Annotated in this window: 45 protein-coding genes, 1 pseudogene and 1 riboswitch; of the genes and pseudogenes, 19 read left to right on the forward strand and 27 right to left on the reverse strand. The window is 45.3% G+C overall.

Going from position 1 to position 57,097, the window contains the following annotated elements:
- Positions 1 to 254: 254 nt before the first annotated feature.
- The gene (locus tag RID53_RS29525) at positions 255 to 491 is read right to left on the reverse strand and encodes a hypothetical protein (RefSeq protein ID WP_446391491.1); all 237 of its coding nucleotides are present in this window, start codon (positions 489 to 491) and stop codon (positions 255 to 257) included.
- An 87-nt stretch (positions 492 to 578) separates the two neighbouring features.
- The gene (locus RID53_RS29530; RefSeq protein ID WP_446391492.1) at positions 579 to 2,969 is read right to left on the reverse strand and encodes a heavy metal translocating P-type ATPase; all 2,391 of its coding nucleotides are present in this window, start codon (positions 2,967 to 2,969) and stop codon (positions 579 to 581) included.
- 366 nt (positions 2,970 to 3,335) lie between these two features.
- Between RID53_RS29530 and RID53_RS29535 the strand changes: the two genes are divergently transcribed.
- Complete coding sequence (locus RID53_RS29535) at positions 3,336 to 4,352, forward strand: FkbM family methyltransferase (protein ID WP_446391493.1); 1,017 nt, start codon at positions 3,336 to 3,338, stop codon at positions 4,350 to 4,352.
- Between the two features lie 118 nt (positions 4,353 to 4,470).
- Positions 4,471 to 4,668, forward strand: coding sequence for a hypothetical protein (locus RID53_RS29540; RefSeq protein ID WP_446391494.1), 198 nt, complete (start codon positions 4,471 to 4,473; stop codon positions 4,666 to 4,668).
- Positions 4,669 to 4,730: 62 nt separating this feature from the next.
- Here RID53_RS29540 and RID53_RS29545 read toward each other — a convergent pair whose 3' ends face one another.
- The 5 genes from RID53_RS29545 to RID53_RS29565 form a co-directional block, all read right to left on the reverse strand.
- Complete coding sequence (locus RID53_RS29545) at positions 4,731 to 5,375, reverse strand: Uma2 family endonuclease (RefSeq protein ID WP_446391495.1); 645 nt, start codon at positions 5,373 to 5,375, stop codon at positions 4,731 to 4,733.
- A 140-nt stretch (positions 5,376 to 5,515) separates the two neighbouring features.
- Complete coding sequence (locus RID53_RS29550) at positions 5,516 to 5,947, reverse strand: CsbD family protein (protein WP_446391496.1); 432 nt, start codon at positions 5,945 to 5,947, stop codon at positions 5,516 to 5,518.
- 62 nt (positions 5,948 to 6,009) lie between these two features.
- Positions 6,010 to 6,702, reverse strand: a complete 693-nt coding sequence (hypB, locus tag RID53_RS29555; RefSeq protein ID WP_446391497.1) for a hydrogenase nickel incorporation protein HypB — start codon at positions 6,700 to 6,702, stop codon at positions 6,010 to 6,012.
- Positions 6,703 to 7,069: 367 nt separating this feature from the next.
- Positions 7,070 to 7,435 carry a hydrogenase maturation nickel metallochaperone HypA gene (gene hypA, locus RID53_RS29560; protein WP_446391498.1) on the reverse strand — a complete coding sequence of 122 codons (366 nt, stop codon included), beginning with the start codon at positions 7,433 to 7,435 and terminating at the stop codon, positions 7,070 to 7,072.
- 53 nt (positions 7,436 to 7,488) lie between these two features.
- On the reverse strand, positions 7,489 to 8,682 hold the full coding sequence (locus tag RID53_RS29565) for an agmatinase family protein (RefSeq protein ID WP_446391499.1): 1,194 nt from the start codon (positions 8,680 to 8,682) through the stop codon (positions 7,489 to 7,491).
- Positions 8,683 to 8,756: 74 nt separating this feature from the next.
- A riboswitch (guanidine-I (ykkC/yxkD leader) is annotated at positions 8,757 to 8,899 on the reverse strand.
- Between the two features lie 595 nt (positions 8,900 to 9,494).
- On the opposite strand from RID53_RS29565, the gene RID53_RS29570 reads away from it, so the two are divergent.
- Both RID53_RS29570 and RID53_RS29575 read left to right on the forward strand, forming a co-directional pair.
- Positions 9,495 to 9,905, forward strand: coding sequence for a hypothetical protein (locus RID53_RS29570; RefSeq protein WP_446391500.1), 411 nt, complete (start codon positions 9,495 to 9,497; stop codon positions 9,903 to 9,905).
- Between the two features lie 450 nt (positions 9,906 to 10,355).
- A complete protein-coding gene (locus RID53_RS29575) occupies positions 10,356 to 11,588 on the forward strand; it encodes a permease (protein ID WP_446391501.1) in 1,233 nt (410 codons plus the stop codon).
- 33 nt (positions 11,589 to 11,621) lie between these two features.
- On the opposite strand, the gene gorA is transcribed toward RID53_RS29575, so the two are convergent.
- Positions 11,622 to 12,965: a glutathione-disulfide reductase gene (gorA, locus tag RID53_RS29580; RefSeq protein ID WP_446391529.1), complete on the reverse strand. Its 1,344-nt coding sequence runs from the start codon at positions 12,963 to 12,965 to the stop codon at positions 11,622 to 11,624.
- Between the two features lie 345 nt (positions 12,966 to 13,310).
- Between gorA and RID53_RS29585 the strand changes: the two genes are divergently transcribed.
- Positions 13,311 to 13,769 carry a hypothetical protein gene (locus RID53_RS29585; RefSeq protein ID WP_446391502.1) on the forward strand — a complete coding sequence of 153 codons (459 nt, stop codon included), beginning with the start codon at positions 13,311 to 13,313 and terminating at the stop codon, positions 13,767 to 13,769.
- Positions 13,770 to 13,817: 48 nt separating this feature from the next.
- On the forward strand, positions 13,818 to 13,946 hold the full coding sequence (locus RID53_RS29590; protein WP_446391503.1) for a hypothetical protein: 129 nt from the start codon (positions 13,818 to 13,820) through the stop codon (positions 13,944 to 13,946).
- Positions 13,947 to 14,394: 448 nt separating this feature from the next.
- Here the strand turns inward: RID53_RS29590 and holB are convergent, their stop codons facing one another.
- A complete protein-coding gene (holB, locus tag RID53_RS29595) occupies positions 14,395 to 15,327 on the reverse strand; it encodes a DNA polymerase III subunit delta' (RefSeq protein WP_446391504.1) in 933 nt (310 codons plus the stop codon).
- Positions 15,328 to 15,374: 47 nt separating this feature from the next.
- Positions 15,375 to 16,040, reverse strand: a complete 666-nt coding sequence (gene tmk, locus RID53_RS29600) for a dTMP kinase (RefSeq protein ID WP_446391505.1) — start codon at positions 16,038 to 16,040, stop codon at positions 15,375 to 15,377.
- 353 nt (positions 16,041 to 16,393) lie between these two features.
- Between tmk and RID53_RS29605 the strand changes: the two genes are divergently transcribed.
- Positions 16,394 to 16,741: a hypothetical protein gene (locus tag RID53_RS29605; protein WP_006104062.1), complete on the forward strand. Its 348-nt coding sequence runs from the start codon at positions 16,394 to 16,396 to the stop codon at positions 16,739 to 16,741.
- 71 nt (positions 16,742 to 16,812) lie between these two features.
- Here the strand turns inward: RID53_RS29605 and RID53_RS29610 are convergent, their stop codons facing one another.
- The 3 genes from RID53_RS29610 to alr all read right to left on the reverse strand — a co-directional run bounded on the left by RID53_RS29610 (position 16,813) and on the right by alr (position 22,113).
- A complete protein-coding gene (locus RID53_RS29610) occupies positions 16,813 to 17,247 on the reverse strand; it encodes an FHA domain-containing protein (protein ID WP_006103925.1) in 435 nt (144 codons plus the stop codon).
- Positions 17,248 to 17,935: 688 nt separating this feature from the next.
- Positions 17,936 to 20,359, reverse strand: coding sequence for a heavy metal translocating P-type ATPase (locus RID53_RS29615; RefSeq protein ID WP_446391506.1), 2,424 nt, complete (start codon positions 20,357 to 20,359; stop codon positions 17,936 to 17,938).
- A gap of 587 nt (positions 20,360 to 20,946) precedes the next feature.
- Positions 20,947 to 22,113 carry an alanine racemase gene (gene alr / locus RID53_RS29620; RefSeq protein ID WP_446391530.1) on the reverse strand — a complete coding sequence of 389 codons (1,167 nt, stop codon included), beginning with the start codon at positions 22,111 to 22,113 and terminating at the stop codon, positions 20,947 to 20,949.
- A 185-nt stretch (positions 22,114 to 22,298) separates the two neighbouring features.
- On the opposite strand from alr, the gene RID53_RS29625 reads away from it, so the two are divergent.
- From RID53_RS29625 to RID53_RS29635, 3 genes are all read left to right on the forward strand, one after another.
- Positions 22,299 to 23,258 carry an o-succinylbenzoate synthase gene (locus RID53_RS29625; protein WP_446391507.1) on the forward strand — a complete coding sequence of 320 codons (960 nt, stop codon included), beginning with the start codon at positions 22,299 to 22,301 and terminating at the stop codon, positions 23,256 to 23,258.
- A 105-nt stretch (positions 23,259 to 23,363) separates the two neighbouring features.
- Positions 23,364 to 24,710, forward strand: a complete 1,347-nt coding sequence (locus RID53_RS29630) for a cytochrome P450 (protein ID WP_446391508.1) — start codon at positions 23,364 to 23,366, stop codon at positions 24,708 to 24,710.
- Between the two features lie 106 nt (positions 24,711 to 24,816).
- Complete coding sequence (locus RID53_RS29635) at positions 24,817 to 26,475, forward strand: 2-succinylbenzoate--CoA ligase (protein WP_446391509.1); 1,659 nt, start codon at positions 24,817 to 24,819, stop codon at positions 26,473 to 26,475.
- A gap of 476 nt (positions 26,476 to 26,951) precedes the next feature.
- On the opposite strand, the gene RID53_RS29640 is transcribed toward RID53_RS29635, so the two are convergent.
- From RID53_RS29640 to RID53_RS29675, 8 genes are all read right to left on the reverse strand, one after another.
- A complete protein-coding gene (locus RID53_RS29640; protein WP_446391510.1) occupies positions 26,952 to 27,458 on the reverse strand; it encodes a hypothetical protein in 507 nt (168 codons plus the stop codon).
- Positions 27,459 to 27,616: 158 nt separating this feature from the next.
- Entirely contained in the window at positions 27,617 to 29,227 is a 1,611-nt protein-coding gene (locus tag RID53_RS29645) for an NAD(P)H-quinone oxidoreductase subunit 4 (protein WP_446391511.1), read from the reverse strand.
- 623 nt (positions 29,228 to 29,850) lie between these two features.
- Positions 29,851 to 30,633 carry a PEP-CTERM sorting domain-containing protein gene (locus RID53_RS29650; RefSeq protein ID WP_446391512.1) on the reverse strand — a complete coding sequence of 261 codons (783 nt, stop codon included), beginning with the start codon at positions 30,631 to 30,633 and terminating at the stop codon, positions 29,851 to 29,853.
- A gap of 394 nt (positions 30,634 to 31,027) precedes the next feature.
- Positions 31,028 to 32,755, reverse strand: coding sequence for a succinate dehydrogenase/fumarate reductase flavoprotein subunit (locus tag RID53_RS29655; protein ID WP_446391513.1), 1,728 nt, complete (start codon positions 32,753 to 32,755; stop codon positions 31,028 to 31,030).
- A gap of 92 nt (positions 32,756 to 32,847) precedes the next feature.
- Positions 32,848 to 32,973, reverse strand: coding sequence for a hypothetical protein (locus tag RID53_RS29660; protein ID WP_446391514.1), 126 nt, complete (start codon positions 32,971 to 32,973; stop codon positions 32,848 to 32,850).
- 19 nt (positions 32,974 to 32,992) lie between these two features.
- A complete protein-coding gene (locus tag RID53_RS29665; protein ID WP_446391531.1) occupies positions 32,993 to 33,304 on the reverse strand; it encodes a hypothetical protein in 312 nt (103 codons plus the stop codon).
- 221 nt (positions 33,305 to 33,525) lie between these two features.
- Positions 33,526 to 34,035, reverse strand: coding sequence for a diguanylate cyclase (locus RID53_RS29670; protein ID WP_446391515.1), 510 nt, complete (start codon positions 34,033 to 34,035; stop codon positions 33,526 to 33,528).
- A gap of 126 nt (positions 34,036 to 34,161) precedes the next feature.
- The gene (locus tag RID53_RS29675) at positions 34,162 to 37,809 is read right to left on the reverse strand and encodes a WD40 domain-containing protein (protein WP_446391516.1); all 3,648 of its coding nucleotides are present in this window, start codon (positions 37,807 to 37,809) and stop codon (positions 34,162 to 34,164) included.
- Positions 37,810 to 38,044: 235 nt separating this feature from the next.
- Between RID53_RS29675 and thrC the strand changes: the two genes are divergently transcribed.
- Entirely contained in the window at positions 38,045 to 39,349 is a 1,305-nt protein-coding gene (thrC, locus tag RID53_RS29680; protein WP_446391517.1) for a threonine synthase, read from the forward strand.
- A gap of 287 nt (positions 39,350 to 39,636) precedes the next feature.
- Entirely contained in the window at positions 39,637 to 39,912 is a 276-nt protein-coding gene (locus RID53_RS29685) for a MoaD/ThiS family protein (RefSeq protein ID WP_446391518.1), read from the forward strand.
- 46 nt (positions 39,913 to 39,958) lie between these two features.
- Here RID53_RS29685 and rbsK read toward each other — a convergent pair whose 3' ends face one another.
- Positions 39,959 to 40,882 (reverse strand): ribokinase, encoded by a 924-nt coding sequence (gene rbsK / locus RID53_RS29690; protein ID WP_446391519.1) that lies wholly within the window; start codon positions 40,880 to 40,882, stop codon positions 39,959 to 39,961.
- Between the two features lie 251 nt (positions 40,883 to 41,133).
- On the opposite strand from rbsK, the gene iscB reads away from it, so the two are divergent.
- Complete coding sequence (iscB, locus tag RID53_RS29695) at positions 41,134 to 42,435, forward strand: RNA-guided endonuclease IscB (protein WP_446391520.1); 1,302 nt, start codon at positions 41,134 to 41,136, stop codon at positions 42,433 to 42,435.
- Between the two features lie 163 nt (positions 42,436 to 42,598).
- Here iscB and RID53_RS29700 read toward each other — a convergent pair whose 3' ends face one another.
- The 5 genes from RID53_RS29700 to ebsA all read right to left on the reverse strand — a co-directional run bounded on the left by RID53_RS29700 (position 42,599) and on the right by ebsA (position 51,598).
- The gene (locus tag RID53_RS29700; RefSeq protein WP_446391521.1) at positions 42,599 to 44,437 is read right to left on the reverse strand and encodes a WD40 repeat domain-containing protein; all 1,839 of its coding nucleotides are present in this window, start codon (positions 44,435 to 44,437) and stop codon (positions 42,599 to 42,601) included.
- A gap of 45 nt (positions 44,438 to 44,482) precedes the next feature.
- A complete protein-coding gene (locus RID53_RS29705) occupies positions 44,483 to 48,118 on the reverse strand; it encodes an nSTAND1 domain-containing NTPase (protein ID WP_446391522.1) in 3,636 nt (1,211 codons plus the stop codon).
- A 455-nt stretch (positions 48,119 to 48,573) separates the two neighbouring features.
- A complete protein-coding gene (locus RID53_RS29710) occupies positions 48,574 to 49,959 on the reverse strand; it encodes an ATP-binding protein (RefSeq protein WP_446391523.1) in 1,386 nt (461 codons plus the stop codon).
- Between the two features lie 137 nt (positions 49,960 to 50,096).
- Complete coding sequence (locus RID53_RS29715; RefSeq protein WP_446391532.1) at positions 50,097 to 51,188, reverse strand: phosphotransacetylase family protein; 1,092 nt, start codon at positions 51,186 to 51,188, stop codon at positions 50,097 to 50,099.
- A gap of 38 nt (positions 51,189 to 51,226) precedes the next feature.
- Positions 51,227 to 51,598 carry a type IV pilus biogenesis protein EbsA gene (gene ebsA, locus RID53_RS29720; protein WP_446391524.1) on the reverse strand — a complete coding sequence of 124 codons (372 nt, stop codon included), beginning with the start codon at positions 51,596 to 51,598 and terminating at the stop codon, positions 51,227 to 51,229.
- Between the two features lie 192 nt (positions 51,599 to 51,790).
- Here ebsA and RID53_RS29725 point away from each other — a divergent pair, with 192 nt between their 5' ends.
- From RID53_RS29725 to RID53_RS29750, 6 genes and pseudogenes are all read left to right on the forward strand, one after another.
- A complete protein-coding gene (locus tag RID53_RS29725) occupies positions 51,791 to 52,132 on the forward strand; it encodes a histidine triad nucleotide-binding protein (RefSeq protein ID WP_446391533.1) in 342 nt (113 codons plus the stop codon).
- A gap of 424 nt (positions 52,133 to 52,556) precedes the next feature.
- Positions 52,557 to 53,630: a dipeptide epimerase gene (locus RID53_RS29730; RefSeq protein ID WP_446391525.1), complete on the forward strand. Its 1,074-nt coding sequence runs from the start codon at positions 52,557 to 52,559 to the stop codon at positions 53,628 to 53,630.
- Entirely contained in the window at positions 53,614 to 54,675 is a 1,062-nt protein-coding gene (locus RID53_RS29735; protein ID WP_446391526.1) for a DUF1611 domain-containing protein, read from the forward strand. The genes RID53_RS29730 and RID53_RS29735 overlap by 17 nt, the downstream gene beginning before the upstream one ends.
- A 222-nt stretch (positions 54,676 to 54,897) precedes the next feature.
- Positions 54,898 to 55,491 (forward strand): TRAP transporter substrate-binding protein, encoded by a 594-nt coding sequence (locus RID53_RS29740; protein ID WP_446391527.1) that lies wholly within the window; start codon positions 54,898 to 54,900, stop codon positions 55,489 to 55,491.
- 106 nt (positions 55,492 to 55,597) lie between these two features.
- Positions 55,598 to 55,747 carry a hypothetical protein gene (locus RID53_RS29745; RefSeq protein ID WP_446391528.1) on the forward strand — a complete coding sequence of 50 codons (150 nt, stop codon included), beginning with the start codon at positions 55,598 to 55,600 and terminating at the stop codon, positions 55,745 to 55,747.
- A 68-nt stretch (positions 55,748 to 55,815) separates the two neighbouring features.
- Positions 55,816 to 57,078: pseudogene (locus tag RID53_RS29750) on the forward strand (ISAs1 family transposase).
- The last annotated feature ends 19 nt before the right edge of the window (positions 57,079 to 57,097 follow it).

Genomic DNA, 57,097 nt, shown 5'->3' on the forward strand with positions numbered 1-57,097 from the left:
TTTCCGGATATTACCTGATTTTTCTTGCAATGGTTTCAACCCTCTGTCGAGGGAGAATTCGGCGCTGAGGTCGGCAAAAATTCCAGGATGCAAGACGGTTATAGTGTAAAAACCTTGCACTTGTTGGGTCGGAAAATGGCTTGAAACCCCTATCTAGTCTACCTTACACACTTATGCAGCAAGCCCTAAATATTTAAGGCTAAATCGCCTAGGGTAACACGGGTTTGTAGTTGCGCTGTCCTCGCCGTTCTAACTCAAGACTTGTTGGATTGATGTTTGCTGAATAAAAACCACCAAAGTTCTGCACCAATTAATACAACTCCCCCTAACGTAACCCCCACTTTCAGGAGTAACGGTTGCTCAATTTTGCTAAATTGGCTCGTTTTCTGGGACTGATGTTCTGACAATTTAGCCATAGCCGGATTAACAGCAACTCCGAATATAAGTCCTAAACTAATCAGATAGGTTAAAATTTTAGGTTTAGTTACCATGGGTTTGATTGCTCCTCAAGGTTAATAAAGGGCGACCCGATAAAGTTGAATGGATCTGAGTTATTTATTGATTTCAGTGGGTCGCCCCTACAGGCGATCGCTGATAAGTTTGGGCTGAAAATTCCGTAACCGTAATGCATTAGTGACCACAGAAATAGAACTCAGCGCCATGGCTCCCCCGGCTATAATTGGATTGAGTAATACACCAAATAAGGGGTAAAGAATTCCCGCCGCAATTGGAATCCCGGCGGTGTTATAAATAAAGGCAAAAAACAGATTTTGGCGAATATTTCCCATCGTGGCGTGGCTGAGTTGAATCGCCGTAACCACGCCGTTTAAGTCACCGGAAATTAGGGTAATATCACTGGCTGCCATAGCCACATCCGTACCCGTACCAATAGCTATTCCCACATCCGCTTGGGCTAAGGCGGGGGCGTCATTAATTCCATCGCCTACCATAGCAACAATCCGGTTTGAATGTTGATTGTTGATAGTGTAGGGGCGGGTTTTACCGATAAGGTTTAGGAAAAAACCACTAATTTCACTAAACCAGCCCTGGCTAATTGTTGATTGTGGAGTCTTCTTAATCGATTCGGTTTGTAGGGAACGGATGACATCGGATTTCTGATCCGGGCGCACTTCGGCAAAGACGTGCTGGATACCAATTTCTCGTGCGATCGCGTCTGCTGTTTGTTGATTATCTCCGGTTAACATCACCACTTGCAATCCCAAGCGTTGCAGTTTCTTTACCGCCTCCACAGAAGAAGGTTTTATGGCATCAGCAATGCCCACTAATCCCTCAATCTTACCATCCACAGCAATCCAAGCCGTTGTTTTGGTCGCCGCTTCCCAGGTTTGTTTCTGAGATTGTAGGGATTGGGTATCAATTTCTAATGCATTCATCCAGCGTTGAGTGCCAATTTGGATGAAGTGATTCTCCACTTCTCCTTGCACCCCCATTCCAGCTACGGCTTCAAAGTGTTGTACGTCGGGTAAGGGGAATTCTACGCCCTGTAATTTGGCATAATCAACAATGGCTTCAGCTAAGGGATGTTCTGAAAGCCGTTCCACAGCAGCGGCTAATCGGAGCAGTTTTATTTCATGATGATCGGCTGTTCCTTTGACGGTAACATAGTCAGTTACGCTGGGTTTTCCTTCGGTAATCGTTCCGGTTTTATCCAGGACAATTGCCTGAAGTTTATGAGCGAGTTCTAAACTGTCGCCCCCTTTAATTAAAATGCCATTTTCTGCGCCCAAGCCGGTACCAACCATAATCGATGTCGGGGTAGCTAATCCTAAGGCACAGGGACAAGCGATAATTAAAACGCCAACCGTAGTAATCGTGGCAAGGGTAACATTACCCATTACATTAAACCAGATCACAAACGTCGCGATCGCAACCGCAATTACAACGGGTACAAACCAGCCTGTGACTTGATCCGCGAGTTTCTGAATCGGGGCTTTTGACCCTTGGGCTTCTTGGACTAATTTGACAATTTGCGCCAATACCGTATCTTTCCCCACTCGTGAGGCGCGGAATTTAAAACTCCCGGTTTTATTAATCGTAGCGCCAATCACTTCATCGCCAGCTTGTTTTTTCACCGGGATAGGTTCTCCGGTTACCATGGATTCATCAATCGTGGATGCACCATCAACCACTTGCCCATCCACGGGAATCTTTTCCCCAGGGCGCACGACAATAATATCATCGACGATTACCTGTTCAATCGGAATATCAACCTCTTCACCTTTCCGAATTACCCGCGCTGTTTTCGCTTGTAATCCCATTAACTTACGGATCGCTTCTGAGGTTTGACCCTTTGCCCGATTTTCCAACAGTCGCCCTAATAAAATTAGGGTAATAATCACAGCGGCGGGTTCGTAATAGATATCCGGCGACAAGCCTTGGGCGATTAAAAAGCCAGGGAAAAGGGTAACAAAGAGAGAATATAAATAAGCCGAACCTGTCCCCAGCGCTACTAGCGTATTCATATCCGCGCCATGGCGTTTAAAGGCTTTCCACGCGCCGACAAAGAAGGATTGACCGCACCAAAACAGTACAGGTGTACTTAACACCAGTTGCACCCAAGCATTATGCAGCCAGGAGGGAAAGTAGGGAATGTGCAACCCTGTCATCGCCGGAAGTGAACCGACGACGAGGATTAGGCTGATAACGCCGCCGACGATAACTTTACGTTTGAGATCCCGTTGATGGGCTTCCCGTGCTTCTTTTTCAGCGTCGGTGTCTTCACCCATTTGGGTGGTATCTAAGGGATGCGCCCCATATCCTGCATCGGCGACGGCTTGTTGGATGGTGTCTAAATTTGTCGCTTTGGGATTATAGGTTACAGTTCCTTGTTCCATGGCAAAGTTAACATTACAGTCAACAACGCCAGGAACGTTTTGGATGGCTTGTTCAATGGTGGCGGCGCAAGAGGCGCAACCCATTCCTTGTAGTCGTAGATGGCTGGTTTCCATGGTTGACTCCTGGAGATCTGCAATTTGGGAGGTGCGGAGGGTGAGGGAGTGAGGAGGGGTAATGGCACGTCTGAAGGGTGTACATTTATAGGATAAAGTCTCCAGTAGACTGGAGAGTCAAGGAAAAATAAAAATCAGGGATGTGGAATAGGGGGGTAGCTGGACTTACTGGCTAGAGTTGTGATATTATCTCCCGCAAATCGCTCCTAATAAAAAAGCCCGAAACCCTTACTGTTGCAGCATTAGTATTATGGGCAATTAACAGGACTTGACATGAGTACAGCAATTGAACGATAACCTCAGACCAGTGTTCTAGTGCATTTTTTTAGCAACGAACTTTATTTAATTGTTGGAGGAATTAATCTAATGAATCATACTGAATACTTGTGTGAACAAATTAATTTATCACTTCGTTCCCTCTCCTATAGCTTTAGTGAAGATTCCCATAGGCAAAAGCTGGTTTTAAATTCTTATCAACCCGTTTATTTCTATGTAAAATCCGGAGAAACGGCTGGGGGTATGTCTACTCAATGGATGCGTACTAAACATTCTGGAGGCGCAATTCACGAACCTGGAACAATTGCTGTTTTTGATGCGTTATGTACATCAGCAAAATCAATCAAGACAGTCTTTGATGTTGGAGCTTTACACGGCTACTTTTCTCTAATATGTTTGTCAATATTTGATGCCGCAAAAGTTTATTCATTTGAGATGAATCCGGTTTCGTTTGCCTCCCTAAAACATAACATCGATCTTAACCACCAACTAGATGTATCTCGAAATAAAGCCTTTAACTATGCACTTTCTGACTCCTCGGAACTAAATAAATCTATAATCAACCGAGGTTTTAAAATTGATAGTGTTAGTAATTATCCCTATTTAGATCGTCTCAAGATAATTTTAAAAAACATGCAAGTTTATGGCACATATAAGTTATGGGAGAGCAAAGATAAGTTGAAGCAGTTTTTGGATCGAACCCCGAAAAAAAAATATTTTAAGTATAAGCAATATTTTAAGCAATTTAACATAGATTGTTGGTCAATTGATGATTTCTGTGAAGAAAATTCTGTAATGCCAGATTTGATTAAAATGGATGTAGAAGGTTTCCAAGCTAAAATCATCCCCGGAGCAATGAAAACACTTGAAAAATCCAAACCTTTTTTCCTACTAGAATTCGATTCACTCTCGAAAGTTAATGCCTTTGGTCTCTCAAATAAAGAAATAGTCAAACCTCTTTTTGATATGGGTTATCAGCTTATTTGGGGGAATCATCGTACCCAAAATAGCGCTTTTATACCTCTCAACTACAATGATCTAGATTCGAGTCACGAATGCAACTCGTTAGGTCTGTTCTTTGTTGAAGAACGCTTGCGCTTGCATTGAGCTAGTAACCTAGAGTTGGGTTTCGTTCCTCAACCCAACCTACAAAAGAATCACGATCAGGGATTGAAAGGGCACGGCAATGCCGTGTCCCTAAAATTATTGGAATGTTGGAATTTTCGTGAATCCCTATAAGGAATTAAAATTAGCGCCGGGAATGCGATCGCGTCTGAAACCAGATAATAATTCCCATACTCAGCAGCATAAGAGAAATAGTACACTCCTTAAAAACCTCAAACAAACCCTGGCGAATGGAATTTGCGGAATTCTAAAAACGAAGTTCGCCTACGCGGACTATCCGAAAAATCAAGGGTTGTGAAACCCGCGCAGGCGGGTTTAGTTTGTGTAGCTGCGGTTTGAACCGCCCTGCTTCTCCAACGTTCATCTTGCGATCGCGCTTTCAAATTCCTCTAATGCCTGAACATGTCCCACTTGCCATGACCGTTTTACGGTAGCCGGGATAACCTGAGTGATCGAAATTTCTGGAAACGTTGGACTACTATCGGATTGTCTATAGTCTCCTTCAATTAAAATATAAATTATCAACTTGCCACAATCATAAACCCAGACTTCGGGAACGCCAATCGCTTGATAAGCATCCAATGTTGTTTTCGAGGTAACATCTGACTCGATTGCCAAATCAGGCGGTGGATCATCGGGTTCAAGTCGGCGACGACCAATCATTTGTTGATAATTCTGGATATAGAAACAGGCATCTGGTTCAACGCCTGCTGCACCCTCTTTTTTAAACGTCGTTGAACCAAAAGGTTCATATCGCCTACTTGTCGCCTTAAGCAATAGCTTGACAATATCTGAAATAATATCCTTCGGTTTTTCATGCTCAGGTAAAGGAACCCTAATTTCTAAGGTTCCCTGGCTGTAAGCAAGTCTTGCTGCACGTTTTTCTCCTAACTCTGACAAAATAGACTCAAATTCCTGCCAGTTTACATTAGGAATTGTCACAGCACTGCCGGGTGCTAGTTGCATCTGGCTAACGGGTTTAACAATTGGGGAAAGAGTCGTCATACTATCAAAAAATTACAAATTCAGTAGAGACGCTCTACTGGAACGTTTCTACTGAAGTCAGAAAAGCCGTTATTGACTCGCTAATATTACCATTGCTGGAGGAGTTTTTAGCTAATTCGTTCAGACAACCGCCTTAGCTACTATTCTCCAAACAAACTCTTAATCGCATCTCCTAAATTTTCAGACGCCTTTTCCATATCCGATCCTGCATCGTCGGCGCGATTTTTAACCCGACCTGTATCTTGCTCCGCCCGCCCTTGGACTTGCTTGGCTGCACCTTTAACGTCTTCCTTAGCTTTGCCCATATTTCGTTCTACCGTGCCAATATCTTCTTTGGCTTTTCCTTGAATTTGGTCGCTGGTTCCCGAACCAAATACTTTGTCAACGGGGTTACTATCAGCAACGATAAATGGTGTCATTTTCACAGTTAAAGCCTGGGCTGTAGGCATGGGATTAAATAAAGTGCCTGTCCAAGTCAATGCCACTAATGCCATCGACAAAAGAACGGACAGCATCTTTTTCGCCCGGTATTGTTGAGAATTGCCCGAAACTTGATTAATTATCCTGAACATACTTAATTGAGACTTTAGAACTTGAACTCTCGAATGGTAACCCATTCAACCCTGTTCAGGATTCACCCATTAGATAGAGATTTTGATTCTTTGACCTGAGTTCGCAACCAAGTCAACCAGGTATCTAATCCTTCACCTGTTTTCGCCGAGAGCCGAATAATCGTAACCTGGGGATTGATTTGACGCACGTTAGATTCCAGACGGTTGAGATCAATATCCAGGTAAGGGGCTAAGTCGATTTTGCTAATTAATAAGCAGTCTGCTTCTTGAAACATGATTGGATATTTCAATGGTTTGTCCTCTCCCTCGGTGACACTTATCAGTGCAACCTTGCCATGTTCTCCCACTTCAAATTCAGCCGGACAAACCAGATTACCGACATTCTCGACAAAAACGAGATCCAATTCCGCTGGATTGTATTCCGCTGCTAACGTGTGAAGTCCTCCTGATACCATTTTTGAGTCAAGATGACAGGAACGTCCGGTATTAATCGCAATCACAGGAACACCGTATTGACGCAGCCGTTCGGCGTCTAATTCAGTTGTCATATCCCCTTCAATTACTGCCATTTTTAAGTCAGGATTCAGGGCGGCTAAAGTACGCTCTAACAGCACTGTTTTCCCCGCACCGGGGCTACTCATGATATTTAGACAGGTAATTCCCCACTGATCAAAATGGGCGCGGTTGTGATTGGCTCCCGCTTGGTTAGCGTGGAGTAAGTTAATTTCTAAAGCAGCTTCAACGGTTTGGTGCATTGTTAGTTAGGCTAAATAAGTTTTGTGGGGGGGAAAGGTTTCATAGGGAATAGGCAATGGGCAATAGAGAATCGCTGTAGTGCGAGCGTCTCGTTCGCTATTTTATCAGGTTTTGAACTCAATTAAAAATAATATAAGACGTAGCTGGCTTTTCCAGGAAAGCGAGTAAGCTGTCATGCATTTAAATTGGGTATTAGTAGCGAGCAAGATGCAAAGCCTGCGGCATGGCTTCGCTTAACGCACTACAAGGATTTCGTCATTATTGACATTAAGGTTTAAATGCCGAACAGCTTATGACAAATCACCAATGACAAATGACGAATGACAAATGACATCTCAACCGTTAACTTTAATTTTGCCCACCTCCTTACCTTTCAACACAAGATTGAGCATATTCAATCCGATTGATTTTCAGTTCTCGTCCCGAACGAATATCCTCCATCAGAGATTGGCAACTGGGACAAGAATAGTGCAATCCGATTTCGGGTTTGTATTCCTCTTGACAGGCGTGGCAAAATGCGACCAAAGGCGTCTCGTGAATGGTTAATTTTACCCCCTCTAAAAAACCCTTTTGAGTCTGTGCCGCAAACGCAAATTGCAAACTAGCAGGTTCTACACAAGTGAATTTCCCCACTGTCAGGTGAATCGTATCAATTTGCGGACGAGAGGGTTGTTCCTCCCACCATTGGCGGACTGTCAAAATTAAGGCTTTGGTCATATCGGTTTCATGCACGCTTTATCCCTCCCCCAATTTTCTCAATTTCTGCCATTTTATACTTAAATGAATTAAATCCATTCCACCATTTCAGCTTGATAATTCATTTGAATGTAATCAGGCTTTTCCTGGCGAGGAAGCTGACCCGATACGACTAAATGACCCATCGTATCACAAATCACCCGGGTTGCCATGAGCGAGGTCATATCACTAATATCATAGGGAGGTGAAACTTCGACCACTTCTAACCCACAAACCGGAACATTTTGGACAATTTTCTTGAGCAGATAGAGGGCTTCACGGGGCAGTAAACCACCGGGTTCGGGCCACCCGGTTCCGGGAACAAATCCAGCGTCAATACAATCAATATCAAAACTAATCCAGACACAATCTGTCCCATCAGTGGCTCGCTTTATGGCAAAATCGGCTGCCGCATCTAATCCCATTTCTGTAATATCGGTAACGGTGAGAATATTCGTAGCCCGTTCTCGACAAACTTTGACGCCTTGACGCGGGACTTGCCAGCCACCAATTCCCAGTTGGACTAGGTTTTTAGCCGGAGCATTTTTGATATTAGTGGCGTGAAACCAGGGACAGGTATGCATCCGTTCATCGAGATCGGTTTCTTGGGTATCGACATGGCGATCAAAGTGAATAATGCCCACTTTTTTATCCCCCAGATGCCGACAAATTCCCCGCACTGTGGCAAATCCAATGGAATGATCGCCGCCTAGAATAATCGGGAATGCACCGGAACTAAAAACATGGGCAATTCCCTTGGAAATTTGGTCAAAAGACTTTTCATTATTCGCCGGGATGGTAAAAATATCGCCCACATCACAGAGGGTAATTTGTTCTCGTAAATCAACGCCTAATTCAAAATTGTACGGCGTATACAAGGCACTAATCCGACGAATCCCTTGGGGACCAAACCGCGTACCCGGGCGATAAGTTGTACCGGAATCATGGGGAACCCCGATAATCGCTACGTCATAATTGCCAACTTGACGCACATCTTCTAAATAAGGCGCTTTCATAAAGGTATTAATCCCAGCATAGTGGGGCAATTCACCTCGCGAAAACGTAGGAATCGTGCGATCGCGGATACTTTCAGCGGCTTCTAAACCGTAGTCTAACCCTTGGTTGACTTCTTGTTGCCAGCCAGTTAAAGGAAGCTGTTGTTCTCGTTCTAAAGCACGTTGAGCTTCGCTGGGGTATTCATTGGGGTTGTTATTCGGGCGTTGAAATGGAAATGACTCACTCATAAATTTCTCCAGATTAATGTCACCAAAAAACAGGAAAAATACCCAGAAGTGTGACGACTCTTGCCTTCGCCAACATCTCCCGGGCTTTTCTCCCGCCGTGGGGCTACTGATTTAGTAATCCGTGCGGATTGATAAAATCTTTTTTGGGTAGCCTGCTTCTCTTGGACCAGTCATTTCAGCGGTTGAATCCGAAATCGGAACCCTAGAAGCTAATTCTATTTTGCTTTCTTTATAATTACTATTCTCTGATAGTAGCAAAATGTATGAAAAGTTACAAAAATCCATTTAAATTGGCTTGGATCAGCGAATCGTAAACTGGCTACCCTTGGGTGACGTACCCAGCGCTGCGCGTCGTGACAGCGTGGGGCTTCCGGCGTTTTGGCTAAATTGGCTTCATCTTCAACTCAAATGAAACCGTTGTCCACCCTTAGTCAGATATTACAGCTCATTCTCTAGTTGGACGCGATCGCACCAATAACTTTCTACAGTAAAAAGCGAGAGGACAGTAATCTAGGTCAACCTTAAAATCAGCCGGATTTGTGGGTTCGCGGTTTGATGGACATTGGCTCATCTTCAATGTATGTCATAGGGTTAAACCCTTTCATACCCTTACACCGCTATCAGGGAAAATATATCATTGCTCCCCCATTCCCCCTGCTTCCCCTACTTCCCCTGTTCTCTACCCACCCCCCACAACACTTATGCAGCAGGTTACTCGGTGATTGAGTTTCCGGGGGTAAATTAGGTCAATTCCGTTAGCTTAAATATTGACGCCACAGTCAAAAATTAGTTGTAAACCCTAGAGGACTATCATGAATACCAACCCACAACCCTATCGCTCACTCGTCAGTAGCAACACCGTTGAAAACCAGGAGTTGCAAACGGTTTCCTCCCAAAAAGTGGCGTTGAATGATATCGCTGTTAATGAACCTAAAGCATCTCCAGACGCAGTAAGTCCACTTGTTACCAGTTTAAGCTTTTTGGGAATCGGCTTAATTTTAGTGGGTCTTAAGCTTAAGCCTGCAAAATTGAGGAAACTCTTCAGTTTTAGATTTTCTCTACTCAAACACCATCAACATCCCCCTTGTGCAAACTGTAGGTTTTTTAACCAGCAAGCTGAACCAAACTGTGCAGTCCATCCCTCTATGGTTCTTAGTATCAAAGCCAAAAATTGTTCTGACTATTGGGCGCGTGATAGTAAAACATTTTCTAGTAAGGTGTAAAAACATGAGAGGTTGTTCCTCGATTTTGCATCGGGAAAAGTTGAATAAACCTCAGTAGAAGGGATTCATCCATGGTCTCTACTTAAATGGATTAAGCTGTCATGCATTTAAATTGGCTATTAGTAGCGAGCAAGATGCTATTAGTAGCGAGCAAGATGCTATTAGTAGTGAGCAAGATGCTATTAGTAGCGAGCAAGATGCTCGCACTACAAGGATTGCGCCTTTATTGACATTATGGTTTAAATGCCGAACAGTGAACAGTTTAGCTATGATTCATCATCTTCCCCTAGCTAGATGTCATAACTTGATCCCTAATGTACGGTAATCATCATAACTGGAATCTATTTCAGTTTATCTAGCTATTGATGGATTTTCTCAACAAAGTTGATTTCTGATCAATCAGGAAAGTCCGTTGGCTAGTTAAAAGACGATAAAAACAAAAAAATTAGCATGAATAATGCAGGCTTTTGGCAATTGTATAGTGAGGCAGTGCTAACCTCACTCGGCTTTTTCTGGAAAGCGTTATGGGCGTTTATTCTGGGTTATGTGATTAGTAGCGCTATCCAGGTTTTTGTCACCCGCGAACGCATGAAACAAACCATGGGCAAAGCCGGAAAAGGGAGCGTCGCCTTGGGAACGTTTTTCGGCTTTATATCGAGTTCCTGTAGTTTTGCTGCCCTAGCGACAACAAAATCATTATTTAAAAAAGGCGCAGGGTTTGTTCCTTCCCTGGCTTTCTTACTCGCCTCAACTAATTTAGTTATTGAGTTAGGTTTTATTATTGCCGTTTTCCTCGGTTGGCAGTTCGTCGTCGGCGAGTATGTGGGGGGACTGCTGCTAATTATTTTTACGTGGTTGATTGTGAAATTTACCCGCCCTACGAAGCTAATTAGAAAAGTACGCAAACGATTGCGGGACAATGAAGGCGAGGCAAATGAGGGGGAAGATGTTCCCGACTGGAAAGAGAAGATTCAAACAATTCAGGGATGGAAACAGGTTGCCCGCAAATATTTCATGGAATGGAAGATGGTTTGGAAAGACGTAACCATCGGCTTTACTGTGGCGGGGGCGATTGCTGTATTTGTGCCGCGATCGTTTTTTCAGTTCCTGTTTATTGGTTCGGGACAAGATGGTAATCCGGGATTTTTGGCGATTCTCGAAAATACAATCATTGGACCTGTGGCGGCGTTTTTCACGTTTATCGGTTCTATGGGAAATATTCCCTTGGCTTCGGTTCTCTATGCCAATGGGGTGAGTTTTGCTGGGGTGATCGCGTTTATTTTTAGTGATTTAGTTGTGTTCCCGGTAATTCGGATTAATGCTAAATACTACGGCTGGAAAATGGCATCCTATATCCTGGGTGTCTTTTTAGCGGCGTTGGTGGTGACAGCGATTGTTATGCACTATGGCTTTTCCCTATTCGGGCTTTTGCCAGAAAGCACTGGGCAGAGTCAAGCTGAGACACAACGTTTTGCGATTGACTATACCTTCTGGCTGAATCTTGCCTTTCTCGCTGTCACCGGGGTTCTAGCTTGGCTGCGCTGGGGTGGCAAAAAAGAACACAAAGGTGGAATGCATCACGGCGGTGGTAAGAAAAGTATCATTGAGCGGGTGCTGTTTTGGCTAGCTCTTGTCTCCTATATCTGGTTAGCTGGGGGGTTAATTGCTACGGTTATTAAGTAGAGTAGTTTGGGAGGGGGTTTGGAAACCAAACCCCTACGGTGATAAACAGAAAAATTCTTCACCGATGGAAGGATGAATGCCAATCGTATGATTAAAATCTGCCTTGGTTACTCCGGCGTTAATCGCCAAAGCAATCATCTGAATAATCTCAGAGGCACAGTCTCCTACCATCTGAGCGCCCACAATCCGATCTGAGTTGTCATCAACCACCAGTTTGAGCAGGGTTTGTTCCGGTGATTCTGCCCTCATATCCAAAAGGGATTGGAATGTTTTTTGATAACAACGCACTGCTTTACCCAACTGCGCTTTGGCTTGCGCTTCGGTTAACCCGACAGTAGCCGCTTCCGGTTGAGACGAGACAACGTAGGGAACATAGTCATAATCGACAGTTCGAGGATGATCACCAAATTCAGTATCGGCGAAAGCTCGACCCGCTGCGATCGCAACTGGCGTGAACCGGGGTCTAGCGGTACAATCACCTACGGCGAAAATATTCGCTTGACTGGTACGGCTGTACTCATCGACCGCGATCGCTCCCTGCTTAACCTCAACTCCAGCTTTCTCTAAACCCAATCCATCCCAGTTAGGAACGCGATCGCTAATCCAGACAACCGTCTCCACCTCGACGGGTTCATTACTATCCGATAACCTCAAATTCAGACAATCTTGCACCCGCTCAATTTTCTCAACCTGGCTATTGGTGCAAATTCTAATTCCCAACCGCGTCATCTCGTCTTGAACCGTTGTCCGCAAAGCGTGATCACAACCGGGCAAAACTTTATCGTCGGATATGACTAGCGTCACTTTTGAGATCAACCCATTCATCATCCCAGCTAACTTTACAGCAATATAATTACTGCCAATAATCGCTAAGTGTTTGGGTTGATGCTTCAGTTCTAGAAATTTCCGCGTCGTAATCGCATATTCAATTCCGGGAACCTCAGGTTTGATCGCTTTTCGACCAACCGCAATCAAAATTTTATTCGCCTTATACTCCTGTCCATTAATATCTACCGTGTGAGCATCTAAGAATTTAGCATGTCCTTTGATCAATTCAACGCCAGCTTTTTCCAGCTTCTGGATATGCATTTGGCACAGATGCTGAATATCGCGGTTTCTGGCTTCCATAAATTGACACCAATCAAAGTTCTTAGACACATGACCCCAGCCATATTCATCCGCCCGTTCAAATACTTTGGAGAAACCCGCCGCATACGTCATGAGTTTTTCAGGGATACACCCATGCACCACACAAGTCCCACCGACTTGCTCTTGCTCCGCGATCGCCACCCGAACCCCATAGTCAGCCGCCGTTTCAGCCGCCGCTAAACCACCGGGTCCTGCACCAATAACTAAAAGTTCGTAATCCCAATTCATCATACAACCTATTCAAAAAATACAATCACTATTTTTTCATTCACATTTTATTGATCAGTGAACTAAAAGCAAACCTTTGCTGAGAGGATTTTTGTCAAGTCAAGTATAGACGAAAATTCCGATAATTTATCAGCGCCTTTTAAATCTACCTCCTTGGATAGATCTATTTTTCTCAACAGCTTTATAGTATGAAATAAACTTTTAATTTTTACAAAAAAAGTGTATTAATGTAAAGGAAAAACAACTGACTATTCTGTGCTTAAATAGGAATAACTGAATAAGTATTATTTATTTCCATCACCCTATTTATCCGTTCTAACAGTGCATTTTTAATCGAATCAAGGCTTGTTTATTGCAATTTATAAACCCTTTTGTCGCCCTCGCAACCTTTATTTAGTGAAATTAAAAACTATGAAGTTAAGCTGGACTCACATCCATTTACTTTTGAATCATTTTCCCATCGTTGGAGCTATATTTGGCTTGCTCCTGCTCATTTATGCCCTAGCCAAAGATAGTGAAGATTTTAAAAAGGCAAGTTATTGGTGTTTCTTTATCATTGCCTTAATTACGATCCCCGTTTTTTTGGCAGGGCAGCAAGCAGAAGAAATGGTGGTTTCTCTTCCTAGCGTTTCCCATTCGTTGGTTCACGCTCACAGCAACATTGCCCAGCAAGCACTCATCGCCTTAGAACTATTAGGAATTATGAGCTTATTTGGTTTGTTTCGAGGGATAAATAAAACTCCCTATTGGTTTCCCATTAGTTTTTTAGTTGTAACAATCATCGCCACAGGGTTGGTGTCATAGACAGGACTTCAGGGGGGAATAATTAGACATACAGAAGTTCGCTCAGAATTGCAATTTTTAGTCCCTAATGATGCCACAGAATCTGGCGATCATCAGCATGATGGGGCAGAAACTGAACATGAACAGTCGAAACAAGACCACCAAGAAGAGTCGGGACATTCTCATGAACATGAATAGGATTAGGTCATTGCATAGCGCTACGCGCTGGGCAATGGGCAATGGGCAACACCTCGACCTACCTCGGCTTCGCTCGGTAACACGCTCGGTACAAGTCGCTCAGGGTCAACACCTCGGCTTCGCTCGGTGTTGAGCGATTTAATGTTTTCTTTTATGTCCTAATTAGAGTACGTAGTGCTATAAATTAGGTAATGTGACAAACCCGAATGAAATTAAAATTAATTTTGTATTTCTGTAGGGGCGACCCGCTTGGTTTAATTCACAACATCAGTCCTCTTAATTGACTCGGGTCGCCCTCTCCTCAACTGGTGTGAAACAGCTAACATGGTGGAATAGGTTGTAGGGTGAGTTGACGATAGGAAACCCAGCAAAATCTATCGAGGGCTAAAGCCCTTACTACGAACCCAAGCTAATCTATCAAATTAAGTGGGTCACGCCACTACACGGATCAACGCTTTAACTCTAAGAATGTCACTTCCCAAACCAATCGAGGTTGAGCATATCCAAGCAAGTAGGTTCGGGCTTGTTCTAATTGGTGAATGATCCGGGTATGGGGTTGGTGTTGCCAATACTGATGCTGTAAATAGTCAACTAACCACAATTGAGCTTGGGGATCAAGGGTTTTATCAATTTCCTTCGCCAGTTCTAGCGCCATACGGGATGAATTCGGCAATTGATTCAACTTTGCCAGTAATTCTGGGGGAATGGCTTGCAGTTGTTCAAACGCCGCGATCGCTTCTCCGGGACTCCCTTGGGCAATGGCTAATATCGAGGGTTCTTGGAGAATCTGCTGATAACCCGTTTGCTGTAGTATTTGTGCCATGTCGTCTTGTGCCAATCGGGAAAAGGGAATTCGTTGACACCGGGATACTAAGGTGGGTAATAAGGCATCGGGACTGGGCGCGATTAAAATTAACGTGGCGTTTCCGGGTTCTTCTAGCGTTTTGAGCAAGCCATTGGCGGCTGATTCTGCCATAGTTTCCGTCTGTTCCAGCACCACAATTTGACGAGAGGCTTCTAGGGGAGAACGTCCTAAAAATTGGCTAATTTCGCGAATTTGTTCCAGGCGGATTTGGGGGGGCGTTTTGCGCTTGAGTCCTTTTTCTGCGGCTTCTTTGGCGGATAGGCGAATACCGTTGTGTAGATAGGTGGGTTCAACCCAGAGGAGATCCGGGTGGTTCCCCTGTTGTAGGCGTTTCTTAACTAAGGGTTGCTTCTGGGGTGGAATGTCTTGACAAAATAACCGTTCAATGAACCACCGGGCGACTAAAGCCCGCCCGACTCCAGGAGAACCGACAAACAGATAAGCTGGGGCGATGCGGTTGGCTGTCATTGCCCCTTCTAAGAGTGCGATCGCTTGTTGTTGTCCGACTATTGTCATTTGTCATACTCGCTTCGCGAGAAGCAAGCTACGTCATTTGTCATTTGTCAAATATCTATGACATACTTTTGCTGAAGCCGTTGACGTAACACAGCCTGAATATCCAATTGCACGGCGTCAGGGCTTTGATTGGCGTCAATTCGGACAATTCGCTGGGGATGCTGGGAGGCTAACTGGGCAAACCCTTGTTGGACTCGCTGGTGAAAAGCTAACTCGGCTTGTTCCATGCGATCGGCGACGCCCCGTTCTCTTGCCCGTTGTAAGCCAATGGTGACATCAACATCTAACCACAAGGTTAAATCGCTTTCTAGCCCTCCTGTGGCGATGTGGTTGATTTGCTCAATTAGGGCTAGGTCAATCCCTCGTCCATACCCCTGATAGGCAATCGTTGAGTCAGTGTAGCGATCGCACAAAATAATCGCCCCGGCGTTAAGCTGAGGCTGTAACAATTCTTCAACATGTTGCGATCGATCAGCCGCGTAGAGGAGGAGTTCGGTGCGGTGTTGTAGGGATGAGGACTGTTCTTGGAGCAAAAGTTGACGTAGTTTGACGCCGAGGGGGGTTCCTCCGGGTTCTCGGGTAACGATGACAGGTGGCTGTTTGCCGTAATTGCTTAGTTTGTCGAGTACACCACTGCTGAGGAACCAATCGCGCGATCGCTGAATTTGGGTGGTTTTGCCACTGCCTTCGACTCCCTCAAACACGATCAGCATTTCCCCTTATCCACGCCTCATCTGATTACATCTCTCCCCATTGTCACCCAAAATCATGTCCTTGCATAAAGTGAAAGATGGGCAGATGTTTGTCCCGATGGAATCTACCGTCAAGAGTATGTATACTTTATTGGTATACCTATCCAGCCAAAGCCGCTAGGTAGGTGACTTTAGATAGCCGCTGTATGAGCTTGGTTACCAAGCTTCATACAGGTGGTGTTAGCCTGTGGACTGGTTCAGTGCTGTCACAAGCCAGAGTGAAGCAGGAAGTAAGTACCTCCAGATGCCCACTTGTGGGTAGCTTTGGATAGATCTTATGTAATGATCTAGCTATCTGACGCCAAGGGTTAAATATGGCTCGCTACACTTGTTCATTTACGGTTGCAGTTTCTCCCGATCACCTTCAACCATCATTGATTGAGGTTTTACAATCCTGCGATTTCGACATTATCTATGACACGGGAGACTATATCATGGCACGGGAGATCCCCGGTCATGTTGCCTTTGCCAAACTCGTGACAGTGGAAGTCTTGATTGACAAATCGATGGCTACCGATCAGGAAATTCGCATGAATTTCGTGATCAAAAATGAAGAGTTGCCCTTACAGGTAGACAACCACTGTCACGATAAGTTTTATGAAGTTCAAGAGGCGGTTGCCCAAAACCGCCATTGGCAACTCTTAGAAAGTGTTGCTGGTTGACATCCTCTGGTTTTGTTTCAATCCTCTGGTTTCAATCCTCTGGATTTCCCTGATCATAGTTGGGCTAATAATCAGGGTGTCCAGTCATCTGGATCTCCCCCCATCATATTTGGGCTAATCAGGGTGATGTCAAACTCATCGGGAGGTCCAGTGGGAACAGAGTCTCGCTTGAGTATGTAATATTTGGCACTAACTTGAGGCCCGAAGACGACTTCGTCCTCATCTTCAAGATCGTGGGCTTGAAGTTTACGACCGTTAATTACGAGTCCGTTGGCGCTGGCTTTACCTTTGAGGTTACCATCGACAATGCGGTAGTAGAGACTGCCGTCCTCTCGTTCTCGCCGCACTAAAGTGGCATGTCGGCGAGATACAAATTGTGAGAACAAACGAATATCCACATCCGGATCTCTGCCTATAGAATAGACGGGTTCCTCCAAGGTATATTCCTTGCGTCCTTTTTCGTCTTCAATAATTAACAGATGGTTTTGATTGGATTTTGCAGGCATTGAACATCGAAAAATAGGGATAGAGAGTGCAGTTAATTAACTGTCGCTGTGTCTATGCTTTCTTACATTAGCAAACTGCTTAATCATCTTTCCTTAACGTATCAAGAAGAAATGACCGAATTGCCGACCTTCAACTTGGTCTTCCCCCATTCAATTATCATAAGCATTAATGCAGATCATGACACAGACTCTAATGTTACATTTTTGTGACATTTTTTTACACTGACCCGACAAGAGAGCCTATAGGCTTCCTGGGGGGTTCCGCTAATTGGCAGTGCTTCCGGCTTTTATCGTGAGGACTATGTAATAACTCCTCTCTGGTGATCTTAATAGCTGCGTTACACTCCCGGTTTAGAAGATCCCACAAGTAGGCTGTAAATTCATACCGATAAAACTTTCTCAATTTGGCTATCACGTTCACCCTACTTTTCCGTTGGATGCCGGACTTTGTCCTGCTCCGAAGAAAGTCCATGTTTAACATGGGCGGGGAGGAAAGCGGGTGATAACCTAAGATTTACCAGCCTTCGCCGCTTGGTAAGCGAGACTTGAAAAGAATCATCCAGACACCACCGTTACTTTGTATTCTACTACATAAAGCTTAGGACACATTGAACGAACGAGTTTGAATTTTCCCAGTCTCGCCTGATAAGGCGGGATGAGTATTTTACCAAGACCCCAAACCCACATTCTACACCCCGTCTACAGAGTTCCAACCTCGACGCAATAGCAGAGAGTTGCTAACTACAGTCACTGAACTAAATGCCATCAGTGCGCCAGCGACAGCCGGATTGAGAGCGATACCAAATCCAGGTAACAGTACGCCAGCCGCTACGGGAATACCCAACGTGTTATATCCCAACGCCCAGAAGAGATTTTGGCGAATTTTGTTAAAGGTAGCGCGAGACAGTTTAATTGCTTGGACAATATCCAGCAAGCCGCCAGATTGACGACTGGTGGCGCTAGGTTGCATGAGAATAATTCCTGCCGTTTCCCGGGCAACATCTGTGCCAGCTTGCAGGGTGATGCCAACATCAGCTTGGGCTAAGGCTGGACCATCGTTAATTCCATCTCCAACCATGGCGATGCAGTTTCCCTGGGTTTGCAGTTGGGCGATCGCGGCGGCTTTGCCATCGGGACGGATACTTGCCATAACGTTGGCTGGATCAATGGCAAGGTGTTGTGCTACTGTCACAGCGGCATTGGGTTGATCTCCGGTTAGCAGCATCACGCGCAGTCCCATCGCTTGTAGCTGTTCGACGGTGGTTTTGGCATCGGGTTTGGGTAAATCGGTTAGGGCAATGAGTCCAGCCAATTCTCCATCTACGGCTAAATACACCACAGTTTTCCCGACAGCCGCTAAGGTTTGAGCTTGGGCTTGGGCGGTATCACTAATAGTCACGCCTTGCTGACGTAACCAATCTTCATTCCCCAGTAATACCCGTTGATTGTCCACTAGGGCAGATATTCCTAATCCAGCTTCGGTATAAAAATCCTTGGCGGCTAATAGAGGTAACTCGTGTTGTGCTGCTGCTGTACAAATTGCTTCTCCGAGGGGATGAGTTGTGCCTCGTTCCGCTGCGGCGGCGAGTTGAAGGAGTGCTGATTGTGGATTGTGGATTGTTGATTGGGACAATTCTCCCCCATCTCCCCATTCCCCAACAGACAGACAATCGGTTACAGTCGGTTTTCCTTGGGTCAAAGTACCTGTTTTGTCAAACACGATGGTATCGAGTTGATGGACTCGTTCTAAAATGTCACCCCCCTTAATCAGTAAGCCCCGTTCTGCCCCTAAGCTGGTGCCGACTAGAATCGCTGTCGGGGTTGCCAATCCCAAGGCACAGGGACAGGCAATCACTAATACCGCGATCGCTAATTTTAGGCTCAATAGTAAGGGAGAGGTTGAATCACCCATCAGGGAGTCTCCTTCCCCTAGAACCTGAGTCCAGATTTTTGTCCCCACCAGCTCCCAAAACAGGAAGGTGAAGGTGGCGATTGTCAATACCCCATAGGTAAAATACCCGGCGACTTTATCGGCTAAATTTTGCACCGGGGCTTTCCGCGTTTGCGCTTCTTCCACCAGGGCGACAATTTGCGCTAATGTGGTTTCCTGTCCAATGCGTGTGGCTTGAATGGCGATCGCACCGGATTGATTTAAGGTGCCAGCCGTAACCGGATCACCGGGTTGCTTGAGAACTGGTAAGGGTTCCCCCGTCAACATGGACTCATCCACCGACGACTGACCCGCCACCACTTCGCCATCAACGGGTATTTTTTCTCCCGGCAAAACCCGCAACCACTCGCCCACGCGAACTTGTTCCACGGGAATCTCGATCCCCAGTTCTGTGGCTGTGGGGGTGGATTTACCAATTAACCGGGCTACCTTGGGTTTCAGTGCCAATAATGATTCATAAGCGGCTGATGCCTGACGCCTTGCCCGTTGTTCCAAGGTACGTCCTAGCAGGATAAAGCCAAGTAACATCACGGGTTCATCAAAGAAGCATTCCCAACCCAATTGAGGAAAGAATAAGGCGGCACAGCTCGCCCCATAAGCCGCCAAGGTTCCCAACCCTACCAAGGTATTCATATTCGGGGTTTGATGCCGCAATCCCCGCCAGCCATCGCTGATAATTGGACGCCCAGGTCCTAGCAGGGCTAAGGTTGCCAATCCCCAGTGAAACCCGATCGTGCTAAACACGGGTAGCATGGGTCCATTAAACCAATGACCAATATGTCCAATGGTCGAGAGAATGACGAGGACACCAGCAATGATTAATTGCCGCAGTTGTTCCCTTGCCTCTTGTTCATGGCGTTGAGTCGGGGTGAGGCGTTCTTCTGAGGTTTCCCCGGCTTGGGAGTAACGGGGTTGAGACGGAAACCCGGTTGCGGTTAATTTTTCCGCTAGGGTGGCGGGATCAGCCTGACCGACTTCATACTCAACCACAGCCACTTCTGTAACCAAGTTGACCTGGGCTGAAATAACTCCGGGTTGCTGTTCTAGCTGTCGTTCTACCGCACTGACACAGCCTGCACATTTCATTCCCCCAACATCTAGCGTCATTTGCTCAATGGTTGGGGTGGGGGTATCGACAACTTTTTCTGGAGAAATTTGCATAGATGTTTTTGATACCGATAGGCGTTGCGATGCCTGAATGCTGAGTTTTGTTAATACGTCTCTTTAATGATAAGGATTATTTTGCCAATGCGCTCTGCCACTGGCCAATATCATATTTTGATGACAATGCCAATGATCGGTTGGAGGTTTGAGGTGTGTTTTTGATGGGATAGGGAGGCGTTATGTTTTTCCCGATCCGGTGGCAGTTATAGCACTACGCATTAAGGTTAGGACAATACAATTGGGTGAAAAGGCAACGGGCAACAGGCAATAGGCAACAGGGGAATGTCCTTTCCGTACCCCGTAGGGCTATAAATAAGCATTTTCGGATCGCCAAAACCCTTGATATTCCGTAGGCTGAGCGTTGCCCACCAGAATATGAGGAGCGTGCCATTCGTCTTCAGTCGCCTGCTTAACAGCCAAGCTCTTCTTAATGAACCAGGAAGCTTACCACACAAGGACTGTCGCTTTTCATTGCCTCAAAACTCTCTTGAAATCCGGGTAAAATTGATTAAAGCTATTGCTGTCCCATATTCCGGCAAATCAAACTAACAATTTAGCACACTAACCACGGAAGACCCGTTCTTTTAAATTACCACACGCGGGAGTCGGTGCTTAAAGCCACAAAGGATTTCCCAGGATATTGTGTTTAACGAAATCGCCCAGTCATCCGCAGAGATTTGCCTGTCCCCGTCTCGTCCAATTAGGGTGACGATTTCACCAACCTGTAAATCGGGAATATTACTCACATCCAACATCAGTTGATCCATGGTAATCGCCCCAATTTGGGACACCCGTTGACCCCGAATTAATCCAGTCATTTTATTCGAGAGATTCCGGGGAACACCATCGGCGTAACCGATACCCACTACCGCTAGACGTAACTGTTTTTGTGTCCTGAATGTATATCCATAACTCACCCCCGTCCCCGCCGATATTGTTTTCACTTGAGTGACCCGCGTTTTGACTTGCATGACGGGTTTTAGGTTGACTTTTGGGTATAAATGTGGTGCGGGATAGAGTCCATAAAGCGCTAATCCGACTCGAACCCAATCGTAATGCAAGGCGGGGTCAGTTAACGTGGCGGCGGAGTTAGCTAAGTGTAAGCAGGGTGGGACGATATTCGCCGCGTGAAGTTCGGCAATAGCCGCTTCAAACCGCTGATGCTGTAGTCTCATCACCGTGGGATCTGGACTATCGGCTGTGGCTAAATGGGAATAGACACTGGCTAGTTCTAAATGGGGTAATCGCTGGACTAATTGCACAAACTCTGTGGCTTGTTGCCAAGGCATTCCTAAGCGAGACATGCCAGTATCGATATTGAGATGAACTGATAAGGAGGTTTGAGAACGACTCAGGGTATCAGAAAAGACCAAAGCCTGTTGGGGTGTACAGATAGTGGGTTGTAAATGCCAATGGGCGATCGCACGCACTTGTTCCGGGGTATTGGTTGCACCTAAAATCACGATGGGCGCGTCAATTCCCGCTTCTCGCAGTTGAATGCCTTCTTCTACTGTGGCGACACATAGTCCATAAGCGCCTGCGGCGAGTGCGGTTTGGGCAACCATAATCGCACCATGTCCGTATGCGTCTGCTTTCACCACCGCCATGAGTTGGGTTTTGGCAGACAAAAGCTGTTTTAATTGGTTTAGGTTGTGGGCAAGTGCCGCGCGATCGATTTCTACCCAAGCGCGTTCCGTTAATCCGCCAGAGACTTCCCATAAGTTGGGCATTAACTCATAGGTTGGGATCATTTCTCCCATTCTCATTCACTCCTCTATCACTCTTAAATGCCACACAGCCTAGCATAGGAGGTTGGGGAGGGATATGGGACAATCAGATTTAAGCCGTGGCGATTAAGCGGAACCACACAAATGTATGCGAAGCCTTCCCGAAGGGTAGGCCGCCTGCGCGGACTACTGAAAATTTAAGGTTTCCGGTGACTTATCGTTTTGAGTTTCATCCTTACCAGCGCCAATTTCGACATCCCCTCACTACTCATCATGGCATCTGGAAAGTACGCGAGGGAATTATCCTGCGTCTGGTGGATGAAAAGGGGCGAGTGGGTTGGGGAGAAATTGCCCCACTTCCTTGGTTTGGTTCTGAAACCTTAGAACAAGCCCTAACCGTTTGTCAGCAGTTCCCGTCTCAGATTACATCAACCGATATTTTCTCGATTCCGGCTGAATTTCCCGCCTGTCAGTTTGGCTTTGAGTCAGCGTGGGAAGGGTTAGTCGCAAGGAATGGGGAAGATGAGGGAGAGAGTCGTATTGAAACGGAAAAAACAAGTCCGTTGTTACCCAATTCGTCGCTGAAATACAGTTATCTTTTGCCCACGGGGGAAGCCGCGTTAACCTCTTGGCAGCAAGGTTGGCAACAGGGCGATCGCACGTTTAAATGGAAAATTGGTGTAACCTCGATGGAGTCGGAACTGAGGTGGTTTGACCAATTGGTTCAAGCCTTACCCCCATCGGCTCAATTACGCTTAGATGCGAATGGGGGACTTACACGAAATCAAGCAGAACAGTGGTTGCAGGTGGCGGATCAGGCGGGGATTGTTGAGTTTCTAGAACAACCCTTGCCACCACAGGAATTTGCCGCACTCAGGGCAATGCAAGATCAGTATAAAACAGCGATCGCCCTTGATGAATCTGTTGCTACGTTGAACCAACTCAAAACCTGTTACCAGCAGGGATGGCGAGGAATCTTTGTGATTAAAGCGGCGATCGCCGGATCTATTACACAACTCCGACAATTTTGTCAAGCCCACGATATCGACGTGGTTTTCTCTTCAGTCTTTGAAACCGCGATCGCCAGACAAGCGGTTCTCAATTTAGCTGTAGAATTATCTCATCCCCATCGGGCAGTTGGGTTTGGAGTTAATCACTGGTTTGTCTAAGTGGATGTGCGTTTCAATTCTGTATTCCTTATTGCCTATTGCCTGTTGCCTATTCTCTATTCTCTTTGAGAAATTTAGAATCCAAATTCAACGGCTGAACAGCTTATGATTCAAATCAAAACTAAACAACCCGAAGGACCAAAAGCCCCCAAATGGTGGCAAAAAATTCAGTGGATTACTAAGCCCCTGGATTACATGGATGCAGCAGGACAACACTATGGTGATATTTTCAATGCCCCTGTTATTGGCAATCATTCCTGTATGTTGTTTGTTAGTCATCCCCAAGCCCTACAACAGATTTTCACGAACGATACCAAGCAATTTACAGCTCCTCCAGATAGGCTTTTGCAGCCAATTGTTGGAGATCATTCAATATTTGTGCTAGAAGGCGATCGTCATCGTCGGGAACGCAAACTCTTAATGCCACCGTTTCACGGCGAACACATCCGAACTTATGGGCAACTTATCTGTGACCTAACGGATAAGGTAATGCAGCAGGTGCGTCCCGGTCAAATCTTTGTGGCTCGTTCTCTAGCTCAAGAAATTTCTTTAGAAGTTATCTTAAATTCTGTTTTTGGTATTCATGATCCAGAGCGATTTGGTCAACTGAAGGGACTCATTACTAGCCTAATGGATCAATTTAAATCTCCCTTTACATCAGGATTACTTTTTTTTCCAGCGCTACAGAAAGATTGGACACCTTGGGGTGCGTTCCGTCGCTTAAAGCAGCAAATTAGTCAGCTACTCTATGCGGAAATTCGGGAGCGCCGTCAACAGAAAGACTTTTCGGGTTCAGATATTCTAACCCTACTGTTATCGGCAGAGGATGAAGAAGGTAGACCCATGACAGATAAAGAATTGCATGATGAATTGTTTACTTTATTAGTAGCCGGTCACGAAACTACCGCTACTGCGATCGCGTGGGCGCTGTATTGGGTTTATCGATCGCCTAATGTGCAGAACAAGCTGTTGCAGGAATTGGATTCTCTGGGTCAACAAGCAGACCCTGTGGACATTGCTCGTTTATCGTATCTCACAGCCGTGTGCCAGGAAAGCTTGCGGATTTATCCTGTGGCTGTCTTAACTGTACCGAGAGCCGTGAAAGAACCTGTTGAACTGATGGGATATCAGCTACAACCGGGAACCCGAGTTTATGGCTGTATTTATTTAACCCACCATCGCCAGGATTTATATCCAGAATCTCATCAATTTAAGCCAGAACGTTTTTTAGAACGCAAGTTTTCTCCCTATGAGTTTTTCCCTTTCGGCGGTGGGATACGTCGCTGTATTGGTGAAGCTTTGGCATTCTTTGAAATGAAATTAGTCCTTGCCAAAATTGTCTCTCAGTATCAACTAACTCTAGCACAGCAGCAACCTGAGCGCCCTCAGCGACGAAGCGTAACCTTAGCGCCTAGTACGGGTGTAAGATTAATTATGCAAGGTAGGAGATAGGGGAACCAGGGTATTGGTAGGGGCGGGTTTAGGGATTAATTTCGGTTTTTTCCCTAACTGGAGTGCGAAACCCGCCCTAAGATTTTGTTGGGGTGGGTTTAAGCAAATGAATTCTATTTTCATCGATATAAAACAGCGAAATAATGATTGGCTTATTGGTTGTGACAATAACCAATTCAAAGAAATAAATCATAAATTATTTAATCAATTTTCTAAATCATTTCCATGTCAAACCGTTCCCAAGATTATTCTTGCTGAATCTAACCATTGGCGATTCCTTGCTGCATTTAGCGCCGCTGTTAGTGCCAATTGTTCAGTGTTTTTAGGTAATCCCAAGTGGACACCACAGGAATGGCAGTACGTTTTAGCATTAGTTCAACCTGATTTAATTTGGGGAGATTTGTCAAGGATAATTTGTCAAGAGTCATTCGTCCACAATAAGGGACAAGAGATAATCAAGAAGAAACCTACAATGGGTGTCACTGAATTAGGCGTTTGTAGTCAGCGCTTGATTCGTGATGGCACTAAAGTGCCTACTACAAACCCTGGAATCATGATTCCTACAGGGGGTTCCTCGGGTCAGATTCGCTTCGCTATACATACCTGGGATACGTTAATGGCGTCGATGCGAGGGTTTCATCAGTATTTTGACCAGAAGCCAGTGAACTCCTTCTGTGTCTTGCCTGTGTATCATGTGAGTGGGTTGATGCAATTTCTGCGATCGCTAACCACAGGAGGACAGTTTGCTAGTCTACCCTTTAAAGAGGTGGTGGCGGGGAAAGGACGAGAGATTAACCCCCAGGATTTTTTTATTTCCCTGGTTCCCACTCAGTTACAACGCTTACTCCAGGCGAACGCAGCAAATTGGTTATCTCAATTTCACACGGTTTTGTTAGGTGGTGCGCCAGCTTATGAGTCTCTCTTAACTGAGGCGAGACAACAGGGTATTCCTTTAGCGCCAACTTATGGAATGACGGAAACGGCGTCTCAAGTGGTTACTCTGAAACCAGACGCATTTCTAGCAGGGAATAATAGTTGCGGTCAAGTTCTCCCTCACGCCCACGTTACCATTCGCAGTACAACCGGGGAATTTTTGGGGACGAATCAAATCGGAATTGTCACGATTGCAGCAGAGTCTTTGGCATTGGGTTACTATTCTTCAGGAGATAAGGAAGATAAGGAAGATGGAGAGTTAACTCAAAACCATGTCCTTGAGCGCAGCGAAGGAACAATCAGGGCGAGTTTTGAGGAAACGTTATCGTCAACCACTGGCGCGAATCAAACCTCGCCCCTACAGACGAATAATGGCACATCTCTACACTTCCCCCATCACCAATCCCCAATCCCTAATAGTCATGCAACGCCTGATAAAATCCCAACGCTGCAATCCGATGATTTGGGATTTTTTGATGAGCAGGGATATCTAACCATTGTCGGACGGCACAGTCATAAAATTATTAGCGGAGGTGAAAATATTTTCCCAGCCGAAGTCGAGGCGGCTATTTTAGCCACCCAGTTAGTGCATGATGTGTGTGTAATTGGCATACCGCATAATTATTGGGGTGAAGCTGTTACAGCGGTTTATGTTCCTCGTGCATCGGACGTTTCTGTGGATAGTTTAAAAGCCGCGCTGGTCAATCAGTTAAGTAGGTTTAAGCAGCCTAAATATTGGGTTCCTGTTGAACAATTGCCCCGCAACGAGCAAGGAAAAGTAAATTATGACTCTGTTAAAACAACGGCTTTAGAATTTTTACCTAGGGCTTAAAAATCCACAAACCTATGAAAGCATATGGGAGCATCCCAATTTGGCGCGTTGGCTCTTTGAATGGGGCTGAAACCCTTGCAATTGCGTTACTTTAGGTAATGCTTTGTCCAAAACGGGATGCTCCCAAGCATATTGCCTCGACAGATAAAAACCCATACAAAATAGCGAGCGAGACGCTCGCACTGCATATATAGCGTTTTCATTTGGGTCGTGAACACAGGAACCTGGTAAAAAGGCAATGGGCAATAGGCAATAGGCAATAGGGGAAAGAGATACAGGGTTTTTAAGTAATCTAAGAAAAGACCTCCTAGGTTTACAACTCATTTACAAATGCTATATAGCAGTACTAAGACAGGTTAGGACATTCTTTACTGTTCCCTGTTCCCTCTTGGGCTAACTGATGTCCTAACGTATCCCCGTAGTGCTATAACCGTTCCCCGTTCCCTATCCTCACCACAATACTTATTCCGCAACCCCTAAATAATGACTTTGCCAATCATTAAAACCCCCTGATCCGATCGCAGATAGGGAACAGACGCACCCTTAAACCCGGTAATAAACGGCTTGTGATGCAACTGCCAGTAGCTAGGACTCATATCATGAGCGATCGCTTTTAAGGCTCTCAGTTCTTCCACCAGTTCAGTGGCGAGTTCGTTAATCCGATTGGCATGATCATAAGCCTGTTGAGTGGCGATCTCTACCTCATCAGCTAATGTTAAGGGTTGCTTGGGTTTTGCCAGAGGCTGTAGCTGTTGCTGTTTTTGCTCCAACTGTGCTTGCAACGCCGCGATCGCATTATCAATTCCTTGGACTTCGGCGGAAACCTCTGCGGCTACCCTCGCTTGATGGCGATAAGCCGCCGCGATCGCTTCGGGTGAATTATTCTCTGGTTGCACCTCCTGATTGGTTAGAGTATCCCGTTCTTGACGTAGTGCCTCGAGTTGGGAGCGAATTGCCTCAATTTCTGCCTGTATCTGATCCATCCTGATACCACGTTGTCTTAAAAGATACTTTTTTCTTGGTGCGGGTTACTACCTTTGCATAACACAATCGTTACATAACACATTGTTAGGGGCACGGCAGTGCCGTGCCCCTACTTGTTTCGTAAATGCGAGTTGACCTGATAATCTGGAGAGTCAACTTATTCAACTATACCCAGCAAAGGTTGGGCTTTGGCTTGGGGTAGGGATGGTGCGTTGAATTTACCAGAATACAGCTTTGTCCGTTCTTGTGCAATGACTGGCAGAGCTTCACGCACTTGAGCCGTTACCGCCACGGTTTTGACATCATAGGTTTGGGTAGCAACCTTGGGATATAAACCAATGCCGACAATGGGGATTAACAAGCATAGGGCGACAAAGATTTCTCGTGGGTTGGCATCCCCGAAATAGTTATCCATCGCCAATTCCGCCTTAGCTGTGCCGTAGAACACTTGACGCAGCATGGAGAGTAGATAGATGGGAGTGAGGATTAATCCCACGGCGGCTAACAGTACCATGACTACCTTAAAGGATGAATTGTAGGCATCGCTAGTAGACATGCCGAGGAAGATAGACAATTCTCCCACAAAGCCACTCATCCCTGGTAATGCTAGAGACGCCATAGCACCAGCCGTAAACAAGGCAAATACTTTCGGCATTTGTTTTGCCATACCGCCCATATTTTCCATTGCCAGGGTATGGGTGCGATCATAAGTGACACCTGACAGGAAGAATAACGCGGCGGCAATTAATCCATGAGAGATCATTTGTAGCATCGCGCCATTTGTACCTAATGCAGTGAAGGAAGCAATCCCAACCAGAACAAATCCCATGTGGGAGATGGAAGAATACGCCAAGCGCCGTTTCAGGTTATCTTGAGCAAAGGCAGTCAACGCTCCGTAGATAATATTGACGACACCTAAAACAGCCAGCACTGGGGCAAAGCGAATATGGGCATCAGGCAGCATTTCCATATTCATCCGGATCAATCCGTAGCCTCCCATCTTCAGCAACACACCCGCTAAAATCATCGAGACAGGGGCAGAGGCTTGAGAGTGAGCATCGGGTAACCAGGTATGTAAGGGGAAAATCGGTAATTTTACGCCGTAAGCAATTAAGAAGCCTGCATAAACCGCCAATTCCATCGCCATGGGGTAATGCTTTTGGGCAAGCTGTTGCATATCAAAGGTAACGGTATCACCGTAGAATGCCATGGCTAGTGCGGCGACGAGAATGAAGATAGAACCTGCGGCGGTATAAAGAATAAACTTAGTCGCGGCATAGAGGCGCTTTTCTCCACCCCAGATGGAAATCAGTAGATACACGGGAATCAGTTCGAGTTCCCACATTAAGAAGAATAATAGTAAGTCCTGAGCCGCGAAGACGCCAATCTGGGCGCTGTACATCACCAGCATCAAGGCATAAAACAAACGAGGTTTACGGTTGACTTTCCAAGATGCCAGAATAGCCAGGGTAGTGACTAAGCCCGATAACGCAATTAAGGGCATGGAGAGTCCATCGACTCCGACTGACCAGTCTAAGCCCAATTGGGGAATCCAGGAATAGGTTTCTTGGAGTTGGAACTGAGAGTTTTGTAAATCGTAGTGACGCCAAAAGGCATGAATGGTGAGGAGGAAGTTTGCCATGCCAACCCCTAGAGCATACCAGCGGACGGTTTTACCTTCTTTGTCGGGGATTAGAGGAATCGCCAGGGATGCCAGTAGGGGCAATAAGATAATCGTCGTTATCCAGGGTATTTGACTGCCAATCATGACTAAGGATATATGCTTATCGTTAATGTTGGTTACATTGTATTAAGTTTCGTAAAGGTTTGAGAAGAGGAGACATACAAGTATACTAAATCTTCACAATAAGCAGGACTAATGCAAAGTTTCTCTTCAACTCAGATTGGGGAGCGGCTGAGTGGAGATTAATATCACAAAACATTAAAAATGTCAATAGTTGAATCCTTGGCTACCGATCGCCCATCCATTATTCTTAGTGATATAGGCTGAATCACCGATTGAGGATGTGAGTGTGGGGTGGCGCGATCGCACTGCGCTAGTCGATCATGGTTTGTAGGGGCGGGTTTAGGGACTTTCGTTTCGCTATTAGATGATAACGTTTGCTCAAAACCCGCCCTTTCCAGATGTTGGGGCAGGTTGTTAACGGTTGAGATTAGGGAACAGGGAACAGGGAACAGTAAGGGTTTGAGGGTGATTTACTTGCACTTAATACAGTACTGTTTTTTTTGTCCGACTACTTAGTGTAGTGAATAACGACAAAAGTTTTTGAACAAACGCTCTACACTTAAAGAGACGTTGCCAGCAACGTCTCTACTCACATTGTTTACTGATAGGTTAATCTCTTTCTCAAGGTAGATGTTTTGAATGGTTTAACCGGATTTGTGTTGTTTTGAATATTGTCGTTTAAACAATGCTCCAAAACCTAGGGCTGTAGCCGAACCAAGTAGAGTCAAGGGTTCAGGTACGGGTGTGGATGGAGTAGAAAACCCCTCAATTTTTAACTCGACTCGAGAACGAGCTTGTGCTTGGTTAGGGTTAGGTGCGCCATCCAACCAACTCATCCTAGCAATACCAGAAAGAGTGCTAATTTGGGTATCGCTAGAAAAATAGTTTTTGGTGATATTTTGATTTCCCTGTGTTTCAGGTGCAACAGCGGAACTCGACACTGGATCAATATCAATTCCGTTAATTGCATCGACTTGCAAAAACATTTCAGTACCCGGAGCCACTTTTCCCTTTTCGATTTCGGTTTGTGATCGAGTCCAGAGGTAGAATCCATTAAAGGATGTTGCTGGTGGAGTCGCTTGGTAATATGAAATAGTTTGATCTTGAATGGTAAAGGAAACCGTATTTCCATCCCAATCTAACGTCCAGGGAACCTCTTCCTGGTTTTGCCATTCCCATTGCAATTGGTCTTTTGGTATCGGAAAATTATCTTCTCCGATGCCAAACTCCCAGTCACCTGATCCTTTAGCACCAGCTCTGCCATCCAATGTCCAGTTCAAGTTAGTCCAACCATTGGGAGTAGGGTCTCCCTCCTGGACAAAGTTTACGTTGACCGCAGATGCTGGTTGGGATAGCACGCCAAAACTAATGACAGATGCTCCTACAGCTAAACTTGTGGTAATCAGCTTGTTGCGTATTAAATTCATGGCAACCTCCAAGTAATGTGGAGATTATTTTTATATCTACTGCCAAGTAGTTTAATTCTTTGAGCAGAGTTAATTCGGAAATGTTATACTAAAATATATCATTATACTTTTCTTAGTGAACTGCATATTTTCTTAATGATTAGCTTAGGTACACAGTCAAAAAATGTTAATAAATTATAAGTTATAAGTGTCATGCTACTACTGGCGTGGCATCGCTAAAATTGTGGAAGAGATTTTACGGTTTTGAGAGGCGCAAGCCTTCATTGGTGTCAACTTAAGCTCTTGCCAAAACGCAATACTTTGACACAACCCCTCCCTAACCCTCCCCTGATCAAGGGGAGGGAACGTTTCCTCCTTAGTAAGGGGAGAATGAGGAGAGGGGAGCAAGAACTGCCTAATACTTGCGTTCTTGGGGTTCAAATCGGGTCATCGCCACCGATTTATACTGCAAATCAATTCCGGCTGAGGAATAGTACGCCAAGGTATGCTTTAAGAAGTTGGTATCATCCCGTTGGGGATAATCCTCGCGAGAATGGGCACCGCGACTTTCTTGGCGATTCAAGGCAGAGGTGAGAATAATTTCCCCAACTACCATGAGATTCCGTAGTTCCAACGCCTCGATTAATTCTGTGTTCCAGCAGCTTCCTTTGTCATCTAAATAGATATCTTGATACTGCTGTTTCAACTGTTGCAGTTGATTCAATCCTTCCTGCATTAATGCCTCGGTGCGGAAGACGCCACAGTATTGAGTCATGCAGTCTTGGAAGTTTTGACGCAGTTGACCGATGCGTAGGCTTCCGGATTGACTGAGCAAGGCATTGATTTTATTTTGAGCAGCATTGAGGTAGAGTTGTTCATCAATGTCAGGTAATTTGCGGTTTTGAATATATTGCGCGATCGCAGCCCCGGTTCGTCTGCCGTAAACCACGCATTCTAGCAGGGAATTACTCCCCAAGCGATTGGCACCGTGAACTGAGACACAAGCCGATTCCCCAGCCGCAAAAAATCCATCAACCAATCCATCGGGTCCACTTCGTACCTGTCCATCGGTATTGACGGGAATGCCACCCATGGAATAATGGGCGGTAGGACGCACGGGCATGGGTTCATATACCGCATCAACGCCGACGAGTCGGTGGGCTTCTTCCCAACAGAAGGGAATACGACTCATAATCTTTTCTTTACCCATGTGTCGCAAGTCCAGATAGACACATGGACCGCCAGGATTTCCATCTGGATGAACCCCTCGACCCGCACGAATTTCTAATGCGATCGCGCGTGAGGTAATATCTCGTGGGGCGAGTTCCATTTTACTGGGGGCATAATTTGCCATGAAGCGATCGCCTTCGCTATTAATCAGATACGCTCCTTCACCTCGTACCGCTTCGGAAATTAACACGCCCACAGGATACAACCCGGTTGGATGAAACTGGACAAACTCCATATCCTCCAACGGTACCCCCGCTAACGCGGACATGGCTAAACCATCCCCCGTTGAGGCAAAATCATTGGAGGTGGTATTAAACACCCGTCCATAGCCCCCGGTGGCAAACATCACCGCCTTTGCCCGTACCACTTGCAGGTGAGTCGTCAGGAGGTTGAACATCACCACCCCTTTTGCCTGCCCGTCTTCCAAAATCAGCCGCATGACGTACCATTCTTCGTACACTGTCACGTCGTTCTTGCGGAGATTACTTACCAGTTCATGCAGAATCGCATGACCCGTTTTATCGGCAGCATAGCAGGTACGGCGATGGGAATGACCCCCAAAGGCACGTTGGGCAATGCGACCATCAGGTAAGCGGGAAAAGAGTACCCCCAAATGTTCTAAATCAATCACCACATCGGGGGCTTCGCGGGTAAGAATTTCCACCGCATCTTGATCCGCCAGATAATCAGAACCCTTAACCGTATCAAAAGCGTGGGCTTCCCAGGTATCCTCAGCATCCACATTTTTCAGCGTCGCCGCCATCCCTCCTTGCGCTGCAACGGAGTGGGAACGAATCGGATGGGTTTTGGCAACCAGTGCCACATTCAGCTTCGGATCAGTGCGTTTAATTTCCAACGCCGCCCGACACCCGGCTAAACCACCGCCGACAATAATGACATCGTGTTCTCGCATCTCAACTCGATTGAATTTCTGCTGTTATCCATATTGACTGATTACAAAAATTCCCTACCAAAAGGCAGGGAACTTTTTAGATTTCCGATAAATTAGCGGTACTTATGCAGTTGGGCAGAAAAAACTGAACAGCTAACATCTCCCCCAGCTCCCAGACGTGCCATGGCACGTCTGGAACATTGCTCCCTCTGTTTCATCGTATCTACGAAGCTGCTCAAGTATTTTTGCCGCGCTGCACTAGCTCGTTGCCTGAGCAGGTTGGGATGCACTGCGACTGCTGTGATCGGCAGCCGTTGTTTCCTGCTCCTCCATGGCTAAGATTTCAATATGATTGAGCAATGTGGTCACAAAGGCAAAGAGTAAAAAGGGTAAGGATAAGACCAAGACTAATCCCACCGTTGCCAACGCATAAATTTGGCGATCGGCACTCCACAGCGCTAGTGCAGAGGCAAGACTTATGAAAATGACGATTAACCACACAATGACTTGTCCATAGATATCGCCAAAACTCAGCGTGCAGATCAAGCGATATTTGTTAAATTGTTCCATCATTAACCTCGACACATTTCTTTAAGTTCCAAGGATAAGACCAGATTTAAGGTTTGGTGCATTTCGCAACATATTTTTAAATTGGTCGCAACATCTGTTTACAATGTGTTGCAATGTGTGACATTGGTCATTGGTTAGGGAACAGCTACATGCCCGACACCCGACACTCCACACCCCACACCCAGTCTAATGTCAGTTTTCTGCGGCAGACAGATCCAGACTTATACTGAACTGAGGGTAACGCGATCGCGTCCTTGCTGTTTCGATAGATAAAGGGCTTGATTTGCCGCCATAATCAAGGCATCAATGTCAGTATGGGGGTCAACCAGACTTGACACACCTAAACTAACGGTTACCACGGGCGCGGGTAAATTTAACGTGTCAGGCGGTTTAAATTCAATGGCAAGGGATTTGATTTTCTCTCGCATCTTTTCTGCTACTTGAAAAGCTCCCATAGCATTAGTATGCGGTAAAAGAATCGCAAATTCTTCTCCCCCATAACGTGCCACGACATCTGTTGTCCGTTTGACACAACTACGTAGGCAATCAGCAATGCGTCGCAAACACTCATCTCCCGCCGCGATTCCATAGATTTTGTTGTAGGTTTGGAAACAATCAATATCACACAAAATCAAGGATAGAGGAGACTGTTCGACATTTAAATGATGCCACTCTTGTTCAAGTTGTTGGTCAAAATAACGGCGATTAGCCAGCTTGGTTAGAGTATCCATATTGTAGAAGTGATAAAGTTATAAGTTTGTTGTTCTGAATGACCACACTGTATTGATAAAAAATATATAGCTAGTCTAGATGAAATTTAACTTTAATTGTCCCCACCTACTTAGACACCTGCGGTTTTAAGGGTTGCTAAGGTTGTCACAAATTTTTTTGTGCTGTTCCTTAACTTTGACATTTGTCCGCAGATAGTCCTCCACCCAATCACAACCAAATGCCCACACCTGATCAAGATTAACAACTCGCTCTAAATCCCACAAAATTACGCTTTTGTCTACACTAGCAGAGGCAAGGGTGCGACCATCGGGACTAAAGGTCACATCATAGACGCGATCGCTATGGGCTTCTAAGGTGACTAAAAGCTTACCATCATTACGCCACAGCTTCACCGTCTTATCCAAACTCGCAGACGCCAGAAATCGCCCATCGGGACTAAATGCAATACTGTTGACGCGATCGCGATGCCCGTCTAGGGTGGCTAGTAATGTACCATCCCTTGTCCAAAGTTTAATCGTATTGTCCCAACTCGCAGATGCAAGGCGTTGACTATCGGGACTAAAGGCTAAGGCACGAATACTATCATCATGTCCGGTTAAAGTGTTCAACAATGTACCATCCCGTTGCCAAAGTTTAATCGTTTTATCTTTACTTCCAGAGGCGAGCAATTGACCATCTGGGCTAAATACCACGTCATACACTACATCACGATGTTGGGTTAAGGTTTTGAGTAATTTACCCTCTCGCGTCCAAAGTTTGACGGTATTATCGCTACTAGCAGAGGCAAGTAACTGACCCTCTGGGCTAAATTCTACACCGTAAATGCTGTTGCTATGTCCCCGTAACCTGTTTAATAAAGTCCCATCACCCTGCCAAATTTTAATCGTTTTATCTACACTCGCTGAGGCGATGATTAGCTCATTGCTTGGCAGTGATTCAATGATTTCGCTATTGCCTTGATTCTCTTGTTTCTGCTTCACCATGCCATTTTCAGAGGGTAAATTAGCCTGCACTGGGGGAGCAACAGCAACATCAAACACGGCTTCATCATGCCCCTTAAAAGACGCCAACACCTGACCATCACGTCGCCAGAGTTGTATCACACCATCCCAACTTCCAGAAACCAGAGTTTGACTATCTGGACTAAAGTCAACATCCCAAACCGCATCCTGATGTCCTTGGAGAAACGTTAACAAGGTTTTTTCCGGCGTCCAAAGTGTAATAGTACTATCCAAACTCGCAGACGCCAACATTTGACCATCTGGGCTAAATGCCACCGCCCAGAGTCCATTTTGATGCCCTTTCAAAACACTGAGTTCAGTTCCATCTGTTTGCCAAAGTCTAACGGTTTGATCCCAACTCGCAGAAGCAAGGGTTTGACCATCGGGACTAAATGCTAAACCAAAAACTCCATCCGTATGTCCGGCTAACGTTCTCAATAATATCCCATCACGTTGCCAAAGTTTGACTGTTCCATCTGTCGAACTTGAAGCCACAACTTGACCATTGGGACTAAAATGTACATAATTTACCCCACTCTCATGACCTTTGATAGTTTTGATCAACATACCATTATTTGTCCAAATTTTAACGGTGTTATCCCAACTGGCAGAGGCAAAGTATTGACCATCTGGACTAAAGGATACACCGCGAACTTCTGCGTTATGTTCTTTGATAATTCTAGAAATAAAGCATTTTTGGGGATTGTTGATTTTTGATTGTTGACCATTTATCGTCTGTAGAGGCGGACTAATGCAAGTCCGATTAATTGTCCAAAGTCTTATTGTTTGATCATCACTACCAGACACTAACGTGAGACCATCAGGACTAAAAGTGACACTATTAACTTGATTTTCATGCCCATTCAGTGTGGTAATTAACCTGCCATCGCGCCGCCAGAGTTTTACCGTTTTATCCTTACTTGCCGAAGCAATGAGTTGACTATCTGGGCTAAACGCTACGCTTTTTATTGTATCGCTGTGTGCTTGAATTGTGGTTAACAACGTTCCATCATATTGCCAAAGTTTAATGGTTTTATCGTCACCGACTGAGGCAATCATTGAACCATCAGGACTAAATTCTACATCATGAACTTGCTGGTGATGACCAGAGAGGCGATTATGTTCTCTGACACCATACACTGTCTTTCGTAGCACTTTTTCAACCGATTTTTTTGTCTGGGTATCCACTCGACCTAATGCCTGTAATTTATGTTTGGCTCGCAGGGCGGTGATTAATGCGTCTAGTCGTTGCTCTAGGGCAAATAGTGATTCTGAAGAGGTCGTAATTGCTTCAATTTCACTAATGGCTAACTTGCGGTTTTGCACCAGAATTGCCCCAGCCAATCCACTGACGATCACCAACATTGCCACAAAGGTTGCTAATAGTAATCGCTGTTTTTTCGCTATCTGACGTTCAGCGGCGAGTCTGGCTTCCACTTCCTTGATGCGTTCGGCTTCTATCTGTTGTTGTACTTCATTGCGATCGCAGGTTTGGCTGGCGGCTAAGAATTGATAGTCTAAGTCACTCAAACTTTTGCCCTGAGACCAAGCTTGGGCATCTTTTAAAGCTTGTCCCCGCAAGAGTCGTGATGAATCAGCAAATTGAGATTCCACCCAAGCTGCCAAGGTTTGAGAGTAAGGACGCAGATGGTTTAATTGTTTTTCAACCCAGTCCCGGTTAAAAACGGCTGGATAAATGCGATTTTTTACCGTTAATAGTCCTTGTTCTTTGACGACTAAACCTGATAATAATAATTCCGTTTGCTCTCGACTATCATCGGCTTCGATGTCAATCTCCTGTAAAATTTGTTGATAAATGCCCAGTAATCTACCCGCTCGTGCTTCGTTTCTCAACAGGCGATCGCGAACGGTACGGAGGTGTTCTGGTTCATCCTGAGACTCCCAATGCTGAATGATGCGATCGCGTACCACGGATTCTACCCAAAAGGCTTCAGTACCGGGCGGAATTTTTAGATCATCACTAACTGTCTTTTGCGCCACGTCTAGCACAAGTTTACATAGCTTTTGGGTTAAAAAAGGTTGCCCTCCTGTCCAGGCTAATATTTCTTTGAGAATGGCTTCAGGGTTAGCAAATTCTTGGCTGAATCCTTGGGCTAAAGGTTGGGCTTCATCCAGTTTAAAGCCGTGGAGTTCGATGGCTTTGCCAATATTAAATGGAGTGCGCTTTTTGTCGGCAATTAAATCGCTGGGTGTAGCGACACCGAAAATGGCAAAGGTGAGGCGATTGTAGTTAGAGTCTAGAGTTCGTTGGTTATAACAAAAGCGAATTAGGGCAAAAAAGTCATCAATAGGAAAATCTAAACTTAAAATACTATCAATTTCATCTAAAAATAGAATGATATTTTGATCGGGAAATTGACGTAAAAGTATTTCACTGACAAATTTATTAAATCGCTGGGGTAACGAAATATCCTCTTGCTCTTGCCACCATTTTTTTAAGTTAACCGTTTTAAACAGTTTAAATTTGCGAGTTAAATCTAGGACTAATCCCTTATACCACTGATTTGGCGTAATCGTTTCCGAACCAATCATAGTCATATCAACCGTGGCGCATTGAAACCCCTCTTGTTGCAAGCGATGGTGGGTTTTAACTAATAGAGACGATTTCCCCATTTGCCGACAGTTAAGAACATAGCAAAACTCACCCTGTTTTAGCGAGTGATAAAGTTCGCGATCGGCTTGTCGTTGAACATAGGTGGGAGCATCTTTGTGTAGACTCCCACCGACTTGATAAAGGGAAGTGTTTGTCATTTGTCAAAACACTGATTTCACGGATTTATTGGAGAGATAGGGGTAGGGAGGTGAGAGCTTATTGACACTGATTACACAGACAAGGAAAGTTCTCTCATCTTCCATATCTCCCCCATCTTACCCATCTCCCCCTCGGCAAAATCAATCCCGACAAAAAAGGTCGGGTATGTTTGACGGTGGTTTTGGGCTGTGATACTATCAGCAAAACAGTGACGAATAAGAGAGAGACCACATCATGACCCAGGCAACTACCCCCCATATCTCCAGCACCTCTGCCACATTCAAGAACCTCACCTGTAAAGAATGTGGTGCTGAGTATGAACTCCAAGCCACCCACGTTTGCGAGTTCTGCTTCGGTCCGTTGGAAGTCACCTACAACTACGACGCCCTGCGCCAACACGTTAGTCGGGAGAAAATTCAGTCAGGTCCGAATTCAATTTGGCGCTATCGTTCCTTCTTACCCGTAGCTACCGATAATCCTATTGATGTGGGGACAGGGATGACACCTCTCGTCAAATCCCATCGCCTCGCCCGCCGCCTGGGTCTAAAAAATCTTTATATTAAAAATGATGCTGTAAACATGCCCACCTTGAGTTTCAAGGATCGGGTGGTATCTGTAGCCCTCACTAGAGCTAGAGAATTAGGATTTTCTACCGTATCTTGTGCAAGTACCGGAAACTTAGCCAATTCTACCGCTGCGATCGCGGCACATGCTGGCTTAGATTGTTGTGTATTTATCCCGGCTGACTTAGAAGCGGGGAAAGTCTTAGGTACATTAATCTACAACCCTACCGTAATGGCGGTGCAAGGCAATTATGATCAGGTCAACCGCCTCTGTTGTGAGGTTGCCAATACCCATGGTTGGGGATTTGTCAACATTAACTTGCGTCCTTATTATTCAGAAGGCTCAAAAACTCTGGGCTTTGAAGTCGCCGAACAACTGGGTTGGCAGCTACCGGATCATATTGTGTCGCCCTTGGCTTCCGGTTCTCTGTTCACAAAAATTTATAAAGGCTTCCAAGAGTTTGTCAAAACTGGTTTAGTGGCGGATAAAGCGGTGCGCTTCAGTGGCGCACAAGCTGAAGGCTGTTCTCCCATTGCCCAAGCCTTCCGGGAAGGACGGGATTTCGTCACTCCGGTAAAACCGAGTACAATTGCTAAATCGATCGCGATCGGAAATCCTGCTGATGGGATTTATGCCCTAGAGATCGCCCAGAAAACCAACGGTAATATTGAATCCGTCACCGACGCCGAAATCATCGAAGGGATGAAACTGCTGGCGGAAACCGAAGGAATCTTTACTGAAACTGCTGGCGGTACAACAATTGCCGTTCTCAAGAAATTAGTGGAAGCTGGAAAAATTAACCCCGATGAAACCACTGTTGCCTATATCACCGGGAATGGACTCAAAACCCAAGAAGCAGTTCAAGGCTATATTGGTGAACCCCTCACCATTGAACCCAAATTAGACAGTTTTGAGCGAGCATTAGAACGGGCGCACACCCTTGACCGTTTGGAATGGCAACAAGTTTTGGTTTAATACGTTGACAACCCTCACCCCCAGCCCCTCTCCCAAGCTTGGGAGAGGGGAGTAATACCAAATCCGACGACAGGAACCCCTTTATCCCTTAGCCAATGAAAGCCTGTTGCCTTGTCTCTACTCATGAAGGGGGTAGTTAACCCGGCTTGGGTAGAAGAAGGGAGGCAAAAAGTGCGAGTACACAGCCCAAAAGCTGACCAGTATTGCTTATCACCTTAAGTTGTTTCCCTATATCTCTACTTGGAAACATCTCGAACATCTACCCATTAATCACTGATTCCAAATCTATGGCTGTAAAAGTTTTAATTCCTACCACCCTCCAGAAATTCACCAACGATAAAGCAATGATTGAATGCAGCGCTGGCAATGTTGCTGAACTTTTGGACTCTCTCGAAATTAATTGTCCTGGGATTAAAGCACGCTTGTGTGATGATCAAGGGAAGCCGCGCCGCTTTTTAAACTTCTACGTCAATAGCGAAGATATTCGCTTTCTCGATGGCACCAATACCCAACTCAGCGATGGCGATGAAGTCAGTATTGTCCCTGCTGTGGCTGGTGGTTAATCTCAACGAGAAAAACACTACGAATTTGGTGTAGAGACGTAGCATGCTACGTCTCTACATGCGTAAGAAACCGTTCCAATGCTTCGCGACTTGGTAGCGAAGGTTGCGCCCCGGCTTGAGTCACCGAAATTGCCCCGGCTGCTGCGCCCCAAACAACGGCTTGTTGTATCGATAATCCCTCCGCCAACGCCACTGCTAACGCGCCATTAAACGCATCACCCGCCGCCGTGGTATCAACAACTTGAACTGGAAAGGCTGGCACAAAAAAGCGTTCAGATGGAGTGCTACAGTAAACACCTTGATTCCCCAATGTCAGAATTACAGTCTTCACACCTCGTTGCTGAAGGATAGGCGCGGCTTTCTGGGCTGTTTCCAGATTATCCACAGCAAAACCCACAAGTTGACTGGCTTCTATCTGATTGGGAGTGATAATATCAACCAGGGTGTAGAGTTCGGGTGGAATATTCTGGGCAGGTGCTGGATCGAGAATAACCGGAACCCCTGCATCCTGGGCAGTTCTAGCCGCTTCAACCACGGTAATTAGGGGAATTTCTAACTGCATCAGTAGGGCGTTGGCTTCTCTTAAGAGGGGTTTGAGGCGTTCCACATCAGTTTGATTGAGTTGTCCATTTGCACCTGCGGTAATCACAATCTGATTTTCGCCTGTTTCATCTACCAAAATTACGGCTACACCAGAACTCGCTGAAGTATCCCGTACAATTTGATCTGTCTGCACGCCTGCGGCTTGTAAATTTGCCAGCAATTGAGGCGCAAACCCATCATCACCCAAGCGCCCAACCAAGTGAGTCATCATTCCCAGTCTGGCGGCGGCGACAGCCTGATTTGCCCCTTTCCCCCCAGAAGCGGTAAAAAACTCAGATCCGTTCACCGTTTCACCTGCGACGGGTAAGCGGGGAGTTTTGGTGACTAAATCGATATTGATGCTACCGAAAACCAGGATAGAGTTCATGGTAAAACATAAGAACGCAACTTCAGAGTAGCGCTATCCGCTCAACACAGGACAACTGTGGACAAGATAGCCAGACTGAGGCTTGAAAGCCTACGTTAAAGAGGTCAAGACACCTACGAATGCTTTCCAGTTTGTAGCCCTGTCGTCAAGGATTAAACAGGTTTATTGAGCTAAACCAGTGTCTTTGACCGAACAAGCCTCTTTAACTTTGTCGAGGAACACGTTACCGGAGCAATCCGAGATTGAAACTTATGTTTGTGTTTGTACTGGACAAAAATAAAAAACCGCTCGCTCCTACTCACCCAGCACGCGCAAGAAAGTTGCTTCGTACTGGCAGAGCGTCAGTGCTTCGTCGCTTTCCATTCACCATCATTTTGCATGACACACAAGTGAAGGACTCTCAAGTCTCAGAATACAGATTAAAAATTGACCCAGGAGCGAAAGTCACAGGGATTGCCGTCCTCAAAAGCAATGTGGTGGTATGGGCAGCCGAATTAACTCATAGGGGCTTCGCCATCCGAGATGCGCTTACCACCCGCCGTCAAGTGAGACGATCACGACGCAATCGCAAAACTAGATATCGTGAAGCACGGTTTAATAACCGTCGTCGTCCCAAAGGATGGTTGCCACCATCTCTAAACAGTCGAGTTCAAAATATATTGACTTGGGTAAGGCGATTATCAGGAGTCTGTCCGATCATGGGCATTAGCCAGGAGCTAGTCAGGTTCGATTTGCAAAAGATGCAGAACTCAGAAATATCTGGCGTCGAGTATCAACAGGGCGAGCTGGCTGGCTACGAGGTTCGTGAGTATCTCCTCGAAAAGTTTAATCGGTGTTGTGTCTACTGCGGTGCAACCGACACTCGACTAGAAGTCGAACACGTCAAACCACGCTCGCTTGGCGGTAGTAACCGTGTGAGCAACCTAGCCATCGCCTGCAATCCGTGCAACCAAGCTAAAGGCAATCAAGACATTCGAGAATTCTTGGCAGGCAAACCAAGTGTTCTCAATCGGATTCTTGCTCAACTTAAGAAGCCATTAGTTGATGCTGCTGCTGTTAATGCGACCCGATGGACTTTGTTTGAGCGACTCAAAGCCACGGGGCTACCCGTGGAAACTGGGACGGGTGGACAAACCAAGTTTAATCGCATTCGTCTGGGATTAGAAAAAACTCACTGGGGAGATGCGGTAGCTGTTGGCAGTTCAACACCCCACCGGGTCATAGTCAAAGTCGTCAAACCTTTGATAATCAAGGCTACAGGTTACGGGCATCGACGGATGTGCAATATCACCAAGTTTGGTTTCCCTCAAGTGAATAACAAGGGTGAGCTAGCTGTTCGTTCTAGGGTGAAAAAGGTTTACGGCTTCCAGACTGGGGATATGGTAAAGGCTGCTGTCCCCAAAGGGAAAAACGCAGGTACTCATGTTGGTCGAGTCACAGTTAGAAAAACCGGGCAGTTTGATATTTCCACATCTATCCAGAAGCTTCAAATCATTAACCACAAATACTGCACACCAATCCATCGGCATGATGGCTATAGTTATGCCACATAATCCACTTTTTTCCATTGATTTAATGACTAGAGGCGCACCGATCGCACTGTCTTTGATCACTGCTGTTGGAGGATCTCAGGTTAAGCTATTTCTTTCAAGGAGTTAGGTAAATGTAGGGGCGCAAGGCTTGCGCCCTTACCAAAGTATCGCATCGAACCAAAATTTACTCGTGAGTGCCAATATCATCACAGAGAGTGCGATCGCGTTCTTTCACCTTGGGATTATGCTTGAGATAATTCCGCGCCCAATTACATCCCCGTTCTAGCAATTTATCCAAATCAGAATCCCATACGGAAATGTTGTCATTACCGCCAGCCGCAATCAGTTGACCATCAGGACTGAAACTCACGTCATGACTGCCTATCCGCTCAAAGGTTGTCAGTAATCTACCATCTAAACTCCAGAGTTTGACGTTTCGTGTACTTGCTGAAGCAAGTAGTTGACCATCGGGTCTAAAGTTGACACTGGTAACTGGATAGTCATGAGGGAATGAGAGAGTTGTTTTGTCATTCAGACTCCAGAGTTTGACGGTTTTGTCATCACTGCGAATGGCAAAGGTCTGGCTATTGGGACTGAAATTCATGGGTATGGGTTCAGGTTTATATTCGTTAGAGAATCGCTCAATCTGAAATGGGATACTTTTTATAAAAGTGCCATCAGTTTCCCAGAGTTCTACGGTGTTTTGGTTAGTTCGCAGGGCGATAATTTTACTGTCTGGACTGAAACGATACCCAAGTAAATAGCGACTGTATGAGTTTTTGTACTGTAACTCACCCTGAATTTTAATAGTAGCAATTTTATTTCCATCATGCTGCCAAAGTTGTAACGTCTTATCATCTTTGACAGTAAACCATATTCGGTAATCTTGACTGTAGCCGTGTGTTGCTTTGTCAAAGGTATTGAGCAAAGTACCGTTTAGATCCCAGAAGTGCTTACTGTTGTCATCTTCAGTGACTATTGTCCTGCCATCAGAACTAAAACCTTTAATCGATCCATCGACTTCAAACGTGGCAATTTCCGTGCCGTCGATTTTCCAAATTGTCAATGTTTGAGTATCATCAGATAAGATTCTACCAAAAATAGCCAGAGTTTTGTCATCAGGGCTGAACCTGACATTAAGACGACCATATCCTTGAACTGTTTTAATAAGGGTTCCATCTCTTTGGAAGAATTTTACAGTGTTATCGCCATCATGAATAACCAATATCTCGCCATTTGAACTTAAACTTATGTTCTCGATTTTATCTTTGTAGCCTTTCAAGGTTTTAATTAACTTGCCATTCCGTTGCCAAATTTTAACTGTGTTATCTTTACTTGCTGTGGCAATGATATTTCCATCAGAACTAAACTCGATCAAGTATATAGGATCTTCATGCCCCTTGAGAAATATTTTTGATTGACCATCTTTATTTAACAGTTGTGTATGATTATTATTTGTTATCGCGATGTCATTAGTACCTAAACTAATTGTTTCATCAATATTGCTTTCTTTAAGGGTAAATGTTTTACCATTTCCGCTCCAAATTTGTAAAACCTTATTGCTACTGGCAGCAGCAAAAATCGGACTGCTGGGACTGAAAATTACTGTTGAGTTTTCTCCTGAAAATCTTCTTAAGAGTTTGCCATCTAAACTCCATAATTCTAGTTCAGTATTTTCAATTTTCCTTAATTTAGAATTATATAGTGTAGTAGTCGAGGCGAATAGATTATGACTTAAACTAAAATTTATATGAGTTGCCCTACTCCCTAAATCAATATGTCTGGGAGTCTCAAAACTAGATTTTTCTAAATTCCATAATTTGATTGTGTTATCTTCACTTCCAGAAACCAGCATTTTCGCATCTGGACTCAAGTCAGTACTACTGACCAGATTTCTATGACCTATCAATAATCTTGACTTAGCTTTTTGTTCATCAAAAAATGGAAGTAATCGTATGTATTGACTGTTTTTAGAAAATGAATAGTAAAATAACGCAAATATTTGGTTTTTAATACCCGCCATTCCACCGGGATACAAATAAGATTTTAGAAAATAACCATTTTTTTGCTATAATCTTAAAGTTTGAGTTGATTTAGATATAATAATTTCATCATCCGGACTAAAAAATACTTTCTCAACAGAAGAACCATGATTTAAAGTTTTAATTAATTTACCATCCTGACTCCATATCTTTACCGTTTCATCCTCACTAGCAGAGGCAATTAGCTGACCATTTGAACTGAAATTGACGCTATTAACCTTTTTATCATGCTTGAACGTGGCAATTGCTTGACCATCACGCTTCCAGAGTTTTACTGTTTTGTCTTCACTCGCCGATACAATTAGCTGACTATTGGGGCTAAAGCTTACACTGGTAACAGGTTTATTGTGTCCTGTAAACGTAGCAACCGCTTGACGTTCTTTGCCCTCAATACGCCATAACTTAAGGGTATTGTCTTCACTTCCAGAAATAATCCATTTCCCGTCTGGGCTAAAGTCAATACTGGTAATCGTATCCTGATGTCCTTTGAATGTAACAACTTCCCTACTATCCACAGTCCAAATCTTGATCGTTGTATCCTCACTACCCGATGCAATTAACTGACCATCCGCACTAAAAGAAACACAAGTTACCGTACCGCCATGTCCGTGAAAACTATTCATTTCTCGGATACTGTAAACCACATCCTGTAATGCCGCTTTCACTTTAATTTCAGTCTCAGGCTTAACGCCAATTGACCAACGTTGCAACCGTTTTCCAGCTTTTAACGTTTCAACTAGCGCCTCTAAATCTTGGTTTGAGCTAAGTTGCCTTTTCGCTTCAGTAATCCGAGAATTGAGATAGCTATCATTCTGATTCAGTAACACAAAGGGCAAGAATATTGCTAACGCCCCACTAAGAACGCCGAGTCCCACCTTCCACACTAATGAACGGCGAGTGTCTTCGAGTTGTTGTCTCAGAACTTGGTTCAGCTTGGCTTCCGTCAGCTTCCGTTGTTCTCTCTCTTTCTCTAATTCCTTAATTAATCGCTCAGATTGTTGATGACGGACAAATAACACGAGATAATCGTGAACCAGTTGATAGCGATCATCCGGGATAGCCGGAACTCTCAAGACTATTCCTGATTCGACTAACACCTCTAAAACTAAATCTAGCGTTGTACTCTTTACCTCTAACTCCAATTCTAAATCCGCACGAGTTTTTAGAGGGCGAGTGTTATTCTCATCAGTTAGTAAGTACAAGACAAGTTTGGCAACCTGCTCATTTCCTGATCCACAATCTTGAACAACATCGGCTAAAAACGCCTCAACCAATTCCTCCTTAGACTGATATTTTCGGTACTCTTTCAGCGTGGTAATCTTCTCCGTTTCCAGTTGATAGCCAACAATCTGCAACTCAATCGGACGCACTTCTCCCAAATCCTTAGCTAAATCCTGCACCAATTGATCAACTAAATCTGGCTCAAAAGGTACAGGCGATCGCGCGGTTAAACTCTGGATGACAGATTTGGCGTCTGCGGCTGAAAAATTCCCTAAGTAATAGAGAATCTGCTCGTGATTTTTGTCAATATTAGTTAACGGGGTTGTGCGGTTTAACTCTAATAGGTAATAAATATAGTCTTCCCGCAGGGATAAAATAACTTTGACAAAACGAATCTCTATACATTCGTGCAGAAACTCATAAAACTCTCGTCGGCTGGCTGGATCTTTGTGATCAAAGAAAAATTCCTCAAATTGGTCAAAAATTAGCACAGTTAATAATTGGCTGTGTTCGTTTTGACGCAATTGATTGAGAATGGTTGATAGGGTTGACCTATCCCCCCCAGCCCCCCTTCCCTGCAAGGGAAGGGGGGAGTCGGAATTTTCTTTGTTATCCTTATTATTCGTAATGTTAACGTTATTATCGCTAATTAAATCAACATCAAACCCTTTCTTCGCTCCCCCCTTTTTAAGGGGGGCGGGGGGGGGATCAGATTGACTATCCAGAGAATCCTTAGCGGAAATAGAAGAACGGTTCACGTTCTTCAACGCTTCCACTAAACCCTGATCTAACCCCCCGATCCAATCCTTATAAACTTGTAGCAAAACAGGGACAATATCCCGTCCTTCAAAATACGTCTGTTGCAGAATCGGAACTAATCCCGCCTGCAAAATTGAACTCTTTCCTACCCCAGATGACCCATAAATTACCGTCAACTTGCGATCGCGCCGTCGAATCCGTTCCAGCAGTTCCTCTAAATCCCTCTGGCGTCCAGAGGAAGCGACAATTTGGGATAAGGATAACCGCTGTCTTCCCCGAATACCGGGCTGAATGACCTGTCGCGGCGGATGCAGTCGTCCCGCCCCAATAAATGCCCGTAAGCCATATTGGGTCTCGATTTGCCGTTGTTCTAATTTTAAATGAAAGGCGTCTAAATAATCCCCGTTCTGAAATTTCAGGGTACGTAAGTTTTGGAGAATGTTAACGTAAAGTTTTGGGTCATACTGATGTAGGGGAATGGTGGCATTTAAGCTCATCTCTCTTGCTGTCGCTAAAGTCGCGATCGCGTCCTTTACTTGACCCAAGTGCTGCTGGGATTGTGCCAGAATAAAATAACACAATCCTAACCGTTTGATCTCAAACTCTGATATCTGTTGCCAAGCATCAATTCCCTGCTGCGCCAATGTCTGGGCATCCCGCCACTGATGTTTATTTAAAGCAACTTCGGCTAAAAACCCATAATCCTGGGCAATTTTCTGTACATCTCCCTGCTGCTGATGCCAAACTAACGCTTTTTCGGCTAACTGTTGTAAATTTTCCCAGTCACCCACCTGTCGCAGTAAATCCCCTAATTTGCAACTATGGTGTGCCAAGGAATCGGTACAGTTTTTCTGATGTAAGTGCTGCCAAGATTGCTGAACATACTGGCGAATTTCCCCTTCATGCTGCTCCCCTTTCAGCGCATACGCCCAAGCGAGATGCAGCGAAACAATTCCCACCCGTTCTCCTGACTGATGCTGTTGCCAAAGGATTAAACTTTGCTGATAGTAAGTAATGGCTTCATCGATTTGATTATTTCGGGTGTGAATGACTCCCAGGGTTAAAGATAAAATAGCATTAAAATTCGGCGGCAAGTCTCGTCCTTGATTGTGGCAAGATTGCTGAATCGCCTCTAATTCACTACAATCTAAAGTCAAGTTTTCTGCATCAGCAAAAGCTTGAGCTGCCGTTTCTTCGACTAATGCCCTTAGTGCGGGTTCAGGTAGCACAAATTCCAGCTTGGGACTTGCCCAATTGTAGAGATCCATGGCGACTCGAATCAGCCGTTTGCATACCTTATCGGTTGCCCAAAATACTACTGGGAACGGAAAATCGCGAAATAAATCGCGTACCTGATTTGTGGCGATGAGTAAGTCATCCAGATCCCCGACAGACTCTAACCCCGTTACCAATACAGCATCAGGCTGTTGATTCCCTAATTGATTGTGAATTGCGGTATAGATTGTCTGCGCCGATGACTCTAGAGATAACTCAACTAAGTTGAGGGAACAGCGTTGGTGTAGCAGGTGGAGAATCTGCGATCGCAAACAGGTATAGTTACACCGCGCCAGAATCAAGGAAAATCGTCCCCGCGAATGGGTAAGCGATCGGGTTAGGGTGTTTAATGCCTGATCGTTACAGGCGGCAATTTCGGCTAGGGGATCTAGGGTTGGGGTATTCATAGCAATTAATTAACCTAGCACCAGAAGGCAGAAGGCAGAAGGCAGAAGGCGAGTCAGTAAAAGTAATCGGTTGTGCCATTGACCTTAGTTCAGCGACTCGCCCCTACAGATATATAAATCCTACCGCAGAGATACTGGTGTGACCCAGCTACAATTTGGGAATAGATTAGATGGTTAAAATAGGACGCACGTCGGTTATCCGTGTACACTTCAGGTGAAAAGCTTTTCCCTGTGAGAGTTTGAATCTTATTACCTTGAAAATGATCCCCCTTAATCTTCCCGGCGTTTTAGGGGAAACCCAAGCCATTCCAGTTCCCTCCCGGTTCCCTCCCCTTACTAAGGGGAGGGTTAGGGTGGGGTTGTTTTGGGGAGGGTTAGGGAGGGGTCAGATCAAGGTATCGCTTTGTGTTTAAGCGTAAGTTGACACCAATGTACGCCACTACCCTCCTACCCTTTTACTCATTCTGCCGCACCCACGCCTGATATTTTTGTGTCTCAAACAATAATGGATTTAAGCCAAACCAACTCCCCTGATCATCCTGATACTCAAATACAAATAAGCTTTGCAATAGGGTTTGATATTCATGATCACCTTTAACCTTTTGTTCCCGCACCACTTGAAACAATAACTCCCATTCATGATTATCAATTGCCAACAATAAACTATCCCGTTCTTGGCGAATGACCATTTCCAAAATCGGGCGAGAAATCGGTGGATCTTGCTCCTGGAGACAGGCATAAAACATCCCCAACAAACTTCGTACATGACCGCCACTTATCTTGCACAGTCGGTCTAATGTGTCAAGACTATCAAAGACTTTGGTAACACTTGCTAAACGTTCCTCGGCTGTCGCATCTGGAAACGCCCGGGCTAAAATCATCTGTCGCAGCAGCGCGATTCCTCCCGGATGATCTTGACCATCACGGGAGAAGACTGGCACCATGGATAAAACAATCGGACTACGACCATTTCCGAGACGATTCTTTAACGGTTCTCGTAAATTGGAGAAAATTAGCGATAGGGGAAGGGTATACACCAAATGGCAATTGAGTTGACTTAATTGTTCGCCGCGATCGACAAAAATATATTCAGGAAGTGGTTTGCTGGAGGCGGCGGTTTCTTGATTGGGAATGCGATCTAAGTTATCGACAATGACAACTAATCCTTTTTGACCCTGTTGCTTGAGTTGGGCAATAGCAACTTCGAGGATTTCCTGATTAATATACTCTAAAATTTGACTGGTTTGGGGTTCCAAATGCTGTCTGAGTTTGGAACGCATCTGCTGACTATTTTTGGCTTTGATCGTAAGTTTGGCAATTTCATCGGGAAGGGAGACTTCAAAGTTGCCCTCGGTACTCGCTTTAACCGTACCAATCCCCGGAACTTTGGCTTCCCCTCCCACTTCTATCGGTGTCTGTAGCACATCAATGGTTTTCTGTAAAAACGCCTTAAATCCACCCGGTTGTAGCGCCACCCGACTCGATTCCAAACTGGCACTCACTTGGCGGGCGATCGCGAGTAGAATATCGGTAATATCAACATCCGCGACATCTAAATCATCTGTGGCTTGAAAATAGACGACATGAAAGTCTAAAGCCTCCAACTCCATCTTTAACCGCAATAACTCTGTAGACTTGCCACAGCCAATATGTCCGGTGAATAATTGACAGGTAGGTTCGTTAGGGGATAGCCGTGCGATCGTTCGTTTTAGGGCTTCAATTGCCTTACCACCCCGCACTCCAGCAAATTCGATGTAATACTCGCGATCCTCAGCATTTTTCATGTTTAAAGTTTTGCTGGGATTACACGCCGCGAAAAATCGTTCTAAATCTAACCTCATGAGATTGTATTCAGTGATGGGTCACCATTAAGCCAGCCAATTTAAAATTCACGATTAAAAAAACACAAAAAATCTGCCGTAGCAAGGTAGACAGATTCATGACTAAAAACTAAGGACAAATGACAAATGATGAATTATTAATGCGTTGATACAGGTGCTTCTAAACCCAGCAAATTCATCAACCGTTCAATATCAAAATGTTCTGTCATAAGCTGTTGGATGCACTGGGCTTTAATAGATTCGCGTAAGCGTACTTGACCAAACGCGCGATCGATAATTTCCACCGTGGTGAGGGTATCGAGATCCACCGATAAAATGGGGATTTCTAGTTCTTCAGCCCGGTTGACAATTAACGGTTGAGGTGGTATCTGCCCTGTTAGAATTAGACAGTGGGTTGAAGTTTCCAGGGCTGCCATTTGGATATCCGTGCGATCGCCTCCGGTGACGACTGCCATGTGCTTACCTTTGCGGAAATATTTTAGGGCAGAGTTGACATTCATCGCGCCAATGGTCAAACTTTGAACCAATAAATCCACCCGATCCGGACGGCAAAGCACTTGGGCATCGAGTTGATGAATCAATTCTCGCACCGTAACACTGCGGAGTAAATCGTTTTGGGGTAACATCCCTAATACAGGAATACCTTGCGCCTCTAGAAACGGTTGGACAGTGGATTGGGCGATGTCCAGTTGATCAGCCGGAACCGCATTAATCACAACTCCCCGTAAGCGATCGCCAAGTTGGTTTTTGGCAGATAGCAGCGTTTCCACCAGTAATACCGAATGAAAACGGCTGACTAATATAATTGAAGCCTCTATTTCTTGGGCAATGTCCAGTAACGACAGGTCAAATAGATTCCCTTCATACAGGGTACTCGGTCCTTCGAGTACCATTAAATCACCAATCGGCGGCTGGAGATAAGACTTCAGCGATTCACGGTAATTTGTCGAATCCTCACCCCGCAAGCGTTTCTGCATCGTCTGATCATCCAGATAAAGTAGAGGCGATCGCACCCGTTTTTCTGGTAGATCTAAGATAGACGGAATAAACTGTACATCATCGCCTTCCCGATCCAGTTTATTCGCATACTCAGTACAGCCTAAGAGCTTACCATAACCAATATCCAGTCCTTTACTTTTAAGCTGATGGGCAATGCCCAGAATGATGGCGGACTTGCCACTATATGCTTCAGTTGATCCGATTAGTAAATAATTCACGGATTTTGTCACCCCTAATTTCGCTCCTCCGTTCAAAATGCCACTTGAGTTTACTCGTCACGTAGTAGTTTGCGATAAAATGTCTGGGAAAAATCGGTCAAGCGGGTACGCTTGAAATTCAAAATCACTTCGATTAAGTAATTAATAAATTCAGAATTTGCCAACGTTACCTCATAACTCAATTCGGCATTGCCGTCAAACTGTAATCGGCAGCGAGTGAGTTCTGAAGGTAGCTTGGATACAAACCAGGTTGCCACAAAGGGAATACTCTCACCGCCTTCAATGCGGCGATTTCCTTCTAACGATCCCTGTTGATACAGACTAATCGCCAGAGGGAGAGCATTGCGTTTAGCGCCTTGATAATAAGGCATGTAGACACCGACGGCGGCTTTTTCAGCAGGCTGAAGTTTCTCGATAGACATAGCTGACTAACGTCTTGTTCCAATATTGAGAATGCCATGCACTCTCGTTGAAGGCTAATAAATTATAGAAAACCGATGCGGTTGAATTAGAGAGGTTTCTCCCAAATTGTTTACTCTATCTCGATCTTAGGTGGTTTTGGTTCCTGTATGCTACTTTCTAATGAAGCATTTAGACTAAAACCGCGATTAGCCATGAGTGAGACAATCTTTAGCAAGATTATCCGTCGGGAAATCCCGGCTGACATTGTTTACGAGGATGATCTAGTCCTAGCGTTCAAGGATGTTGCACCCAAAGCCCCCGTTCATATTCTGCTCATTCCCAAACAACCGATTCCCCAGCTAGCGGCAGCGGAGTCCGACGATCACGCCCTTATGGGGCATCTGCTGTTAACCGCCAAGCGAGTGGCTGAACAAGTGGGTTTGAATCAAGGGTATCGGGTGGTGATCAACAACGGTGCTGATGGTGGTCAAACCGTGGATCATCTACATTTACACATTTTAGGCGGACGCCAGATGGAGTGGCCCCCCGGTTAAACGTTCGGGGTGTGGGGGGTGGAGGTGCGGAGGGGTGGAGGTGTACAGGGGCGGGACTATCAAGATTTTTTGAATAACGTCAAGCTTGGGTATCCCATCTCAAGAGAAAAACCTGTGGAGGCTTGTAGGGGCGGGTTTAGCCATTTAATTTCGAGTCTCACCAATAATATTTCAGCAAAACCCGCCCTTACTCAAAATGGAGGAAGGTTTCTTAAGAATGATCGCCAAAATATCCTTATAAATCAGTCAAAGTCTTTAACGGTGAGTGGTGCGTTACGCTTCACTAACGCACCCTACAGATTTACCTGAAGTGCTGTCAAGCCAAGCTTTAAGCCCGTTACCCCATCGGCTTCCGGTTGAGATCACGAAATTCCAGTACCATAACCTAGTATGGGCTTACTGTTCCCCAAACCCCCCTTGGATTATGCGCCTTAGCCTAGAACCCTTTACTGTTCACAAGCGATTTCCCTTAACCATTAGTCGCGGTACAACCTCCCACACCACCAATATCTGGGTGCGGCTAGAACATCAGGGGATAGAGGGTTGGGGTGAAGCCTCTCCCTTTGCGATCGCGACTCCATCCCATCCCTCAAATCAAACTCCCCAAACGACTCAGAAGTTGTTGGATGCACTGGAGTTAGTGATACCGACATTAGAAGCCTATACCCCCTGGGAACGCCAGAAAATTGAACGAGTCTTAGCCGATGCGGATGCACCATCGGCGGTTAGGGCGGCGATTGATATCGCATTACAGGATTGGTTGGGAAAACACTTAGGCGTTCCCTTATGGAAATTGTGGGGATGTAATCGTCATCGGATTGTGCCAATTTCCGCCACGGTAGGAATTGGTACACCGGAAGCCGTCAAACAACGAGTGCGAAATTGGATACCGATTACGGGGGGCAATGTGCTTAAACTTAAACTTGGTTCCCCTGACGGAATTGAAGCCGATCGCGAAATGGTATTAGCTATCCGAGATGTCGCCCCCCAAGCCCAATTAACCGTTGATGCGAATGGCGGTTGGAGTATAGACGACGCTGTGAAAATGTGCGACTGGTTAGCCCAACAGGGTGTTAAATACGTCGAACAACCTCTTCCCGCCGGACAAGAGGCGGATTTACCTCACCTGTATTCGCGATCGCCTTTGCCTATTTTCGTGGATGAAAGCTGCTTTACCAGTGAGGATATTCCACCTTTGGCGAATTGCGTTCACGGGATTAATATCAAATTGATGAAATCCGGTGGATTAACTGAAGCCTTGCGGATGGTACATACGGCTAAAGCCTGTGGATTACAGGTGATGTATGGCTGCTATTCCGATAGTACCCTCGCCAATACCGCCGCCTCTCATTTATCCTCGTTCGCCGATTATCTAGATTTAGACAGCCATTTAAATTTAGCCGACGATCCCTTCACCGGGGCGACACTGCAAGATGGACGATTGATACCGAATAATTTATCAGGATTGGGAGTACAACGCCATGTATCTGACGAGTGATCAGCGCGTCGCTATTTTATTACATGAAGGGATTCGCGGCGATCACGGCAAAACCGGATTAACGCTGCTACGGTATGGGGAAGCAACGGTGGTGGCGGTGATTGATCAAGACTGTGCGGGAGAGTCGTTATCGGACTTAACTGGAATTAATTGTACTGCACCGATTGTGGCTTCAGTCAGTTCAGCCCTCGCCTACAATCCGACTATATTAGCCATTGGAATTGCCCCATCGGGGGGACGGTTGCCAGAGGTTTGGTGGCAAGAAGTTAAGCAGGGAATCGCGGCTGGACTTTCCGTTTATAACGGCTTGCATACGCCCATGGCATCTGATCCAGAGTTACAGGAATTACTTCAACCGAATCAACAAATTTGGGATATTCGTCAGGAACCCCAGGGTTTAGGGATTGGCAAAGCCCAAGCGCGATCGCTGTCTTGTCAACGGATTTTAACGGTTGGCACGGATATGAGTGTGGGAAAAATGTCTACCAGTATTGAGTTCCATCGCGCCGCTTGTCGCCAGGGAATCAAGTCTAAGTTTTTGGCAACCGGGCAAGCGGGGTTAATGATTGCTGGAGATGGTATTGCTTTAGATGCAATTCGGGTTGATTTTGCGGCGGGTGCGGTTGAACAAATCGTGATGAAATTTGGCAAGGATTATGAGTTATTAATGATAGAAGGACAGGGGTCACTGATTCATCCTGGTTCTACAGCAACCTTACCCCTAATTCGAGGCACACAACCGACAGGGTTAATCGTAGTTCATCGCGCTGGACAAACTCATATTCGCCATTGCCCGGATGTGGCGATTCCACCGTTACGGGAGGTGATTCACCTCTATGAAACTGTGGCGAGGGCGGGAGGGGCGTTTGCACCAATTCCAGTCGTGGCAATTGCCTTAAATACGGCGCATTTGCCAGAGAAGAAAGCACAAGACGCGATCGCCCAGGTTCAGGATGAGACAGGTTTACCTTGTACGGATGTGGTACGGTTTGGGGCAGATTTATTGGTTGATAAGTGGGTGGACACAATTAAAGTTAACGGTTGAGATTAGGGAACAGGGAACAGTAAGGGTTTGAAGGCGATTTACTTGCATTTAATACAGTACCGTTTTCTTTTGTCCGACTACTTACTGTAATGAAAGTGTTATGATAATTTTCCTATTTGATGGATTAGAGTTACATGATTATGTTTTTTTACGCAGAGGGCAATGTCGCGATCGCGTCTTTCACCTGATCCCATCCATTCAAACTCAATGGGTATTCTAACCATGAAGCGCCGAAACTTCTGCAAAAATGCTGTGCTAGGAACAGCAGGGTTCACCACAGTAGCCTCAACTCAAAGTACTCCTCAACCTGAAGCTTCTACACCAACTCAACCCGCGATTCAATGGCGCATGGCAACCAGTTGGCTCAAAAGTGATATTACCTTTAATGCGGTGGAAGAACTTTGTCAACGAGTCAAGGTGGCGACGAATGGACGGTTTGTGATTATTCCCTATCCGGCGGGTGAAATTGTTCCCCCATTACAGGTATTTGATGCGGTTAAAGCGGGAACGGTTGAGTGTGGTCATACCACGGTGCTGTATTACCTTGAAAAAAATCCCACCTTAATCTTTAGCATTTCTGTTCCCTTTGGACTAACAACGTATCAACAAAATGCTTGGCTACATTATGGGGGCGGTTTAGAGATAATGCATCAGATCTATGCTGACTTTGGCATTATCGCATTTCCGGCTGGTGCGGTGGGTATCCAAATGGGTGGATGGTTCAACAAAGAAATGAATCGTTCAACTGACTTTAAAGGACTAAAAATTCGCATTCCTGGATGGGGAGCCAGGGTAAGCTCATCTAATTTGGTATAAATTGTACTTGACAAAAGCCAAAGTCATTTGAGATTCAGAAAGGTTTGTGATCGCGCCCCTAACGGGGTAAGCCAAAACGGTGATCAGGCGGTGATTATGGAGGAAGATGAAGGGGGAAAGCGATCGCGCCCCTGACGGGGTGAACCAAAAACTTGGTTGGGCGGTCATGGTGGAGCAAGAGGAAGAGGAAAGCGATCGCGCCCTTGATATAGGTCAACCTGACTTGGACAAGCAAACCGATAAAAAATGTACTTGACATAGCTAGCTTGCATAAGTGAGATTACAGCAATGCGCTTACCCTTGAAACTCCAGGAATGAAGCTTTATGTCTGAAGGATTTGAAACTCAATCGGATCAAGCCAAGAAAAGTAATCGTCATCAGCCAAAGCCAAAAGAAGCCGTCTCAATTGAAGTTATTCAACAGAGTTTAGTCAAAAATTTTTCGCTCCATAAGAGATCCAAGAGTAGAGCGAACAAAGAAACATCAACTCACCGATATTTTAGTGATTGCGATTCTTGCCGTCATCGCCGGAGCGCAAGGGTGGGAAGATATTGAGAATTACGGCATCAGTAAGCAGCAGTGGTTAGAAGAATTTTTAGCACTACCAAACGGAATCCCGTCCGATGACACTTTCCGACGGGTATTTGAGTTCATCAACCCAGAAGAATTGAATCGTTGCTTTCTCAAATGGGTAGAAACTCTGGTGACCAAGATGGGAGGAGAGATAATTCCCATAGACGGAAAAACAATTCGGGGTTCTTACGACCGAAATCAAAGAAAATCAGCACTACATATGATTAGTGCCTGGGCAAGTGAACAAAACTTGGTATTAGCACAGATGAAAGTGGAAGATAAATAAACACGAAATTACAGCTATTCCTGCCTTATTAGAATTACTAGATATCACCGATGCTATTATCACCATTGATGCGATGGGGACTCAAACCGAAATTGCTCAAAAGATTATCGAAAAGAAAGCGGATTATGTCCTGGCACTCAAGGCAAATCATCCGACTCTCTACCACCAGGTTAAAACATGGTTTGAACAAGCTTCGGCACAGAATTTTAAAGGCATTGATGTCAGTTATGATCAACGTATTGAAAAAGGACATTATCGCACGGAAATCCGTCAAGTCTGGTCGGTTCCGGCTTCGGCTATTGGCGAACTTTACCAACCCCGACTTTGGGTAGGAATTCAAAGTGTTGTTATGGTTATCCGGGTTCGCCGTCTTTGGAATCACACTACTCGTGATGTTCAGTTTTATCTGACTTCTTTACACAGTGACGCCCTACTTTTAGGTCGAGCTATCCGCAAACATTGGGGTATTGAAAACCAGGCTCATTGGACTCTGGATTGTACTTTCGCTCCCAGATGCTTGTCGGATTCGCTCCTTCCACAGTCCCCGGAATTTTTCTCTCCTCCGACGCATTGCTCTCAATGCGCTCAATCGTGAACAAACTTACCAACGTAGTCTCCGACAAAAAATGAAACGGACTGCTATGGATAACGATTATATGATTCGAGTTCTTTCCTCGTGTTTCATTGACTCTACCTTAAATTCCTCTGACTCCTTATGTCAAGCCTAATTTAGATGCTCTTACCCTG

The sequence above is a fragment of the Coleofasciculus sp. B1-GNL1-01 genome (assembly GCF_040220235.1).
In the GTDB taxonomy this organism is placed as follows: Bacteria; Cyanobacteriota; Cyanobacteriia; order Cyanobacteriales; family Coleofasciculaceae; genus Coleofasciculus.

Bases quoted from the DNA above. Each gene is read 5' to 3' on its own strand.
- RID53_RS29525 (WP_446391491.1), bottom strand. From the start codon at position 491: ATGGTAACTAAACCTAAAATTTTAACCTATCTGATTAGTTTAGGACTT.
- RID53_RS29530 (WP_446391492.1), bottom strand. From the start codon at position 2,969: ATGGAAACCAGCCATCTACGACTACAAGGAATGGGTTGCGCCTCTTGC.
- RID53_RS29535 (WP_446391493.1), top strand. From the start codon at position 3,336: ATGAATCATACTGAATACTTGTGTGAACAAATTAATTTATCACTTCGT.
- RID53_RS29545 (WP_446391495.1), bottom strand. From the start codon at position 5,375: ATGACGACTCTTTCCCCAATTGTTAAACCCGTTAGCCAGATGCAACTA.
- RID53_RS29550 (WP_446391496.1), bottom strand. From the start codon at position 5,947: ATGTTCAGGATAATTAATCAAGTTTCGGGCAATTCTCAACAATACCGG.
- hypB (WP_446391497.1), bottom strand. From the start codon at position 6,702: ATGCACCAAACCGTTGAAGCTGCTTTAGAAATTAACTTACTCCACGCT.
- RID53_RS29565 (WP_446391499.1), bottom strand. From the start codon at position 8,682: ATGAGTGAGTCATTTCCATTTCAACGCCCGAATAACAACCCCAATGAA.
- RID53_RS29570 (WP_446391500.1), top strand. From the start codon at position 9,495: ATGAATACCAACCCACAACCCTATCGCTCACTCGTCAGTAGCAACACC.
- RID53_RS29575 (WP_446391501.1), top strand. From the start codon at position 10,356: ATGAATAATGCAGGCTTTTGGCAATTGTATAGTGAGGCAGTGCTAACC.
- gorA (WP_446391529.1), bottom strand. From the start codon at position 12,965: ATGAATTGGGATTACGAACTTTTAGTTATTGGTGCAGGACCCGGTGGT.
- holB (WP_446391504.1), bottom strand. From the start codon at position 15,327: ATGACAATAGTCGGACAACAACAAGCGATCGCACTCTTAGAAGGGGCA.
- tmk (WP_446391505.1), bottom strand. From the start codon at position 16,040: ATGCTGATCGTGTTTGAGGGAGTCGAAGGCAGTGGCAAAACCACCCAA.
- RID53_RS29605 (WP_006104062.1), top strand. From the start codon at position 16,394: ATGGCTCGCTACACTTGTTCATTTACGGTTGCAGTTTCTCCCGATCAC.
- RID53_RS29610 (WP_006103925.1), bottom strand. From the start codon at position 17,247: ATGCCTGCAAAATCCAATCAAAACCATCTGTTAATTATTGAAGACGAA.
- RID53_RS29615 (WP_446391506.1), bottom strand. From the start codon at position 20,359: ATGCAAATTTCTCCAGAAAAAGTTGTCGATACCCCCACCCCAACCATT.
- alr (WP_446391530.1), bottom strand. From the start codon at position 22,113: ATGATCCCAACCTATGAGTTAATGCCCAACTTATGGGAAGTCTCTGGC.
- RID53_RS29630 (WP_446391508.1), top strand. From the start codon at position 23,364: ATGATTCAAATCAAAACTAAACAACCCGAAGGACCAAAAGCCCCCAAA.
- RID53_RS29635 (WP_446391509.1), top strand. From the start codon at position 24,817: ATGAATTCTATTTTCATCGATATAAAACAGCGAAATAATGATTGGCTT.
- RID53_RS29640 (WP_446391510.1), bottom strand. From the start codon at position 27,458: ATGGATCAGATACAGGCAGAAATTGAGGCAATTCGCTCCCAACTCGAG.
- RID53_RS29645 (WP_446391511.1), bottom strand. From the start codon at position 29,227: ATGATTGGCAGTCAAATACCCTGGATAACGACGATTATCTTATTGCCC.
- RID53_RS29650 (WP_446391512.1), bottom strand. From the start codon at position 30,633: ATGAATTTAATACGCAACAAGCTGATTACCACAAGTTTAGCTGTAGGA.
- RID53_RS29655 (WP_446391513.1), bottom strand. From the start codon at position 32,755: ATGCGAGAACACGATGTCATTATTGTCGGCGGTGGTTTAGCCGGGTGT.
- RID53_RS29665 (WP_446391531.1), bottom strand. From the start codon at position 33,304: ATGGAACAATTTAACAAATATCGCTTGATCTGCACGCTGAGTTTTGGC.
- RID53_RS29670 (WP_446391515.1), bottom strand. From the start codon at position 34,035: ATGGATACTCTAACCAAGCTGGCTAATCGCCGTTATTTTGACCAACAA.
- RID53_RS29675 (WP_446391516.1), bottom strand. From the start codon at position 37,809: ATGACAAACACTTCCCTTTATCAAGTCGGTGGGAGTCTACACAAAGAT.
- thrC (WP_446391517.1), top strand. From the start codon at position 38,045: ATGACCCAGGCAACTACCCCCCATATCTCCAGCACCTCTGCCACATTC.
- RID53_RS29685 (WP_446391518.1), top strand. From the start codon at position 39,637: ATGGCTGTAAAAGTTTTAATTCCTACCACCCTCCAGAAATTCACCAAC.
- rbsK (WP_446391519.1), bottom strand. From the start codon at position 40,882: ATGAACTCTATCCTGGTTTTCGGTAGCATCAATATCGATTTAGTCACC.
- iscB (WP_446391520.1), top strand. From the start codon at position 41,134: ATGTTTGTGTTTGTACTGGACAAAAATAAAAAACCGCTCGCTCCTACT.
- RID53_RS29700 (WP_446391521.1), bottom strand. From the start codon at position 44,437: ATGGCGGGTATTAAAAACCAAATATTTGCGTTATTTTACTATTCATTT.
- RID53_RS29705 (WP_446391522.1), bottom strand. From the start codon at position 48,118: ATGAATACCCCAACCCTAGATCCCCTAGCCGAAATTGCCGCCTGTAAC.
- RID53_RS29710 (WP_446391523.1), bottom strand. From the start codon at position 49,959: ATGAGGTTAGATTTAGAACGATTTTTCGCGGCGTGTAATCCCAGCAAA.
- ebsA (WP_446391524.1), bottom strand. From the start codon at position 51,598: ATGTCTATCGAGAAACTTCAGCCTGCTGAAAAAGCCGCCGTCGGTGTC.
- RID53_RS29725 (WP_446391533.1), top strand. From the start codon at position 51,791: ATGAGTGAGACAATCTTTAGCAAGATTATCCGTCGGGAAATCCCGGCT.
- RID53_RS29730 (WP_446391525.1), top strand. From the start codon at position 52,557: ATGCGCCTTAGCCTAGAACCCTTTACTGTTCACAAGCGATTTCCCTTA.
- RID53_RS29735 (WP_446391526.1), top strand. From the start codon at position 53,614: ATGTATCTGACGAGTGATCAGCGCGTCGCTATTTTATTACATGAAGGG.
- RID53_RS29740 (WP_446391527.1), top strand. From the start codon at position 54,898: ATGAAGCGCCGAAACTTCTGCAAAAATGCTGTGCTAGGAACAGCAGGG.
- RID53_RS29745 (WP_446391528.1), top strand. From the start codon at position 55,598: ATGAAGGGGGAAAGCGATCGCGCCCCTGACGGGGTGAACCAAAAACTT.